Origin of the sequence: Quyinboa sediminis (assembly GCF_042219855.1) — a bacterium.
Classification (GTDB): Bacteria; Bacteroidota; Bacteroidia; order Bacteroidales; family UBA5342; genus JBHJHP01.
The window spans coordinates 57,672-107,253 of the sequence record NZ_JBHJHP010000004.1 but is presented as its reverse complement, the minus strand read 5'-3'; the positions used below and the strand labels follow the sequence as shown (position 1 = coordinate 107,253).

35 protein-coding genes and 1 tRNA gene (1 of these 36 running past the window's edge) are annotated in these 49,582 nt (G+C 40.4%); 19 read left to right on the top strand and 17 right to left on the bottom strand.

The window, feature by feature from the left end:
- Window positions 1-618: 618 nt before the first annotated feature.
- Window positions 619-693 (bottom strand) — tRNA-Val (locus ACE1EF_RS11005).
- A 163-nt stretch (window positions 694-856) separates the two neighbouring features.
- Between ACE1EF_RS11005 and ACE1EF_RS11000 the strand changes: the two genes are divergently transcribed.
- Window positions 857-1,432, top strand: coding sequence for a hypothetical protein (locus ACE1EF_RS11000; RefSeq protein ID WP_375720716.1), 576 nt, complete (start codon window positions 857-859; stop codon window positions 1,430-1,432).
- Window positions 1,433-1,535: 103 nt separating this feature from the next.
- On the opposite strand, the gene ACE1EF_RS10995 is transcribed toward ACE1EF_RS11000, so the two are convergent.
- Entirely contained in the window at window positions 1,536-3,482 is a 1,947-nt protein-coding gene (locus tag ACE1EF_RS10995; RefSeq protein WP_375720715.1) for a glycoside hydrolase family 97 protein, read from the bottom strand.
- A gap of 415 nt (window positions 3,483-3,897) precedes the next feature.
- On the opposite strand from ACE1EF_RS10995, the gene clpB reads away from it, so the two are divergent.
- The 4 genes from clpB (at window position 3,898) to ACE1EF_RS10975 (ending at window position 12,617) form a co-directional block, all read left to right on the top strand.
- Complete coding sequence (gene clpB / locus ACE1EF_RS10990; RefSeq protein WP_375720714.1) at window positions 3,898-6,483, top strand: ATP-dependent chaperone ClpB; 2,586 nt, start codon at window positions 3,898-3,900, stop codon at window positions 6,481-6,483.
- Window positions 6,484-6,601: 118 nt separating this feature from the next.
- Window positions 6,602-8,491 carry a hypothetical protein gene (locus tag ACE1EF_RS10985; protein ID WP_375720713.1) on the top strand — a complete coding sequence of 630 codons (1,890 nt, stop codon included), beginning with the start codon at window positions 6,602-6,604 and terminating at the stop codon, window positions 8,489-8,491.
- Window positions 8,492-8,791: 300 nt separating this feature from the next.
- Window positions 8,792-10,684 carry a DUF3857 domain-containing protein gene (locus tag ACE1EF_RS10980; RefSeq protein WP_375720712.1) on the top strand — a complete coding sequence of 631 codons (1,893 nt, stop codon included), beginning with the start codon at window positions 8,792-8,794 and terminating at the stop codon, window positions 10,682-10,684.
- A 25-nt stretch (window positions 10,685-10,709) separates the two neighbouring features.
- On the top strand, window positions 10,710-12,617 hold the full coding sequence (locus ACE1EF_RS10975) for a DUF3857 domain-containing protein (RefSeq protein WP_375720711.1): 1,908 nt from the start codon (window positions 10,710-10,712) through the stop codon (window positions 12,615-12,617).
- 22 nt (window positions 12,618-12,639) lie between these two features.
- Here the strand turns inward: ACE1EF_RS10975 and ACE1EF_RS10970 are convergent, their stop codons facing one another.
- From ACE1EF_RS10970 to thrS, 6 genes are all read right to left on the bottom strand, one after another.
- Window positions 12,640-13,569, bottom strand: a complete 930-nt coding sequence (locus ACE1EF_RS10970) for a hypothetical protein (protein WP_375720710.1) — start codon at window positions 13,567-13,569, stop codon at window positions 12,640-12,642.
- Between the two features lie 284 nt (window positions 13,570-13,853).
- Window positions 13,854-14,480 (bottom strand): cyclase family protein, encoded by a 627-nt coding sequence (locus ACE1EF_RS10965; RefSeq protein ID WP_375720709.1) that lies wholly within the window; start codon window positions 14,478-14,480, stop codon window positions 13,854-13,856.
- Window positions 14,481-14,611: 131 nt separating this feature from the next.
- A complete protein-coding gene (rplT, locus tag ACE1EF_RS10960; RefSeq protein WP_375720708.1) occupies window positions 14,612-14,971 on the bottom strand; it encodes a 50S ribosomal protein L20 in 360 nt (119 codons plus the stop codon).
- 77 nt (window positions 14,972-15,048) lie between these two features.
- Entirely contained in the window at window positions 15,049-15,237 is a 189-nt protein-coding gene (rpmI, locus tag ACE1EF_RS10955) for a 50S ribosomal protein L35 (RefSeq protein WP_473774490.1), read from the bottom strand.
- A 29-nt stretch (window positions 15,238-15,266) separates the two neighbouring features.
- Window positions 15,267-15,797, bottom strand: coding sequence for a translation initiation factor IF-3 (gene infC, locus ACE1EF_RS10950; protein ID WP_375720706.1), 531 nt, complete (start codon window positions 15,795-15,797; stop codon window positions 15,267-15,269).
- A gap of 73 nt (window positions 15,798-15,870) precedes the next feature.
- Window positions 15,871-17,808 carry a threonine--tRNA ligase gene (thrS, locus tag ACE1EF_RS10945; protein WP_375720705.1) on the bottom strand — a complete coding sequence of 646 codons (1,938 nt, stop codon included), beginning with the start codon at window positions 17,806-17,808 and terminating at the stop codon, window positions 15,871-15,873.
- 126 nt (window positions 17,809-17,934) lie between these two features.
- Here thrS and ACE1EF_RS10940 point away from each other — a divergent pair, with 126 nt between their 5' ends.
- Window positions 17,935-18,702 carry a TIGR02757 family protein gene (locus ACE1EF_RS10940; protein WP_375720704.1) on the top strand — a complete coding sequence of 256 codons (768 nt, stop codon included), beginning with the start codon at window positions 17,935-17,937 and terminating at the stop codon, window positions 18,700-18,702.
- A gap of 414 nt (window positions 18,703-19,116) precedes the next feature.
- Here the strand turns inward: ACE1EF_RS10940 and ACE1EF_RS10935 are convergent, their stop codons facing one another.
- Window positions 19,117-20,340 (bottom strand): LL-diaminopimelate aminotransferase, encoded by a 1,224-nt coding sequence (locus ACE1EF_RS10935; protein ID WP_375720703.1) that lies wholly within the window; start codon window positions 20,338-20,340, stop codon window positions 19,117-19,119.
- Window positions 20,341-20,393: 53 nt separating this feature from the next.
- On the opposite strand from ACE1EF_RS10935, the gene lysA reads away from it, so the two are divergent.
- The 6 genes from lysA to ACE1EF_RS10905 are packed head-to-tail and all read left to right on the top strand — an operon-like array spanning window position 20,394 to window position 26,457.
- Window positions 20,394-21,647, top strand: a complete 1,254-nt coding sequence (gene lysA, locus ACE1EF_RS10930) for a diaminopimelate decarboxylase (RefSeq protein WP_375720702.1) — start codon at window positions 20,394-20,396, stop codon at window positions 21,645-21,647.
- A gap of 12 nt (window positions 21,648-21,659) precedes the next feature.
- Window positions 21,660-22,538, top strand: a complete 879-nt coding sequence (gene dapF / locus ACE1EF_RS10925) for a diaminopimelate epimerase (RefSeq protein ID WP_375720701.1) — start codon at window positions 21,660-21,662, stop codon at window positions 22,536-22,538.
- Window positions 22,539-22,590: 52 nt separating this feature from the next.
- On the top strand, window positions 22,591-23,721 hold the full coding sequence (locus ACE1EF_RS10920) for a glycosyltransferase family 4 protein (RefSeq protein ID WP_375720700.1): 1,131 nt from the start codon (window positions 22,591-22,593) through the stop codon (window positions 23,719-23,721).
- Window positions 23,722-23,724: 3 nt separating this feature from the next.
- Window positions 23,725-24,483, top strand: coding sequence for a glycosyltransferase family 2 protein (locus ACE1EF_RS10915; protein WP_375720699.1), 759 nt, complete (start codon window positions 23,725-23,727; stop codon window positions 24,481-24,483).
- A complete protein-coding gene (locus tag ACE1EF_RS10910) occupies window positions 24,476-25,048 on the top strand; it encodes an L-threonylcarbamoyladenylate synthase (RefSeq protein WP_375720698.1) in 573 nt (190 codons plus the stop codon). Before ACE1EF_RS10915 ends, ACE1EF_RS10910 begins: the two co-directional genes overlap by 8 nt.
- Window positions 25,045-26,457: a sugar transferase gene (locus ACE1EF_RS10905; protein ID WP_375720697.1), complete on the top strand. Its 1,413-nt coding sequence runs from the start codon at window positions 25,045-25,047 to the stop codon at window positions 26,455-26,457. The genes ACE1EF_RS10910 and ACE1EF_RS10905 overlap by 4 nt, the downstream gene beginning before the upstream one ends.
- A gap of 228 nt (window positions 26,458-26,685) precedes the next feature.
- Here ACE1EF_RS10905 and ACE1EF_RS10900 read toward each other — a convergent pair whose 3' ends face one another.
- Together ACE1EF_RS10900 and ACE1EF_RS10895 are read right to left on the bottom strand one after the other, a co-directional pair.
- Complete coding sequence (locus ACE1EF_RS10900) at window positions 26,686-27,420, bottom strand: hypothetical protein (protein ID WP_375720696.1); 735 nt, start codon at window positions 27,418-27,420, stop codon at window positions 26,686-26,688.
- A gap of 25 nt (window positions 27,421-27,445) precedes the next feature.
- Window positions 27,446-28,429, bottom strand: coding sequence for a T9SS type A sorting domain-containing protein (locus ACE1EF_RS10895; RefSeq protein ID WP_375720695.1), 984 nt, complete (start codon window positions 28,427-28,429; stop codon window positions 27,446-27,448).
- A 296-nt stretch (window positions 28,430-28,725) separates the two neighbouring features.
- Here ACE1EF_RS10895 and ACE1EF_RS10890 point away from each other — a divergent pair, with 296 nt between their 5' ends.
- On the top strand, window positions 28,726-29,973 hold the full coding sequence (locus ACE1EF_RS10890; RefSeq protein WP_375720694.1) for a pectate lyase family protein: 1,248 nt from the start codon (window positions 28,726-28,728) through the stop codon (window positions 29,971-29,973).
- A gap of 215 nt (window positions 29,974-30,188) precedes the next feature.
- Here ACE1EF_RS10890 and ACE1EF_RS10885 read toward each other — a convergent pair whose 3' ends face one another.
- Genes ACE1EF_RS10885 through ACE1EF_RS10875 form a run of 3 tightly spaced genes read right to left on the bottom strand, consistent with a single transcriptional unit; the run spans window position 30,189 to window position 38,887 of the window.
- On the bottom strand, window positions 30,189-30,962 hold the full coding sequence (locus ACE1EF_RS10885; RefSeq protein WP_375720693.1) for a hypothetical protein: 774 nt from the start codon (window positions 30,960-30,962) through the stop codon (window positions 30,189-30,191).
- 40 nt (window positions 30,963-31,002) lie between these two features.
- On the bottom strand, window positions 31,003-33,336 hold the full coding sequence (gene pbpC / locus ACE1EF_RS10880; RefSeq protein ID WP_375720692.1) for a penicillin-binding protein 1C: 2,334 nt from the start codon (window positions 33,334-33,336) through the stop codon (window positions 31,003-31,005).
- 31 nt (window positions 33,337-33,367) lie between these two features.
- Window positions 33,368-38,887 carry an alpha-2-macroglobulin family protein gene (locus ACE1EF_RS10875; protein WP_375720691.1) on the bottom strand — a complete coding sequence of 1,840 codons (5,520 nt, stop codon included), beginning with the start codon at window positions 38,885-38,887 and terminating at the stop codon, window positions 33,368-33,370.
- 131 nt (window positions 38,888-39,018) lie between these two features.
- On the opposite strand from ACE1EF_RS10875, the gene ACE1EF_RS10870 reads away from it, so the two are divergent.
- From ACE1EF_RS10870 to ACE1EF_RS10860, 3 genes are all read left to right on the top strand, one after another.
- Entirely contained in the window at window positions 39,019-41,547 is a 2,529-nt protein-coding gene (locus tag ACE1EF_RS10870) for a LamG-like jellyroll fold domain-containing protein (protein WP_375720690.1), read from the top strand.
- A gap of 118 nt (window positions 41,548-41,665) precedes the next feature.
- The gene (locus ACE1EF_RS10865; RefSeq protein WP_375720689.1) at window positions 41,666-42,505 is read left to right on the top strand and encodes a PDDEXK family nuclease; all 840 of its coding nucleotides are present in this window, start codon (window positions 41,666-41,668) and stop codon (window positions 42,503-42,505) included.
- A gap of 135 nt (window positions 42,506-42,640) precedes the next feature.
- Entirely contained in the window at window positions 42,641-46,150 is a 3,510-nt protein-coding gene (locus ACE1EF_RS10860) for a CotH kinase family protein (protein ID WP_375720688.1), read from the top strand.
- 67 nt (window positions 46,151-46,217) lie between these two features.
- On the opposite strand, the gene ACE1EF_RS10855 is transcribed toward ACE1EF_RS10860, so the two are convergent.
- From ACE1EF_RS10855 to ACE1EF_RS10845, 3 genes are all read right to left on the bottom strand, one after another.
- Window positions 46,218-47,168, bottom strand: coding sequence for an aldolase catalytic domain-containing protein (locus tag ACE1EF_RS10855; protein ID WP_375720687.1), 951 nt, complete (start codon window positions 47,166-47,168; stop codon window positions 46,218-46,220).
- 17 nt (window positions 47,169-47,185) lie between these two features.
- On the bottom strand, window positions 47,186-47,479 hold the full coding sequence (locus tag ACE1EF_RS10850; RefSeq protein ID WP_375720686.1) for a chorismate mutase: 294 nt from the start codon (window positions 47,477-47,479) through the stop codon (window positions 47,186-47,188).
- Window positions 47,480-47,549: 70 nt separating this feature from the next.
- Complete coding sequence (locus ACE1EF_RS10845; RefSeq protein ID WP_375720685.1) at window positions 47,550-48,134, bottom strand: hypothetical protein; 585 nt, start codon at window positions 48,132-48,134, stop codon at window positions 47,550-47,552.
- A gap of 247 nt (window positions 48,135-48,381) precedes the next feature.
- On the opposite strand from ACE1EF_RS10845, the gene ACE1EF_RS10840 reads away from it, so the two are divergent.
- The 3 genes in view from ACE1EF_RS10840 to ACE1EF_RS10830 are tightly spaced (each overlapping or abutting the next) and all read left to right on the top strand, a layout consistent with a single transcriptional unit that may run on beyond the window.
- Window positions 48,382-48,936: an RNA polymerase sigma factor gene (locus ACE1EF_RS10840; RefSeq protein WP_375720684.1), complete on the top strand. Its 555-nt coding sequence runs from the start codon at window positions 48,382-48,384 to the stop codon at window positions 48,934-48,936.
- Complete coding sequence (locus tag ACE1EF_RS10835) at window positions 48,933-49,514, top strand: hypothetical protein (protein ID WP_375720683.1); 582 nt, start codon at window positions 48,933-48,935, stop codon at window positions 49,512-49,514. The genes ACE1EF_RS10840 and ACE1EF_RS10835 overlap by 4 nt, the downstream gene beginning before the upstream one ends.
- A protein-coding gene (locus ACE1EF_RS10830) for a hypothetical protein (protein ID WP_375720682.1) crosses the window boundary here: on the top strand, window positions 49,489-49,582 show its 5' end (the start). The gene runs 1,004 nt beyond the window's last position; the window shows 94 of its 1,098 coding nt (coding positions 1-94); the start codon lies at window positions 49,489-49,491; its stop codon lies off the right edge, out of view. The genes ACE1EF_RS10835 and ACE1EF_RS10830 overlap by 26 nt, the downstream gene beginning before the upstream one ends.

The window sequence follows — 49,582 nt, the reverse complement described above, 5'->3', positions numbered from 1 at the left end:
CCTCTTGCTTAAATAATTCTAATTACTGAAATGATTAATGGAAGTGGGGCGTACTGTCCCGAAGCATCGGGAGAACCTGTGACCTCTTGCTTAAATAATTCTAATTACTGAAATGATTAATGGAAGTGGGGCGTACTGTCCCGAAGCATCGGGAGAACCTGTGACCTCTTGCTTAAATAATTCTAATTACTGAAATGATTAATGGAAGTGGGGCGTACTGTCCCGAAGCATCGGGAGAACCAGTGACCTCTTGCTTAAATAATTCTAAGTACTGAAATGATTAATGGAAGTGGGGCGTACTGTCCCGAAGCATCGGGAGAACCTGTGACCTCTTGCTTAAATAATTCTAATTACTGAAATGATTAATGGAAGTGGGGCGTACTGTCCCGAAGCATCGGGAGAACCTGTGACCTCTTGCTTAAATAATTCTAATTACTGAAATGATTAATGGAAGTGGGGCGTACTGTCCCGAAGCATCGGGAGAACCAGTGACCTCTTGCTTAAATAATTCTAAGTACTGAAATGATTAATGGAAGTGCGGCGTACTGTCCAGAAGCATCGGGAGAACCTGTGACCTCTTGCTTAAAAAATTCTAATTACTGAAATGATTAATGAAAGTGGGGCGTACTGGATTCGAACCAGTGACCTCTTGCCTGTCAAGCAAGCGCTCTAAACCAACTGAGCTAACGTCCCAAATTTATGCTACAAAAGTATAAGATAATTTCGATTTACAAAACAACGTATTTTCCTAATTAAACGGATTAAACATTCATCATTTTCAACCATTATTTATCGGATAAAACTTTTATGCTGAAAGCAGACGCTTTTCTTATATGTCTTTGTATTTTTGCATCTTATGAAAAATGACAACAAAATAAAATTTCTACTTAAAAACCTCTTTCGCGGTTTAATCTATTCACTTATTATTGCAGCCGCATACCTGCTATTCAGGAAGTTCTTTGTAAATGATAATCATGAAATGTGGCTGGGCCTTTTTTACAGTAATCCCACGCTTATTTACCTTATTTATATCGCATCAGAAGTTTTTTTTGGCATTATTCCCCCGGAATTCTTTATGCTCTGGGCCTATAACAATTCCAGCCTGATTGAATATGTTTTAAATGTAGCCTTTTTTGCAGGCATATCCTATGGTGCAGGAGTTTTGGGCTTTATGATTGGCCGGCTATTAAAGAAAACGGTTATATTTAAATACATGGGAAGAAGGTTTTTTCAACAATACTGGCCCATGTTTAAAAAGTTCGGATCTGTTTTAATCATTGCAGCTGCACTCACACCACTTCCCTGGGCAGCGATCAGCATCCTGGTAGGTTCAACCGAATACAGGTTCAACCGGTATCTCTATATGGCCGTATTCCGAATACTTCGCTTTGTGGTCTATGGCTACATTATATTTCAAACACACCAGTTTTAATAAGCTTTACGGCTAATTACATTTTTACAGGCCAAAAGTTTATTTCTCCCAATCAGAAACTTATTATCTGGCTCTTAGAATAATGATACCAATCCATTCCTAATTATTCGTATAAAACGGCACCTCCTTCAGGAAGCAAGGTCAGTTTTATTTTACCTTTCTTACCCGGCTTTAGCATTTTAAAGCCTGCAGATCGATCTTCATTATCGTAAATACAGTTGACTTCCTTTCCCGCCAGCATGGGCAGATCAACCTTAAGTTCCTTCACATCTTTTTCTCCGTTTACGGCCACCACATACCATTTATTGTCTTTTTTCCGGGCCAATACAATGTATTTTCCCGGATAGCCGTCCACAAATACAGTTTCATCCCAGCTGGCAGGTACCTGTCTGATAAAATCAAGAACATATTCCGGTTGTTCCTCAAGGTTGTTTGGCGTGATACCAAAATGCTGAACCGGAGAGAAGTACAATACTGACGTGGCTGTTTCAAAAGCATCTGTCGTACGTCTTATGTTGCCACGATTAGCATTATCACGGCTTAAGCGTTTATTATAAAATACCGGAGCAAAATCCATGGCGCCAACTGCGTTCCTCACAAACGGCAGAATGGTTGCATTATAGGCCTGCTTGTCGGTATGATACTGATTAAAAATCAGGTTCTCTGAAGCTAAAACTGCCTCGGAGGTGACATAATTAGGATACATCCGTTGCCAGCCCCTTGGAAAAGTACAGCCATGAAAAGTTATGGCAAGTCCATAATCATTGGCATCAGATAAAATATCTTCATACAGCTTCATGGTCTCCTGCTTATCCCCGCCAAAAAAGTCTACTTTTAAGCCTTTAACACCAATTTGCTTTAACCATGCCATTTCGTTTTTACGTGCCGGTGCTGTATTCATTTTATCCTGCGGTGTCTGTGGCGCATTATTCCACCAGCCATTCGAATTATACCAAAGAATCACACCAACATTTTTTGCTGCCGCATACTGAACCAGTTCTTCCATTCGCTTACGACCAATATTGCGGTCCCACCAGTTATCTATCAGTATATATTCAAAGTTAAGTGCAGCAGCCAGGTCAATGAATTTTATCTGATCCTTATAATTAATACTGTAATCCTGCCATACGATCCAACTCCAGGTTGCCCTGCCGGTCTTATAGTCCCGAGATGGCTCATATAGTGGTTTAACCACATCAAATGCCACTGTAGATTCAACAATCGGCTTCAGGGTTTCTCCAACGGTTATGGTCCGCCAGGGCGTTTGTGCAGGCAATGCCATTGCTGCGTAGGTTCCACCAATACCGTTATTTTCACCAGCCTGTGGAAATGCCAGTGGATAAATCCCCTCTTCACTCCCTTCTCCAAGTCTGGACCCGACATATCGGCTGTCTACTCCGGTTTCCGATATCAGTACCCAGCCCTGTTCGCCAATTTTAAATAAAGCAGGAAATGTGTATCCAACACCATATTTTGAAGGTGTACCAACCGGCTCATTATACGTATATTCCTCTTCGTAACTTGGTTTGGTTCTTTCCCAACCAGTCATCGGCAAAGCCTGAGGTGTGATAAAGGTGCTGCTGTAATCCGGTAAATTAAAAGCTGTGGCTTCAGAGTTTACCCTTAGGTTTGTTTCCGGTCCGGATACTGCAACATAGTATGAAAATGCCACATCATTGTTACTGACTCTGAAGATGATCTTTAGTGTATCTGCTTCCGAATTCAAAAAACTGCAAACCATCTCATTTGCGCTGTAATGAATACGGCTTATCTTTGCCCTGTTCATGGTATAATCTTCATCAATTCGCCTTGTTGATTCGGAAATAAAAGTCATGTTTTTTGTAAAATCGCCAATAGATGTGTTCAGACCAAGAGAAGCCGGTTCCAAAAACACATCACCGTTTTTCGCAACCTGGTACATTGGAGTACCCTCTTTTAATTCCAACTGTACCTGCAGCTGACCATCAGGTGCGCTAACGGTGAAAACTTCCTGAGCGAACATACTCAGCATATTAATAATCAACAGGGTGATAACTAAAAGATTCCTCATTTTCTTTTGTTTTAATTCCGGGTTAACAGTTTTTTTATTGAGTATAAAAATCGTTTTTATTTTTGATTGAACCAAAGAATTTTTGCAAACAAACATCATTACAGGTGCTTATTATAAAATGAGGAGTTGTTGTATTATCCCACCTGCTTTAATCGGATCCTGAGATCCGTGTTCCTGTTTCTACCTTAACATTTTGTTATTATATAACCTGCAACAAGAAAAAATCCTTAGGACGATATGTCATATAATCAGCTTAATATCATGACATTAAGTCAATAACCATACCCTGAAAATGCCAAATTGACAACACGCAATAAAGTCATTTTTCCAGAGTAACTGACTATCAATTTGTTATAAAACGGCATTAAAGTATGGCAAACCTTTTGGTGAAACTCAGAACAAAAACAATTGAGTTATGAATCTGAATAATTTAACGATTAAAGCACAGGAGTCGGTTCAGCAGGCTGTTCAGATTGCACAATCCTATCATCAGCAGGCCATAGAACCGGGACATATCCTGCAAGGCATACTGCAACATGCAGAAAACATGACTGATTTTCTGTTTAATAAACTGGGAGTCAATAAAAATGCGATAAAACAGGCACTTCAAAGCCACATAGAAACCTATCCTAAAGTGTCGGGTGGGGAACCATTTTTATCACGTGAATCCTCCGAGGTGATACAGAAAGCATCGGATCATGCCGGTAAAATGGGCGATAAATTTGTTTCTGTTGAACACCTTCTGTTAGGTGTTGCACATTCAAAAGATGGGGCAGCAAGGATAATGAAAGATGCAGGTGTTACGGAATCAGAACTTAAAAAGGCTATTCTGGAATTGCGTAAAGGATCAAAAGTTGAAGATCAGAATGCTGAGAACACGTTTGATTCACTGAATCGTTTTGCGATCAACCTGAATGAGAAGGCGAGATCAGGCAAACTTGACCCGGTGATCGGCAGAGATGAAGAAATAAGACGTATTCTGCAAATTCTTTCAAGACGAACTAAAAATAACCCGGTATTAATCGGTGAACCCGGAACCGGAAAAACAGCAATAGCTGAGGGACTTGCTCATCGGATCATAAGAGGTGATGTTCCGGAAAACCTTAAAACACGTGAGATCTATTCACTAGACATGGGCGCACTGATTGCCGGAGCCAAATACAAAGGGGAATTCGAAGAGCGATTAAAGGCGGTGGTCAATGAGGTTATTGCCTCCGAAGGTCAGATCATACTTTTTATTGATGAGATCCACACTTTGGTTGGAGCCGGCAAAGGAGAGGGTGCGATGGATGCTGCCAATATTCTTAAACCGGCATTAGCCCGGGGTGAGTTACGTGCAATTGGAGCTACCACTTTAAGTGAATACCAGAAGTATTTCGAGAAGGATAAAGCTTTGGAACGCAGGTTTCAGACCGTTATGGTAAATGAACCGGATACGATGAGTTCCATCTCTATTCTGAGGGGTTTAAAAGAACGGTATGAGAGTCATCATAAAGTCAGGATTCTGGATGAAGCCATTATTGCAGCAGTGGAACTGAGTCAGCGCTATATTACCGAACGCTTTCTGCCGGATAAAGCCATTGACCTGATGGATGAAGCTGCAGCCAAATTACGTCTGGAGGTAGATTCATTACCGGAGTCTCTGGACGAACTGGGACGGCGGATTAAACAGCTGGAAATTGAACGCGAGGCCATCAAAAGGGAAAACGACAAAGTGAAACTGGCCAATCTGACCCAGGAAATTGAAAACCTGAAAGAACAGGAGACTGAACTGAAAGCCAAATGGCAGAGCGAGAGAAATCTGATAGACAGAATACAAAAAAGCAAGGCCGGTATTGAGGAACTCAAACTTGAAGCTGAGCGTGCTGAACGTGGCGGCGATTATGGAAGGGTTGCTGAGATCCGTTATGGGAAGATCAAGGAGGAAGAGGCTAACATTGAGAAAGCCCGTATGGAACTGATAGAATTACAGGGAGATGACCCGATGATCAAAGAGGAAATTGATGCGGAAGATATAGCCGAAGTGGTATCACGCTGGAGTGGTATCCCGGTCACACGCCTGCTGCAGGGAGAACGAGAAAAACTTTTGCATCTGGAAGACGAATTGCACAAACGCGTTATCGGTCAGGATGAGGCCATCAGTGCCGTATCCGATGCGGTACGTAGAAGTCGGGCCGGCTTGCAGGATCCGAATAAACCAATCGGTTCATTTCTGTTCCTTGGAACTACAGGTGTTGGTAAAACAGAGTTGGCCAAAGCGTTAGCTGAGTATTTGTTCGACAATGAAAATGCCATGACCAGGATCGACATGAGTGAATACCAGGAAAAATTTGCAGTTACAAGGCTGATAGGATCACCACCTGGATATGTAGGATATGACGAGGGGGGACAGTTGACCGAAGCCGTGCGCCGTAAACCATACAGCGTCATACTTTTCGACGAGATCGAAAAGGCACACCCGGATGTTTTTAACGTCCTGCTTCAGGTTCTTGACGACGGAAGACTGACCGATAACAAAGGTCGTGTGGCAAACTTTAAGAACACCATCATCATCATGACCTCAAACATCGGATCCAATATTATCCGTGAACGTCTTGAGGGTTTAAATGATGAAAACAAGGAAAGACTTGTTGCTTCAACGCGAAATGAAATTTTCAGTTTGCTGAAACAAACCATCAGGCCGGAATTTCTGAACAGGATTGACGAGCTGATCATGTTTACACCTCTTAATCTGAGTGAGATCAAGGATATTGTTAAGTTGCAGATTAAAAATATCAACAAACTGTTGTTACGCAATAACACAACACTATCCTTTACGGATGCAGCCATTGAGCATATTGCAAAAGCAGGCTTTGATCCTTTATTCGGGGCACGTCCCATTAAGAGGATGTTGCAGCATGAAATACTGAACAGGTTATCGAAAGAAATTCTGAGTGGTAATCTGGGAGAAAAGGAGACAATATCCGTTGACTATAAAGATGGTGACATCCTTTTTATTTAGAACAAATACAAATTTTCGAAAGCCGCTTCACGCGGCTTTTTTTTATGCTTTAATTTTCTAATTTTGAATAACCTGTTTTATATAAATCAGATAAAAGTGATCTGCATCTAAATTAACTATGATGAAAAAATTATCAATTTTAATATTCCTGCTCTGGGGGGCTTATACGGCATCATCAAAATCTCCTATTAAGTTTGGTGATGTAACCAAAGAAATGCTTGAAATGACGCATTATGAAAAAGACTCAACAGCAGCAGCTGTGATACTTTGTGATTATGGAGAACTCGATGGATTCAACTTTCAACGTACGTTAAGAATTAAAATTTTATCAAAAGATGGTCTCCATTGGGCAAACTGGACATTTGCTACCGATGCCAAAGGTGATGTTAAGGGAAAAACATTTAATCTTGTTAACGGTGAAATAGAGGAAACCAAATTAAGCCGCACAGAAGATGTATTCAAAGAACATATAATCGATGATGAATTTCGTCTTAGGGTTTCTATGCCTAATGTAAAGGTCGGATCAGTTATTGACATTGAATATCACATGAATGGCATCCCCCAGTATTGGTACTTTCAAAATACAATTCCGGTAGTTCACAGTGAACTACAATTTTATGGGTCATCATACATTGATTTTTCCAAATCTTACACCGGTTTCGAAACACTTGATGTACTTGAGTCTAACCGCTGGGCCATGTTTGATGTGCCAGCCTTCAGGTCAGAAAAATTCATGAACGATCCTTCAAATTACTTGTCAAAGTTTCAGTTTGAAATTACATCGGTTATAATTCCCCAATTAAATTACCGGAAGATCTATGCTAATTCATGGAATGATATTGCAGATCACCTCAAACACTCCGAACGGTTTGGAGTGAAATTACAAAGTGAAAACTTCATCAAAGATCTGGCAGATGAAATAAATCAGGAGGAATTGACTCAGGCTGAAAAGATAAAAGCAGCAGTCAAATCCATTAAGCATGTCAAATGGGATAATAATAAAACCCTATACTGCGGTGCAAGTACGCTGAAAGATCAATATGAGAAAAAGCTGGCAAATTCAGCTGAAATTAACATTATGTTGATTGACCTTTTAAATGAGCTTGGAATAAATGCATCGCCGGTAGTACTGAGTACAAGAGACAATGGAATGCTGCCCATATTTAATCCCAGCCTCGATAAACTTAACTATGTTGTAGCGCATGTAAAAGATGAATATGGTGATCTGCTGCTGGATGCAACAGATCCATACCTTCATCCTTATCTGGTTCCCGAGTATTGCATTAACGGCAAAGGCAGGCTGTTGAAAATGCATACAAATTCCTGGATCTATGTAAGTGCATCAGCTATTGATAAGAGTAGTTACATCTACGACCTGAAAATGGATTCAACAGGAAAAATGGATGGAGTACTAAAGCTCCAGGCTGCAGGTTATTCATCACGGAACAAAAAAGCCAGGTATCATTCATATAATTCAGCTGAAGATTATGTAATTGACGTTGATAACAGAAACGCTTCATTTACGGTAAAAAACTATGAGTTACTGGGATTTGAGGATTCAGAATCGGCAACTATTGAAAAATATTCTATTGAAATTGAAGACAAAGGCAACAGGATTGGATCAGTATTGCTAATTAATCCTTTGTTTGAAGAAAAGATCGATGAAAACCCATTTAAACTTGAAAAACGTTTGTACCCGATTGATTTTATATATCCTTTTGAAAAAAATCTGCTTGTAAATATACAGCTACCTGATAACGCGGTTATTGAAGAACTACCGAAAGCAATGAGACTTGAAATGCCTGATAAAAGTATTACAGCATTTTACAGTGTTGATCAAAAAGGAAACTCAGTACAGGTATTATACCAACTAAGTGTAAAAGAGCCATTTATCAACCAGGATAAATATGAAAATATCAAGAATTTCTATAGGATTCTGGTCGAAAAACATGCTGAAAAACTAATCATTAATTTAAAGACAGAAAACCAGGTGGCAGCAGATTACTAATGCATCCCAACTTATAACTTTTTACATATTGAGGTAAATCTGCATCATTTTACCTCCGTGGAGCACAATCAATAAATGGCATAAAAGGTACTTGCGGTGAACAGATAAAACGTTTAAATGATTAACAGAAACTTAACTCCTATTTAGAACACATATAAATTTCTGATATCGAAAGGATAATAGCTTATTAAAATACATAAATAACTATATTTGATAAACCTGTTTTATGACTTGTATAGTATTATCTGTATGAAAAAAGAAACATTATTTAACCTGATTGATAACTTTAATTAAACCAATATGAGAACAACAACACTAAGCTTTTTATTGTTTGTATGCCTTAATCTGATCTATTCTAAGGCACCAATTAAATTTGGTGATGTGGATAAGGAAATGCTTGAAATGACGGTTTATGAACAAGATACGACAGCATCTGCGGTCATATTATGTGATTATGGTGAATTTGATCCGGACCAATATCAGTTTAATCGAACCCTCAGGGTTAAAATTTTAAAAAAAGATGGCCTTGAATGGGCTAACTGGACATTCCCAACCAGTGAAAAAGGTATGATTCGCGGAAAAACATTCAACCTTGTTGATGGAAAAATTGAAACGACGAAGCTTGACAAATCCGACGATGTATTCAAAGAGCATATGTATGATGATTACTATCGACTTAGAGTCTCCATGCCCAATGTTTCAGTAGGATCAGTTGTTGACATAGAGTACAGCGTTTTTGGATTACCGGACAGATGGAGATTTCAGTACAGCATTCCTGTAGCACACAGTGAACTTGTAATTTTTGATAACCCATATGTAAACTACACTAAATCGTATACCGGTTTTGAATCCCTTGATGTGTACGAATCGCACCGCTGGGCCATGTTTGATGTACCTGCTTTCAGAGCAGAAAAATACATGAATGACCCCTTAAACTATGTATCGAAATTTGATTTTGAAATTACCTCAATCATCATTCCTGAAATCGGTTACAGAAAAATCTATGCCACTTCATGGGATGCCATAGCAAACCTGCTTAATAAATCTTCCTATTTCGGTGGAAAAATGAGAGGGAATGGTTTTATTAAAGATATTGCAGAGGAAATCCGCAGCAAAGATTTATCCAGAGAGGACCAGATAAAAATGGCTGTCAGTAAAATCAAGGAAGTTAAATGGGACGAAACCAAAAGGCTGGCCTGTACTTCTTTTTCCCTTAAAGACAGATATGACAAAAAACTGGCAAACTCGGCAGAAATAAACATTATGCTGATCAACCTGCTCAACGAACTGGGTATCGAAGCAGATCCTGTCGTACTCAGTACACGTGACAATGGTATGCTATCACTTTTTAACCCTAGCCTGGATAAATTAAACTATGTAATTGCCAGAGTTACCGATGACAAAGGAAATCTTTTACTTGATGCTACGGATCAGTACCTGCACCCGTATCTTGTGCCGGAATATTGTCTTAATGCCAGAGGCCGGTTAATAACAGACACAGGCAATGAATGGATCAACCTGAATGCAGGATCAGTAGACAAAAAGAATGCTGTTTATAATCTCAAGATGGATTCAACCGGAAATCTGGAAGGAAGTATCACCTTACAATCAACAGGATACAGTGCCAGGGATAAAAAAAACAGATTCCATTCGTTTAATTCTGAGGAAGACTACATCATCGATTTTGAAAAACGAAATTCTTCGTTTTCTGTTAATGATTTTAACCTGAGTGGTTTTAGCAATGCTGATGATCCCACAACAGAGAAATACAATATCAAGATTGATACCCGCAGCAACATGGTGGGATCAATGGTTTTAATCAATCCGCTGTTTGAAAATAAAATAACCGAAAATCCTTTTAAACTGGAAAAAAGATTGTTCCCGATAGACTTTATATATCCGTTCGAAAAAAGTCTCATTGTAAGCATTCAGCTCCCACCAAACGCCACCGTAGAGGAGCTGCCTAAGCCGGTAAAACTGATTATGCCTGATAAAAGTGTGACAGCTTTATATAATGTGGCACATAGCGGTAATATGATTCAGGTATTATATAAATTCAATGTCAATAACACGCTTATTGGACCGGAAAATTATACTTACATCAAGAACTTCTTTACAGCACTGATTGAAAAACATTCTGAAAACATAATCATCAAACTTCAGGATGAGAATGCAACGGCTGAATTAAAATAAACAGTTAAAATCTAAAAACTGAAATATGAAATCATTGTTTTTCGTTCTTCTCGCCTTTCTTATTCCCCTGATAAATATAAGTGCAGATGACTTTATATACAACAGCAGTACCATTCCTGAGAAGTTAAGAGAAAACGCCGATGTGGTAATCCGGCTAAGTGAGACCGAGTGCACCATCTATTCCAAATCAAAGGTAAAAGTAAAATATAACCGTATTGTTACAATTCTGAACCAAAGAGGACTGGATGAGGCCAATATTATGTTACCTTATTCATCTGTGTATAAAGTTAGCTATCCTGAAGGGAAAATATATAAAGCTGACGGGAAAAAATATAAGTCCATAAAAACGAGTGATGTTTATGATGTGAGTGCCATTTCAGGATCTTCACTTTTCTCTGACAACCGCATTAGAATTTACGAGCCGCCCATTAAGACTACGCCCTTTACGATAGAATATTCATACGAAGAAAATTATGACGGAAGCATGTTTATTCCTCAATGGAGTTCCTTTGAAGGTTACAATGTGGCTGTAGAAAAATCGACCTTCAAAATTATCGTTGATAACGACCTGGATTTTAAATATAAAGAACAGGCTATTTCAAATCCTGTTAAGACAGAGAAACTGGATGATGCTACCACATATTTCTGGGAAGTCACCAATCAACCTGCTCCAAAGTCAGAACCTTACGACAAGGATATTCATCAGCAGTTTCCAAGTGTTTACCCTGCAATTAATGACTTCGAATTTTATAAAAAAGAGGGAAGTTTAAAAGACTGGAAATCACTGGGTAAATGGATATCAGAACTGAACGAGGATAAACAGGAGGTTTCGGAAGAGACCCGGCAGAAAATAAAAGAACTGATATCCAATGCCGGTTCGGATCAGGAAAAAATTGAACGGGTTTATAAATATGTCCAGGATAAAACCCACTATCTGAATATTGCCATTGGCATTGGGGGCTGGCAGCCCATTGAAGCTCAGCGTGTTGATGAGGTTGGATATGGTGATTGTAAAGCGCTGACAAATTACACCATGAGTTTACTGAATGTGGCAGGAATCAAAGCCTACTACACCCTTATTTACGCTGGTTCGGTAATACCCGATTTTAAGAAGGATTTTGTTTCCAATCAGTTTAACCACGTCATTTTGTGCGTGCCTGTTGATCAGGATACCACCTGGCTGGAGTGTACAAGTCAGAAAATGCCTGCAGGCTATTTGTCAACATTTACCGATAACAGGTATGCCCTTCTGATTAATAAAGACTCCAGTAAACTGATAAAAACGCCCGCGTTAGACAACTTCCTTAATGGAGAAAGACGCAAAGCGACAGTACGTATTAACAACGACCTGAGTGGTGAATTCAATGTGAAGGCCTATTACAGTGGCGAATATGAAAATGAGGTCTCATGGTGGGACAGCGATGATGAAGAACAAAAAAGACGCAAGACCTACGAAAGCCTGGCCTTCTCCGACATCAAACTGAACAGCTATAAATACCAGATTCGTGGTGATGTTAATGCCATTGAGGAAAACCTGGACTTCCGGGTGTTGTCTGCAGGAACGCTTATGGGCAACCGAATCATTTTTGAGATCAATAAGCTTAACAAGGAAACCTATTCACCTAAAAAGGTTTTCAACCGGAGATCTGATATTGAGATACAGCGTTCTATGCTGGAATCTGACACCATTGAATACATTCTTCCCGAAGGGTATATCCTTGAGGCTCAGATCAAGCCGGTTAAATTAACTTCAGCCTTCGGGAGTTATGAAGCCAGTATCCGTCAGGAAGGCAACATACTCACCTATATTCGTAGTGCCAGATTTAACAAAGGCATCTACGATAAGTCCCTTTATGGTGATTTTGTACAATTTTTTCAGGATATTAAATCTGCGGACCAGCAAAAGATTTTATTGAAACCACAGGAAAGCTGACAGGAAAGATATCATCAGTGGTCTAGAGATCGCTGATGATATTTTTTATTTCTGACACATCAAAGGATTTACCAATCTTTCTGAAATTCTCGGGAAACAGCCACCATTCCTCGGTAAAGGAATCTTCCTGTCCGGGTTCCAGATATGTTATAGGCCCGAAAGGAGATAATTCACAAAACGTATCTTCATACAATAATGACATGTTATTGGATACGATTTCACCATAATCTCTTTCAGCATACACATGAAATTTTTTTACCAACATCAGGTCATTTGGTGCAACATATGCCATCCAGCCTTCATTGCTGTCAAATGCAATCCTTGATCCAACCGGCTTACCTGTTACAACCACGTCATCATCCTGCACCAGCACATGTTCATCCGGCTCAGGCATATAATTAATGGTATGATCCGGATTAAAAACCACATAGCGTTTCGGGAAACGCCAGAACTTACTGAGTGGTGAAATAAATATACCTCCGCCAACAACCTGGGTCCGGCTCCAGTGGTAGCAACTTACCAGTTGTTCAGATAAATTCCGGATGGTCTGAGTAAAAAGAAGATTGGAAGAATCATCGGCAAGTTTAAAGAAACGTTCCAGTTGAATACCTGAATTTCTATCTTTCTTACTTCTTATAACAATACCAAGCTCATCTGCGTGAATAACATCCCATTGTCCAACCCATAAATCAGGGTGCTCAGGAATAACCAGTTCGGGTCCAACATCAAACCTGCCGCCTGTTGGACTATGACTGTTTAGTGGCGGTTTCTCTACACTAAAGGTATAACGTTCTTCGTTTGGATCAATGTATAATATATTTTCGCCTTTAATGGCATATTCCACTATTCGACCACCGCAGGCCGGATCAATAACAACACTCACCTTTTTGTTTTTCAAAAGTAAAAGCGTTGCTGAACTGTTTTTAGTTATCCTTTGTATCTTTAAAGACATACTGAGGGATTTTAGTAAGACATAAAGTTACAAAATCATCGCGTAGTAAAGTACAATAACTGATTTAGATTAACCTGAGCAAACGAAATTTATCGATTTTTAAGTCAACATATTTTTAAAGTCCCAAAAGGATACCTTTGATTAAGGTTTTTGCTCAGAGTTCTGCTTCTCCAGGAGGGTATTACGTTTCGACTCAGCCCATCTTACACCGAACATGACGAGCAACAATATCACGATGAGGATAATCCAGTTAATTATTTTCTTTTTCATGTTAAACTTATCGCTTATGGCAGTACCGCAATTACCCTGACCGGTGAATAATTCAGATCCCTTAGTTTTAATGGCATAATTACAAGATCCACTGACTCACCACCAAGAATATCCAGGTTCGTAAGACCTGTAACTGCAAGAATTTTTGACTCCCCCAGCTTTGAATATACATCACTGAACTCGGGAAGGTAGTGATTATTTGCCAGAAATGGGGTATCAGCTAAAACCATATTAGCCTGTTTTCTGACGAGCCATTCAGCAAGGTCAACACCAAGGGTTGGATATTTATCAAAAAACAGATTACGATCCGTGTGATTTTTGCTCCAATCTGATTTGATCAGCAAACTGTCTCCTGTGTTGAATTTATCTTCTGTATCACCCAAAATATCACAGGTGAGGACATCTCCGGGTGTAATATCATTAACTGTAACAATCCAGGCCTTTGTAAAATACCTTCCGCAATACACCGATGCGATATCGGTTTTATTTACTTTATCTCCAGGCACATACAGATTTGTAAGACCCGCCAGGTGATTATTCATTGCAGCCAGATCCTCATAATCAAGCCAGCTATCAATACCTGACATGATACTTAAAACCGAAGCAGTAACGGGATATGAAATATCTATATATCTTTTCAATACAACAGAAGTAAATTGAGGTTACAAGTATAATGAAAAATTGCGAGACCACGTCCCTTTGAAAATCAGTGTAAACAAAAAGGCATCCGCCGGATGACGGATGCCTTTTCAACGAATGACCTTTAAGTCAATTATTTTTTTAATGCGCCTTCGGCTTTTTTCAGCACAGCTTTAAATGCAACGGGATGATCAATTGCCAGAGAAGCCAAAACTTTTCTGTTGATTTCCACATTGGCCTTTTTCAAACCACCCATTAACTGGGAATATGACATTCCCTCTAAGCGGGCTGCAGCGTTGATACGCTGAATCCAAAGTGCACGGAAACTTCTTTTTTTAACGCGTCTGTCACGGTAAGCATAGTTTAATGCTTTCTCATGAGCATTTTTAGCAACGGTCCATACATTTGCCCTGCTACCGAAATAACCTTTTGTCTGTTTTAGAACCCTTTTTCTTCTGGCTCTTGATGCTACAGAATTTACTGATCTTGGCATAACTTTTAAATTTTGAATGGTTAGCGTTCCCTTTAAGGAATCTTTAAGCTAATTCACTCTGTTAATAACTCGTTTTATTACTTCATTGAAAGTAATTCCTTAACGTTATTCTGATCTGCTTTATCCACAGTACCGAAATACGTTAAATTTCTCTTTCTCTTTGTTGCTTTTTTTGTCAGGATATGACTTTTAAAAGCATGCTTTCTTTTAATTTTACCGGAACCGGTTATTGTAAACCGTTTTTTAGCTCCGGAATTTGTTTTCATTTTAGGCATTTTGTCTAAATTTTAATGTCCTACTTTTTCGCCACCTTTTTAGGTGATATAAACATTGTCATTCGTTTTCCTTCCAGTTTGGGAAGCTGTTCCACTTTTCCAATTTCCTCCAGCTCCTGCGCTAAGCGCAGCAACAGAATCTCACCCTGTTCTTTAAATAGGATTGAACGTCCCTTAAAAAAAACAAAGGCCTTAACTTTAGCTCCCTCGTTTAAAAACTTTTCGGCATGTTTCAGTTTAAAATTAAAGTCATGTTCATCAGTCTGGGGACCAAAACGAATCTCCTTGACGATCACCTTAACTGATTTGGCTTTAATTTCCTTTTGTTTCTTTTTCTGTTGGTATAGAAACTTCTGATAATCTATTATCTTACATACCGGTGGATCGGCATTCGGTGAAATCTCAACCAAATCCAAACTCAATTGGTCTGCCATTTTCAAAGCTTCCTGAATGGAATATACGCCTTGATTTTCAATGTTATCTCCGACAACACGTACACTCCGTGCACGAATCTTTTCATTAATCCTGTGCGGTTGTTCAGGCTCTCTCATTGGCCTTCTGCCTCCGCCTCTTGGTCTAAAATCAGCTATAACTAAATCCTCCTAAGTTTATTAAACTTTATTTTTACTGTAACTCGTTTTTAATTTCGTCTTCAATGACCGCCGCAAATTTAGCAATTTTCATTGAACCCTGATCACCGGCACCTTGTTTTCTGACTGAAACTTCATCATTTTCAGCCTCTTTCTCGCCAATGATCAGCATATAAGGAACACGTTTTAATTCGTTATCCCGGATTTTACGACCTATTTTTTCATTGCGGTCGTCAATTTCGGCGCGAATATCGTAATTATTCAGCACATTTAAAACTTTTCCGGCATAATCATTAAATTTCTCACTTATAGGCAGTATGGCTACCTGTTGTGGCGTTAACCACAAAGGGAATTTTCCGCCTGTATGTTCAATAAGTACCGCAACAAACCGTTCAAGAGATCCAAACGGTGCACGATGAATCATTACCGGCCGGTGCTTCTGATCATCACTGCCAATGTACTCCAGTTCAAATCGTTCAGGTAAATTGTAATCCACCTGAATGGTTCCCAGCTGCCATTTTCTCCCTATGGCATCTTTTACCATAAAATCGAGTTTTGGACCGTAAAATGCGGCTTCACCCAATTCAACTACGGTATTCAACCCTTTTTCTGCACTGGCTTCTATGATGGCACGTTCTGCCTTTTCCCAGTTTTCATCGCTACCAATATATTTCTCCTTATTTTCCGGATCGCGTAAGGAAATCTGAGCCGTATAATCTTTAAAATCCAGCACTTTAAATATATACAGGATAATATCAATTACACTAATAAACTCTTCTTTCAGCTGATCCGGACGACAAAACAGGTGCGCATCGTCCTGGGTAAAGCCCCTTACCCTTGTCAAACCATGTAACTCCCCACTTTGTTCATACCGGTATACCGTTCCAAATTCTGCAAGACGTAATGGAAGATCTTTATAAGAGCGCGGCTTACTTTTGTAAATCTCACAGTGGTGAGGGCAGTTCATCGGTTTCAGCAAAAATTCTTCACCTTCTGCCGGAGTATGTATTGGCTGGAAAGAATCCTGACCATATTTTGCATAATGCCCCGAAGTCACCCACAACTGTTTTAATCCGATATGAGGTGTGATTACCTGTTCATATCCGGCTTTCTTCTGTACTTTTTTCAAAAATCCTTCCAGGCGCCCGCGTAAATCGGCTCCTTTTGGTAACCATAAAGGCAATCCCTGTCCCACATTCTGAGAAAAAGTGAACAGTTCCAGTTCTTTTCCAACTTTTCGATGATCCCTCTTTTTCGCTTCTTCCAGCATGACGAGGTATTCATCCAACATATTCTGTTTTGGAAATGTAATACCGTAAATACGGGTGAGCTGTTTACGGGTTTCATCTCCCCTCCAGTAAGCACCGGCAACACTTAACAGCTTTATGGCTTTAATTTTGTCGGTGTTCGGCAGGTGTGGACCACGGCACAAATCCGTAAAATGACCCTGGTTGTACAAGGTAATGGTTCCGTCTTCCAGCTCACTGATCAGTTCCTGCTTGTATTCATCACCTTTATTGGTGAAATAAGACATGGCATCGGCCTTGGAGATATCCTTGCGGATATACTCATTTTTCTCCCGGGCCAACTCTTTCATCTTCGCTTCAATCTTTGGAAGATCTGCATCGGTAATACTTACATCATCTCCGGGATCAACATCGTAATAAAAGCCATTCTCAATGGCCGGACCAATACCGAATTTGGTTCCCGGATACAATGCCTCAAGGGCTTCAGCCATAAGGTGAGCCGAAGAGTGCCAGAATGCATGCTTGCCTTCTTCATCGTCCCATTTATGCAGTACAATTTTGCTGTCTGCTGTGATTGGCCGCGTCAAATCCCATACCTGATTGTTTACCGTTATGGACAAAACCTGTTTAGCCAATCCTGGACTGATGCTCTGCGCAATATCGTAACCGGTTACCCCCGATTCATACTCTCTGACCGAATTATCCGGAAATGTTATCTTTACCATTTAATTTTAAGCTTTTACGGTCGGCAAAGATAACTATTTTTCAAAAACAAGAACAACTAAACGGTGTTATAAATAGGTATCAAAACGGGTTAATTTTTACCCGAAATTACGAAACAAGGCAAACCCATGATTGATGAAGAATTAAAAGAACTGCTCGATTTTAAAGCAGAACAATATAACAATACGGCATTTGTTGCAGATGATCCGGTTTTAGTGCCCCATCTTTTTACGGAAAAGGGTGATATTGAAGTATCCGCCTTTTTAACGGCCATTATTTCCTGGGGACAACGCACCACCATCATTAACAATGCCAAACGGTTAATGGAACTTATGGACGATAGCCCATTCGATTTTGTAATGAACCATACCAAAAACGATCTGTACCTGTTCGATGATTTCGTACACCGCACCCTGAATTCCACGGATCTTAAATTCATACTCCGTAGTCTTCAAAACATTCTCCGAACGTTTGGAACACTGGAAACACCATTTATCATCCCGTTTCAAACCGAAGAAAACCTGTATCGCGGAATCGGGCACTTCCGGGATCTGTTCTTTGGCATGGCCCATCCGGTCCGAACCTTAAAACACATACCCAATATAGAGAAAGGTTCCACAGGCAAACGACTGAACATGTTTCTGCGCTGGATGGTACGGAATGATAAAAAAGGTGTGGATTTTGGGATCTGGAAGCATATAAAACCATCGCAATTATATTTGCCATTGGATGTGCATACCGCCAATGCTTCAAAAAAACTGGGACTGCTTACCCGAAAAGCCAACGACTGGAAAGCTGTTTTGGAAGTCACACTAAAACTCCGCGAATTGGATCCCGAAGATCCTGTAAAATATGATTTTGCCTTGTTTGGTCTGAGCCGGTTCGATAAGATTTAAGCCCGCAGATGGCGCAGATTTTCGCAGATTACAAATCAATTGTTAAATCCAGCTTTATGCTGTTTTAACTTTATAAATTTTCCATCCGGCAAATTAAAACCATTTTAAACTAAGTAAAATATTGAGGTTTTGCGTTTTTTTCCCTTTTTTGTTACTGAATTACTAAGCCAAAGAAGTTATGAAAAAAATTGTTCTATTTACCTTTATAAGTTTGTTATCAACAAACTTGTTGTATTCACAAGAAAGTCTGTTTTTTAAAAGCGGCTATGCATTCACCGGGGATGGAGGATGGGAGTGCACCTTAGTGTCGCACTCTCATTAACAAAAAAAGCGAAGCAACATCGTTGCCCCGCTTATCTTTATTTCTGACACTTATATCTTGCGTCTTGATTGTTGGTTCTTGTTTCTAAAAAATCACATTTTCTTAATCCTGTCCATCGCTTCAATCACGTTTTCGCGTGATGCAAATGCTGAAAAACGGAAGTATGTTTCACCGGATGGGCCAAAACCTGAACCCGGCGTTCCAACCACATGTGCCTCGTTCAGGAACAGATCAAACAAATCCCACGATTTAGTCTCACCTTTTTTTACCCACACATACGGCGCATTTACGCCACCAAACACCTTAAAGCCCATTTCCACAAGGCTTTCACGCATGATGCGTGCATTCTCCATGTAATAATCAATGATTTCCTGCACCTCTTTTTTACCTTCTTCGGTATAAATTCCGGTTGCTGCTTTCTGAACAGGATACGAAGCACCGTTGAATTTGGTGGAATGCCTTCGCGACCATAAGGGGTGAACCGGTTTGGCTTCACCATCTTTTGTGTATGCCATCAGGTCTTTCGGAATCACTGTAAAACCCAAACGTGTTCCGGTAAATCCTGCTTTTTTGGAAAAACTGCGGAATTCAATAGCCACTTCTCTTGCGCCTTCAATTTCGTAAATGGAATGCGGCACATCATCTTCGGTAATGAAGGCTTCATAAGCTGCATCGAATAAAATAATGGATTTATTGGCTTTGGCATAATCCACCCATTTTTTCAATTCATCTTTGGTGGCGGTTGTTCCGGTCGGGTTATTTGGATAACATAAAAAGATAATATCCACTTTTTCAGTTGGCAGTGCAGGAATAAATCCATTTTCCGCATTGCAGGGCATATAAACCAGGCCTTCGTAATAACCGGTATCCAGCTTTAAACCGGTACGGCCACCCATAACCGATGTATCCACATACACCGGGTAAACCGGATCCTGAACCGCTATTTTATTATCGGCTCCGAAAATCTCTAAAATATTACCGGTATCGCATTTTGATCCGTCGGAAACAAAAATTTCATCCGCCTTAACGTCTACACTTTTATCCAGATAGTCGTTTTTAGCAATGGCATCGCGTAAAAAGGCGTAACCCTGCTCCGGACCGTATCCCTTAAACGTTTCCGGTTTGGCCATATCTGCCACACCTTCCTGAAAGGCTTTGATTACTGAAGGAACCAATGGCATGGTGACATCACCAATCCCCATCTTTATTACGTCAGCATTGGGGTTATTCTTTTGAAACTCTGCTACTCTTCTTCCGATTTCAGGAAACAAATATCCTGCCTGTAATTTTAAATAATTTTCGTTTATCTGAGCCATATTATTAATTTTGCTGCAAATATATAGAAAACAAAATAATCGATATAACAACAATGAATTACATTTATTCGGAAATAACCGGCAGAACCAACTTCTTTGGGAATACAACACCTGCTGCGTTAGTGGAAAAGTATGGCACTCCTCTTTATGTTTACAACGAAAACATTTTACGCAAGCGATGCAGGGAACTGAAAAACCTTGTGAACTACAAAAATTTTATTGTCAACTATTCTGCCAAAGCCAACAGCAATCTCGAATTGCTTAAGATTGTGCACGATGAAGGTTTATATGTGGATGCCATGTCACCCGGTGAGATTTTTGTCAACCTGAAAGCCGGTTTTTCACCCGAACAGATCTTTTATATCAGCAATAATGTGGATGACGCCGAATTTCAGTACGCCATTGATGCCGGTGTTAAAATCTCCGTTGATTCCATTTCTCAACTTGAAAAATACGGAAAACTGAATCCGGGTGGAGAAGTGACATTCCGACTGAATCCGGGTGTTGGAGCCGGGCATCACAAGAAAGTGGTTACCGGTGGTAAAAAAACCAAATTCGGCATTGAAATGCGCTTTCTTGATGACATTAAAGCCATTGTTGAAACATATAATCTTAAAGTGATCGGCATCAACCAGCATATCGGATCTCTGTTTATGGAAGGTGATGCCTATGCCGAAAGTGCCACGGCTATTCTGGAATTTGCCAAAGAATTTAAGGATCTGGAATTCATAGATTTAGGTGGTGGATTCGGCATTCCGTATCACAAACAGGAAGGTCAGGCACGTCTGGACCTGCAATCACTGGGCGCAAGAATTACAGAAATCATCAACCGGTTTGTGCAGGAATACGGGAAGGAAATCCAGTTTAAAATAGAACCGGGACGTTACATCGCTGCCGAATGTGGTGTACTGCTTGGAAAGGTACATACCACCAAGGAAAATTATGATCTTAAATATATTGGGACTGACCTCGGATTTAATGTACTGGTCCGTCCGATGATGTATGACTCACATCACGATGTGGAAATCTATCGCACCAGTGAGAAGGTCTCAACTAAAAAGGAATCCGTAAGGATCGTCGGAAATATATGCGAAACAGGTGATATTATTGCCAAAGACCGGGAGTTGCCGGAAATATTTGAAGACGATATTATTGGGGTGCTCGACGCCGGTGCTTATGGTATGGTTATGGCATCTAACTACAATAACCGACTTCGTCCTGCAGAGGTATTGATTGACAAAGATGGGAATGAACGGCTGACCCGCAAGCGGGATACCCTTGAAGATCTGGTTCGTAATTTTGTCTAATTTACGTTAACAATGGAAACAAACTACTTTATAAAATCCCACGGCCTCGGCAACGACTATATCGTAATGGAGGCTGCTAAAATAAGCTTTGAGCTTACCCAAAATGCCATCAAACGCATTTGCAACATTCACTACGGAATTGGTTCAGACGGTATTTTATTAAAAATTGATTCTGACAAAGCCGACTTTGGTTTGAAAATTTACAATCCGGATGGATCGGAAGCTGAAAAAAGCGGGAACGGTCTGCGTATATTCTGCAAATACCTGTACGATTACGGATTTGCCAATTCAAAAAAATTCAGCGTTGAAACGCTGGGTGGATTAGTAACTGCAGAAATTATTGAAGAGGAAAAAGGTAAAGCCAAACTGATTTCTGTGGACATGGGAAAAGCCATTTTTGAAAGCCGTAAAATTCCGGTTGATTCTGACAAACCGGAGTTCATTGCAGAAACCATTCAGGCCGGTGATAAATCGTTTGAGGTTAACTGTGTATCCGTTGGTAATCCACATTGCGTCGTTATTAAAGATGCGCTGGATGAAAAAGAAATCAAAACTTACGGAACATATCTTGAAAATCATAAATTGTTTCCGAACCGTATCAATGTGCAATTTGCCAAAGCCATATCGCGTAACGAAGCCCGCATATTAATCTGGGAACGTGGTGCCGGATGGACACTGGCTTCCGGAAGTTCTTCATGTGCTGCTGCATGTGCGCTTAAGAAAAGAGGTTTGGTTGACGACGATATCACCATGAATATGATTGGTGGCGTACTGAAACTTCAGATTGACGAGGAATGGAACATCAGAATGACCGGTGAAGTACGTGAAATTGGCCGTGGTGTACTAAACGAAGAGATGATTTCAGATCTTGAATTGCCCCTCTTTGAATAGTCTTTTTCGGCAAAAATGATTAGATTTACGTATAATTTAAATCCCTGCTATTGTGAGGATAGGCTACGATGCTAAACGAATATTTTATAACAGAGGCGGTCTGGGCAACTACGGCCGTAATACTATATTCTATCTTTCAAAGCACATCAAAAACCACGAGTACTATTTATACACACCGTCCCTGAGAAAGGCCATTAATTTTGACCTTAACGGAAATATGGAGAATGTAACCATAAAAACCCCTCCTTTAATTCTGCAGGGACCATTTAAATCGGTTTGGCGCACCCGAAACATGGTGCCGCAGCTTGGACGGGATAAAATTGAAATTTATCACGGATTAAGCAATGAACTTCCTTTAAGCATTCAGCGCAAAAAGAACATCAAGACCATCGTAACAATCCATGACCTTATTTTTCTTCGATATCCTCAGTTTTATAAGGATCTGGACCGGTGGACCTACAAAAAGAAGTTTTTGTTCAGCTCTGAAATTGCAGATACCATTGTTGCTGTGAGCAAACAAACACAGCAGGATCTTATCGAGTTTTACAAGATATCACCTCAAAAAATCCGTGTTGTTTACCAGGGTTGTGATCAGTTATATTTTGAAAACCGCAAGCAGGTAGAACTTGAAGCGGTACGTGAAAAGTTCAACCTTCCGCAAAACTTTATTCTCTCGGTTGGAACCATAGAAGAACGAAAAAATCTGCTTACCGTTGTCCGGACACTTTTTCATAAACGGATTGATATTCCGTTGGTTGCTGTGGGACAACGCACCGAATACACCGAGAAGGTCCGGGAATATGTCAAACGCAGAAAGATGGACAACAGGGTCATCATGATCCATAATGCCAGCAACTACGAACTGTCGTGTATATACAGAATGGCCAGTATGACCATCTATCCCTCTTTTTTCGAAGGCTTTGGCATCCCCGTAATTGAATCGCTGGCTGCCGGAGTACCTGTCATCACCTCCAAAGGCACATGCTTACGCGAAGCCGGAGGTGACGCGGCATGGTATGTCAATCCTGGAAGCATGGAAGAAATCGGCCATGCTATTCTTACCATTTCCAATGATTCCGATAAAAAAACTGAAATGATCGAAAAGGGTTTTCAGCATGTGCGTAAATTCACAGGTGAGAATGTTGCACGCAATCTCAACAGAATCTATAACTACATGAAATAAGCGATGCCGGAGATCTCCACTGTAATCATTACCCATAACGAAGCAAAAAACATTGAACGGTGCCTGGCATCTGTTAAACCGGTAAGTAATGAAATTATTGTGGTGGACAGTTTCTCCACAGATACTACGCCTGACATATGCAGAAGCCATCCTGAGGTAAGCTTTTATCAAAGGGAGTTCACATCGCACGGCGATCAGAAAAACTTTGGAATCTCAATGACAAATAACGATTATATTCTGTCGCTGGATGCCGATGAGAGCCTGTCACCTGAGTTATTAAATCATATGGTAATGAACAGGGATCAGTTTACAGCTTTTGCGTACTCCTTTCGCCGCTTAAATCACATAGGCTCCGAACCGATAAAACATGGGCTGTGGTATCCGGATGAAAAGGTTCGCCTGTTCAGAAAGGATAAAGCCAGATGGGAAACCGGTGTATTGCATGAAAAACTGGTGACAGATGCAAATGTACGTGTGGTTAGGATTCCGCTTCACATTAATCATTTTGGGTTTAACGGGATAAAAGATTTCAGAGAAAAATCTTTTGGTTATGCCCGCTGGTGGGCAGATAATAAATTTAAAGCCGGTGAAAAAACAGGCGTGCTGTCACCACTATTTCATGCTCTGTGGACCTTTATCCGTTCTTTTTTTATTAAATTGGCTTTTCTGGATGGTACAACCGGGGTACAGATTTCGGTTCAAAACACAAGGGAGACATATTTAAAGTACAAAACGCTACGTTTATTACACAAACATGGTTGATTTTAAAGACGATATAGAGAAGGCGCTTGAATGCCTGAGTAAAGGTGGAATACTGGTTTATCCAACCGATACCATTTGGGGTATTGGATGTGATGCCACCAATTCAGATGCGGTAAAACGGATCTATGAGCTAAAAAACAGGGAAGATTCAAAGAGCATGCTGGTCTTGCTGGACAATGAGTTCAAACTGCAGACATATGTAAGTGAAGTACCGGAAATTGCATACGATCTGATTGAGATGAGCGATAAACCATTAACTATTATTTACGACGGAGCCAAAAACCTGGCACAGAATCTTGTGGCAGAAGACGGCAGCATCGGTATTCGCATCACCAGCGAGGCTTTTTCGAAGCAGCTGATTCAGAAGTTTAAAAAACCGATTGTAAGTACCTCATCCAATATTAGTGGAAACCCTTCACCAAAAATTTTTGCAGAAATTGATCCTGTTATTCTGAATAGCGCCGATTATGTGGTAAAATTCCGACAGGATGAAACTACCGGAGCTCAACCCTCGGGAATTATTAAACTGAAATCAAACGGAGAAATAAAAGTCATCAGGGAATGATACGGGGGAAAAAGCAGACCATAAAATACATAGTTTCCGATTTTGTCTTTTCTGCCATCGGCTGGGTCATCTTTTTCTTTTTTCGCAGGGCCAGACTTGATGCTATAGACCCTGGCAGTAACCTGGTTTTCCAACCGGACTTCAAACTTTTTCTGGGTGTCACGCTCATTCCTTTTTTCTGGCTTCTGATCTTTCAGCTTTCGGGGTATTATAAAAACGCACTACGCCGCTCCAGATTCAATGAATTTTCACAGACTTTCCTTGCTGTCTTGTTCGGTTCAGTCGTCCTGTTTTTCACCATTTTGCTCGATGACGTGGTAAAAGGTTATTCTACGTATTACCTGTCACTTTTATCCCTGTTCTCCATACAGTTTTTAATCATTTACACTACCCGTAGCCTCATCACCAACCGAATCAAAAAAAACATATCCAGGGGACTGAATGGCTTCCGTACCCTTATTATAGGTGATGGGAAAGACATTGAGGAAACGACAAAGATGCTTCCACCCTATCTCGGAAATATTATCCTTGGCGTTGTAACAACGGACAGGAGGCACAAAAGTGAGGTCATCAACGGACTAAAGTGTTATGGCTCAACAGATAATCTGGATCAGATTATTACGGAAAATAACATTGATGAGGTCATCCTGTCACTCAGGGAATCCACTCTGAGCAAACTAAAATCCGTACTTGAAGCGCTTTACCGTCATGATGTTTTCATTAAAACAACGCCGGGTGTCGCAGATAAGCTTATTGGCATAGCTAAACTGAACCCGATTTACGGCACACCTTTTATGGAGGTCGCCCATGAACTGATGCCACCGTTTGAAGAAAACATGAAACGTGTATTTGATGTTGGTATTGCCGTTCTGTTTATGGTGTTGTTCTCTCCACTATACATTTTACTGGCAATCCGGGTCAAACTGGATTCCAAAGGCCCTGTATTTTACCGGCAGGAGCGTGTTGGGAAAAACGGGCATCCGTTTCATATCCACAAATTCAGAACCATGTATGATGGTGCAGAAAATGGCAACGGACCACAACTGGCTTCACCGGATGATAAACGCATTACGCGTTTTGGTAGAACCATGCGGAAATACCGGTTGGATGAACTGCCACAATTCTGGAATGTACTGATCGGCGACATGTCGGTGGTTGGTCCCAGGCCTGAACGTCAGTTTTTTATTGACCAGATCGTAAAAAGGAACCCGAATTATTACCTGTTGCAAAAAGTAAGGCCGGGGATTACATCATTAGGGATGGTAAAATACGGTTATGCCGACAGTATTGATAAAATGATTGACCGTTTGAAATTCGACCTGATTTACCTGGAAAACATGTCGATTCTTCTCGATTTTAAAATTTTCTTTTATACGCTGAAAACCATTGTTACCGGAAAAGGTGTTTAATATGTAAAGCTTCAGTTGGATACGGTGTCTTTCATATGTTAGATTAAAGCAAACCAAGGTGTTCATATTGCCGAACAAAGCTGATACTGTACTCATTGTATTAAACCAGTCTTCATATTGGCCAGCATTATTAACCACAAAGTACACAAAGCGTTTTCACAAAGAAACACAAAGGGATTCCCAACATCATACATTCTGAAAACCAGCAAAAACTATTTCGGGTAAATTTTATTTAACCTGCATAAAAAACATATATGCAGTACCAAAATCCATCAATCCGTGCAAAATTGCAAAATAGATAAACAGGGACGGCCGGTAATAAATTGAAACGCCTATTAACAAAGCAAAGGGTAAAAATACAAGTGCACGATACAGCATAAAATCCATATTAGGAATAAATGGCAGTGTACAGTGTTGAAATGAAAGAAATAACACAGGGAGCAGGACTGCCAACCATTTTTTATTCAGCCGTTGAACAAGCCTGGGCATGATATACACAAAATATGTTGCCAATTCTGCAAATGTAATAGTCAAAGGGAAAGCAAACATCAGCGAGTAAACCAACCACTTGTTTATCGGACCAAACATCATGTGTGTTGGAACATCGGCATTACCCCAGATTAGTGTACTTAACAAATATCCCGGCATCATGGCAACAGGGATTGAGACCAGGGCAAGAATCAAAAAAACAGGGACATCCTTTTTGATTGTCTTCTTTGGTAAAGTGAATATTTTAAAGTAATTCTCTCCATCCCTTTTAAACAGTTTTATCAGCAAAAGAATGCTGACTATATTTGTCAGGGTAGCCGTCAGCAACCAGTATTTTTCTGAGGACCCCCATGAATTTATGAACAGAGCAATAATGCTTTGGAACAGGAAAAACATGACAAGTCTGCTGACCAGTAACATGTACAAAACTGAGCCGGATACCTGCCCTGGATGCTTAACTACATTTGAAGCCATTTAATGGTTTAATTACGTACGTGAACTAATGTTGTTTGTAAACTTTAAACGCATGTGAATCCACTTTTACCGTGTAACAACCTGCCGGTAATCCGGATAGATAATAAGACTCACCGGTACATATGGTTTGATTTGTCACATCGATTCCTGTGAGATTATAAATTCTGAAACTGCTGTTTTCTGCTATTACGCCTTCAAACATTATCACATCATCTACCGGATTAGGATAAAGTGTAAGATCCTGTACAATATGATTAATAGCTGTTTCAGATTGTTCAAAAGGATAAAGATTAAAGTTTTCGGCATCAAAATAAGCAAGCCTGTTCGGGATAGTGCCTGTAATCTTGTTATAATCCGTATCAGACAGATCTGCTTTTCGGTACTTAACTGCAAGCCAGGGTAAAAAACTCTCTGCCACATCTTCGGTTTTGGAGTTATCTCTGGCATACGTTGATATAAAGGTCCCATCTTTTTGTTGGGCATTTAACCATCCGGCGGCAGCCGCATGTGTAGCGTCAAGAGAGGTATGACATGCCTCATGAACCAGGGTCTCCTCTATAATACCATCTCTTTCATAATTTGAGCTTTGTCCGGTATGAATAAGAATGGAATGATTACCGCCACCAAAAAGCTCTACACCTTTATGAATCCAGATTTCATTAATATCTTCACGCAAACAGTGCGGTAACTGACCAATAAGAAATGCATATTTTTCCGCTTCAACAGCTGCCGCTTCTACGTCTTCAAATTCAGGATTTACCTGGGCTACACAGGTCAGTCCGTCATTCCAAACCACATCAAAGAGATATGCATTTACACTAACCCAGTCGGAAACCCGCCGGTCATACATGGTAACCACTTTCTGCCCTTTATACGTTGTACTTTCCAGCGCTGAAGGGTCAGATGCTGTAATAATATCCGGGTCAATAAAAATGGTGCCTGAATAAGGGGGTTGCGCTAAAACAGCAGCAGTAAAAATGAAGAAGATTATAAAAAGTGTTGGTTTCATCTGTACATTGTTATCAATTTCAAATAGTATCCCGTCAGGAAAACCTGGTTATACCACAATAAAAATAATACATTACTTCTTATTTGCCTTATATGGTGTTACTAACTAACAACAAAATCCGGTTTATAAAAGTACTTAATTCCCCGAAATGTCACAATAAACCTTCAGCAGACCAGAAACAAAAAGGCTGAATTTAAAACCTGTGCCGGTATGATTAGGAGTATTTCTCAGGTATCGTTATTTTTGTGTTTTGCTGTAACAAATGACCGGCTTAGGCAAGTCACAAAAAATATTTCATGAAACAAGTATTATACATCATTACGCTTTTTATTTTTTTCAGTCTGAACACAATCGCACAGCAACTGGCTTTCCCGGGAGCAGAAGGATTTAGTGCTTATGCTACAGGTGGACGTGGCGGAACAGTGGTTCATGTTACAAACCTGAATGCTTCCGGCCCGGGATCCTTAGCAGATGCGGTAAGCCGGCCAAATCGTATCGTTGTGTTTGATGTTGGCGGGATAATAAAATTATCGCCTGCTGATATCATTTTTATCAGCGACAGCATTACCATAGCAGGACAAACGGCACCCGGCGAAGGCATTACAATATATGGAAACCGGGTTGTGTGCAATTCAACTAATGTTATTATCCGCTATCTGAGAATGCGCGGCAGTATAGCCATGAGCAAAGGTAAATGCACCTTTACCTGTGATGGTGGCCGTAATATCATTCTGGATCATTGCTCTATTTCCTGGGGACGATGGGACAATGTGCATATCGTGGGCAGCAATACCATCACCTGGCAAAACTGTATCATCAGTGAAGGAATTGATCCGCAACGATTCGGTGCCATCACAGACGGAACATTAAACTGGACGGTTACACATTGTTTATGGGTGAGTAACAAGAGCCGAAATCCCAAGATGAAGTGTGCCCTGCAATATGTCAATAATGTGGTGTATAATTACGGGAATGGCATCGTCGGTGGCCACTCCGCTGCAGATCACTACCAGGATGTGATCAACAATTATTTCATTGCGGGTCCCAGCGATAACGGAGACAGCTATTATTCACAATGGACCGAAACAGATCATTTGTTTCAAAAAGGCAATTATAAGGATTTGAACCGTGACGGTGTTCTTAACGGAACATTGATTACAGATTACAATGCCGCAACGCCAATGGATGAACCGAATTTGAATTCCACTGCGCCCTTAAACATTGAATCATCCCAGGAGGCTTATCAAACAGTCATCAGAACAGTTGGTGCTTCGTTGGTTCGTGATGTTCATGACAGCCGCATAATCAGTGAAGTTGTTTCTTTGGGAACCAAAGGTTCGTTTATCCTGAATGAATCAGAAGTGGGAGGAATAGGCACAATTGCAGGTGGAACACCTCCCATAGACTCAGATAATGACGGCATGCCAGACAGCTGGGAGACAGCACATCAGCTTAATCCATTATCCTCTGAAGATGCCGGAGGTGATGCAGACGGAAATGGTTTTACCAATATAGAGGATTATATCAACAGCCTTGCGCAGTAAAACGGATGGTTAAATTACCGCCAACGAGTAAAAAGAAAATAAACGCATGATGAATCTGTTTATCTTGCCAGTGCCGTGTCTATTCAATGGAATGTAACCACAGTGAGCGCAAAGTAATTTCAAAAAAGAATATATATAACACTCCGGCACATTTCAATTGCACGGTGAGATTAAGCATCAGGAACAGTTTATATGATTAATCCTTAGATTCATATTTACTGCCTGTTTTCCTCCATTATCATTTTAGCATAGAACCGGCTTCTTTTGCGCGTCTTTTTATTATACATCTGACAGATGAATAATAGCTCATCATGCAATATAAAATACACGTTGCTTAAACTCCAGAAATAATCTTTGTTATCAGATTCCGGATAATAGATCATAAGCTCCTTTAGACTTCCTTCGGATATATCATAAATCCTGAATATTCCGGAAGCATAAGCAAAATCGTCCCAGGCATATGTTATTAGTCTTTGTTTCCGGGGATCAAATGCAATATTTGCAAATAATGACTGGTTGTTCATCTCACCTGTACTGTCATTTAGCAATACATAATTTGAAGCCTCATAATAAGATCCGGTCAATAAATGAGAATGAATTTCAGGAATATAATCCGCATACCTGTAACTTCTAAATTCAAGATCGTTAATGTCTTTGGGATAGTAGTTTCGTATAGTATCAGCTTTCCCGGTTCGTAACATGATGACCAGTGTTGAATCATCTAATCGTTTTGCACTCTCATTAAAACTTTCAGTTAATTTATGGGAGTCACTAGAAGGGAAATAATGCAATCCTTTTACCTTTTCAACATAAACATCCCTGCTAACCGGTTGAATAAAAAGCTTATAATTACTCTTTACTAATGTATCACTGAATGCTGTATCAGCCTGTGGATATTTTAAAGCTGCATTTCCAGTATTCAATTGTGCATAAGTATTACTGACTGAGACTATACTTAGAATTACAATCAAACAAAATAACTTTTTCATATCAAATTCAAATTGAAGAATTTCGGTTTTATCAGAATTTTCATTCCTCCTCATTCATCACTTCCACCCTTATTTTATCTTCGTTACCAGCCAGATCGCAAATGGTAATCACGTGTACACCTTTATCCATTTGAATGGCCATCTGGTGGTTGTATCTGGTTGAGCCAAGGTATGCTTCGTCCAGAAACCAGCGCATTTCAGCATTTTTCTCTTCGTGTGCTGCCTCAAATACCACCGGGTTGCGTTTCCCGTCAAAATCGACCGGCAAATATAATTTTTGTGATTTACTGGGATAGGTAAAACTTAACATCCTTGTTTCGCCACAACCAGGCATTACGGGTGGCAGATCCCTGTAGTTGCTGTCCTTCCTTCTGAAATAAATGCTGAATTTAGGAGGCACCACAAACCATTTTTTATGAATCATACGATTGGGGTCATAGCAGGATGAGTTTACGCGGTATTGTTCATCAGCCGTTAAATGAATGGTCCTATGGTATTCACACACGGACGTATAATTGGCTTTTGCCGGAACGATAATGGTATCAGCCCGTTCGCAGTTCTGGGTCATCAGTTCCCCACTTTGGCTGCACACCGGATAATAGGTCAGATCGTCCCAGGGCGTATTAAAAAAGCCGCCAGCTTCATTAAGTTGCTCAAAAAGTCGAAACATTACTGGTGCTGCTTTACTGGTTCCTGTCAGACCCGGCATGCCCTGTCCGTCGGCATTGCCGACCCAGACAGCTATCAGGTGATGTGCTGTTACACCAACCGCCCAGGCGTCCCTGAACCCAAAGCTGGTTCCCGTTTTCCATGCAATGCGCTGCTTAGAGGTAAAATAATGCCATCCGGCTTCTTCATCTGGCCGTGTAAGGTTTGTTATTTTATCCAGGGTAATCCAGGCGCCTCCGGGTGTTATTTCTGACACAGAACCAGCTTTGTGCTTGTCCTGCCCCATTAACAGCCGCGGTTCAAAAATATCAAACGTACGCCCTTCATTGTTCAGCATATTTCCCATGGATCCGTACGCCCGGGCCAGTTCCCACAGCGTCACCTCTCCTCCACCCAGAATCATGGAAAGTCCGTAATGATCCGGAGACCGGTTAAATGTACTGAACTGCAACGACTGCAACAGATCATAAAATCCGGGAATACCATATTCCTTCAACAGCATCACAAAGGGAATATTCAGCGAACGGACAAGTGCTTCACCTGCGGGTACCAAACCATCGTATTTTTTATTGAAGTTTTCAGGTGTAAAACCGTTGAGGTATGTTGGGACATCGGGCAGCAACATATCAGGCAGAATGGTTCCGTCACAGATGGATGCCGCATACAAAAAGGGCTTAAGAATACTTCCCGAACTTCTGGGCGCCATAATCACATCTACATCACCTCCGTTTGTCCGGTCGGGATCGGCACAGTTGCCCACATAGGCCTTCACACTGTAATCATCCAGATCCATCACCAGGGCTGCCACGTTATTGATGCCCTGCTGTTTATTGGCAGCTGCAAAATCATTTACAATCTGCACCGCTCTTTTCTGCAGTGACCCGGAGAGCGTTGTTTTGTACCGGCCCCTGCCATGTTCGGCAATCAAACGGTTCATCAAATGCGGCGTCCAGGCTGCCACAGCTCCGGGAGGATCCGGTAACGTCTCCAGCAGCGCCAGTTCCAGTGTTGTTTTATCGAAGTAGCCTTCATGAAAAAGTCTGGTGAGTAAGCGGTCGCGTTTGTCTTTCAGTAACACCGAATTTTTACCGGGATAGATAAGTGACGGGGCATTGGGAAGCACAGCCAGTGTGGCTGCTTCGGCCCATGACAACTCATAGGGTGATCGTTGAAAGTAGCGCCATGAAGCCGCTTCAAGGCCAACCGTATTTCCGCCGAACGGGGCATTGGTGGCATAAAGTTTTAAGATGTCATCCTTGGAATCAAACATCTCCAGCTTGACTGCCATCAGCATTTCAAGACCCTTTTGCCAAAGATTACGTGATTTTCCATTCCTTGACATCCGGGCAATCTGCATGGTAATAGTGCTGCCACCACTTACTACATGACCGGCTTTGATATTTTGGGTCAGTGCCCTAAAAACAGCCAGGGGATTAACACCAAAATGGGAATAAAAATGCTGATCCTCAAAAGTGACAAGGGCTTTTTTAAAATGGTCAGGAACAGAATCCAGCGGTTCAAAGCGCCACTGCTCATCCGAACTGACCGCAGCATTCAGAAAATCACCTTCTTCCGACAGGATCAGTGTGGCATAATCTGTTGTGAAACGGGGCAAAGGCGTGATGAGCATTACCAGTGTGACAGCCAATACCATCACGTAAAATGTCATCCAGCCTTTTCTCCTGTATTGTTTCCTTTTACTCATTTGTCATTGCCGTCCCCTCAAAACCTGCACCCTAACGGACTACTTTCACTTGTTTGCTGGCCGTCCGGGCATGATATTTATCGCTGTACATGGCTTCCACCACAGTTGCCGGCATGTAATACTGTCCTTCGTAGGCTGCATTCAGAAGCACTTCAAAAGTCATCTGGCTCTGTCTTCGCAGATTGAAGAACATGTAAATCCTGTCGTCCCTGATATCCATATAATCCGGTTGATCCGAACTCAGTTTATAGCCTTCACCGTATAACCTGGTGTTGATGATCTCCCATCCTGACGGGAAGATCTGCCGCAAGGCCACATTTTCAATATCGCTTGACCTGGACCAACCGGTGTAACGAACCGTATATATCATTTTAAAGTCCGTGCCCTGTGTAATGGATTCAGGATTTAACGTATTTCCGGCCATATCAGTGAACCGGATCTTCAGATCAATATTCTCACTAACCGACTCACGCCTGTCAATGATGGGAAGGCCAACTGATCTGGCTGTGACAAACAGCACATTCTTACTGTTATTGTTAATGGTGATCACAGAATCCTTGTCACTGTTCCATTCCACCAGTTTAATCAATTCTTCGGTCTTCACCGTTTCTTTCGATTTTCCTTTAACCTGGTATGACGCATTCATCGGGTCATCTTCAGACATTACCAGTGATTTGGCTTCAGCCACTGACATTAACATCCATGCTGTGGTTTGTGTGCTCAGCCATTTGTTTGGATTGGATAACACTTCTGAAAATTCCTTGATGATCCGGGCCGATTCCTGCTTTTTACCAAGCTGAACCAACGTCTCCAGCAACATGGCATAATCGCGCCATTTAGAACCATAGGTTTCAGACATATCTTCATAATCGGCTATTGCCAGTTTATTCATGTCCACCAGGTCTTCAGCCACATCTTTTTTACCGATCAGCGCATAAGCAGCGGCCAGTCTCCATTTCACCTTGTCGTTCAGGCCGGTTTTCTGACGTAGCCGGTTCATACCGCTTATATCAGGTTTTCCTGCCAGTGCAAGTACATATAACCTGTAAGACTGTGTATAATCGTAATAATAATAATCGTAGGTTCTGGTCCATTCCACCACTTTAGTCCCAAGGTATTCCAGTGCTTTGTCTTTCATTCCGTAAGGAATCTGGTAGCCCTGTTTTTCAGCTTCCAGAATAAAATGAGTGGCATATACCGATCCCCAGCTTGAAGCCGTTTTATGTCCCGGCCAGTAGGAAAATCCTCCGTCAGGCAACTGGAATTGCATTAGCCGGTTCAGTCCTGTGATAATATTATGATGCATCTGATCAGCCATCTGAGCATCGGGTTGAATCAGCTTATTGATGTATAGCTGCGGAAATACCGAAGATGTGGTCTGTTCAATACAACCGTAAGGATACCTGATCAGGTAATCAAGACGCCCTTTCAGGTTCAACGGTGGCATGGACGAGAATTCGAGGCTGATAGAATTTGTTCCTGGCATTCCAGGCAAATCAAGCTGTACCTGCTGTTCTTTCCCCGGATCCAGAACCAGATCCTTAGCCTGCTTCAAGGGCAGGTTCGGGTTCCGAACCTTAATATTTATCTCATAGTCTGCCTTTCCTTTAGTGGTCTCAACAACGATCTTAACCGTTCCGGTGCCCACTTTATCAGCTACGGCCAGATCAAACTTCACATTATACTCACCGGTCTCCTTAACCTCTATTGCTTTCGTGGTCTCACCAATGGTAAACATATCGTTGACACTTACCGACACTTTCGCATTCTTGATCGTTTCATCCATAATGAACGCAGAGACAGGCAGACTCACTTTTTCTCCCGGTGAAAGCACACGAGGAAGGGTTGCCAGCACCATTACAGGTTTTTTCACCGGCATTACTTCATCGGCTGATCCGTACCTGTCACCGCTTCCGGCTACAACCATTGCTTTTACAGAACCGATGTATTTAGGCATCCTGAATTTCAACACGACTTCTTCACCCTGTTTCAGTTGATGTGGGCCGGAATACATAACCACCGGTTTAAAACGGTTATCATCCTTCTTATCCTTGTTGTTTAATTCATCACCACCACCAATGCCAAACACCTTCTCTATTTTACCACCGAACGCTCCGGATACATAATCGAACATATCCCACATTTTAACCAGCAAAGCCTGACGTTGATAAAATGCACCATGAATGTCCGGTGTTTTAAAGTTGGTAATATCCAGCAAACCTTCATCCACAATGGCCAGCGTGTACGTCATTGGTTTTCCGCTTTTCTCCTTAATTTTCACAGAGAACTGCTGTTCGGGCTCAACTGATTCAGGCAGTGTGATTTCAGGTTCAAGTTCCTTTTCAGGATCCGTCACAAATACCGGTATAACGCCATACATGCGGATTGGATTTTCATTGACCGTTTTCTCATATGGTTGAATCAGTGCAATATTGACATATGCATTCGGTGCCATATCGGATGAGGCAACCAAGTTGAATTCACCACCATTTTCACCAACCTCAACCCAGAAATTCTGGAGAATGCGTGTTCCGGATTCTACACTTACCAGTGCTCTTGCCCCTTTTTCTCCCGGGAACTGAACCTTGATGGTTTCTCCCTTGGTGTATTTGGCTTTATCGGTATTAAACACCAGTCGTGTTGCACCTCCTGCACCTTCATTGCTTTTACGCCATGGCCAGTCAAAATAAGCAATCTGTCCGGTACTGTGACCGTTCGGATCAATTACACGGATCAGATAGCGGCCCCATTCACGTTCCCCCAGCTTAAGGTTAAACATGCCCTTTCCGTCTTTTGTATAAAGTGACTTGGTCATCACCGGCCTGTGGTAGGTATTTTGAATATAATAAGCCAGATTCTGATTATTGGAATGCCACCACCAGGACCACTCCAGCCTGTAAACCTCCACATCGAGTTTTGATACATCCACAGGATTACCATGTACATCAACAGAAGCAACCTCCACATGATACTCTGTTCCTGAATTATAATGCCAGCTGTTCTTTGGTTTTTCCGGCATCTTCATCCCGATGTATGTCTTAAAGGGAGAATAATCCTTTGAGGTTTGCACTATACTAAACTCACCACCCGGTTCAAAAGCCTTGGTTGTAAAAACAGCTTTTAAAAGAGATGGCGCATACCTGGTTGAGATTTTTTTCAGCGTAAACTCTGCTTTCCCCTGACTGTCCGTCTGACCTTCAAACACTGTTTCTTCTTTCATATCCAGTTCCACTGCCGGATCACTGAACACAAATCCGGGAAGCTTATCAAACCTCATATTCTGAGGGCGGAACATTACATCTGTTTTTACCTTCAGGTTTTTACCCACAGCACCATGTAGCCAGGCGACATCCAGTTTTCCAACATTTGCCTTGGTTCCGTCAAGAATTTCATCCTCAAAGTTCAGCTTAACTTTCAGGCGGTTAGGTTTAATGGTTTCAATTTTTATGGTCTTTGTGAATTTGGCTCCTCCGATATGAATGGCAGCCAGCCAGTTTCCGGTTGGATCACTATTCTCTGTTTTCAGCTTAAAGGTATAGAATTTACCCACAGGCTGTGTATTGACAACTTTCTTTACCAGCTTGTTATCCGGATTATAAAAATACAGTGTTGCAGGCTGATTTTCAGGAAGCGGATTATCTGTATCCTTAATCACCATGGCCAGGTGAATGGTATCTCCGGGCCTCCACACGCCACGTTCACCATAAATAAAAGCATTTATTCCTTTGGCAGCAATTACTCCACCTACATCAAAACTGGAATAGGACAGCGCTGTTCCGTCATCCACACGCAGGTATGTTTTTTCGTTTCCCCGCTGAGCCAGAGCAAGCCATGGCATACCATCAAGCTCAAATTCAGCCATGCCATCCGAATTTGTTTCCTTTTTACTCATCAGCTGATTCTGGTGATTATAAAAAGAAACCGAAATTCCGGACAAGGGCGATGCATCAATCAGATTGGTAACAAATGCACGGTAGCCTTTCTGACCATTTGTTTTAACCAGAATTCCCAGGTTGGAAGAGACCACATTGCGATATACCCATTTGTTATGATAATATGATACATCACATGGATTATCCTGCTCACTCCAGTCATAATCGTCATCATAGGTATAATACGGCCAGTACTGACCTTTGTCAAATCTTTCATAATCCTGATCCACAGGTTCCGGTGCTTCTATACCGGCTGATCCTTCGGTTGCAGTCTCCGTTGAACTGCTGCATGGATAAGTCGAATATTCCTTTCTGAACCGGAATTCAATTCTGTAAATGGCACCCGGTTCCGTTTGAATTAATTCTTTAAGATTCAGTGAATAATTATTCCATGAACCTTCATCCACAACGATATCTTCGGTGAGATTAATTTTCTTTTTAAGAATCAGCCGTCCGAAATGAGCCAGGTCATCATCGCCATCCAACTGGTTTTGCTGCAAAAAGTACGGTACATTTTCTTCAAAAATCCTGATGACATATAAATCAACAGCTGACAGATTAACTGCCTGAAAAGGAACGATGCACTCCTCATTGCCGGAAGGAATGATAACACCCGACTGAGGAAATCTGACATTAGGTTTTATAGCTTCAAAACTTACAGTTATCAGTTCATCCTTTTTTAGATGATAATTCATCTCATTCAACAGATCACCAGAAACATTTAAAGTTTTGGTTCCGGTTATGCGATGAGCCGGATATAACCGGACCACATTATTCTCTTTTTTTACTTTCACATTGACCACGCCTTCCAGTCTCACTAAGCCGGAGATATCCTGATCCTGATTCAAAGGGTCAGAAAATTCCACAACCAGGCATTGTGCGGGTTCCTGCTCTACTCTTGTTTTTAGCAATTTAAAATTGTTCAACCCGGGAATTTCAATATCAAGCTTATCCTCTTTATCCATGTTCAACGGATCGCCATTGACCAAAACCTGGAAATCGGTATTATCTTCTTTTCGCGGAATACTGTCTACATAAAACAAGTGCTTATCAGGACTGACGTGTAACCACTGTAATTTACTGTTCAGATCCTTATCGCTTAATGATATGATGTTTTCAACTACATCATTCTTTTCTGCGTCAGCCAGCAAAACAGTACCTTCCATGCGGTATGCCAGTCCCTGTGACTGCAGACCTCCGATTCTTACTGAAAAGTCCTGCTTTTTTGTTTTAAAATCAAACCGTACTGTTTTATTGTTGGGATCAACATCAGGAAAGAGTTTATCCACATTGACTGATGCAGTGTACACTTTATTAAGATCCAGCCAGATCTCCGGCTTGAACGCAATAGTCCGGCTATCGAACCAGTAAGCTGTACCTTTTACGGAAGGAACCAGTTTAATGACATCTTCCTTAACCTCTTCTCCCTGGCGGGCAGTTGGTACATCCTGCGTAAAACGGACTGTTATTTCGGCGGTTCTAGATATCGTACCCTTGGTATACGATTCAACATATTGCTGAAAAACAGCACTTTTTTCATTGGTTACAGGTTTCTTTTTGGAACATGAAATGACTGATAAAACTAGGATCAGTGCAAAGATTATCCCGGTATTCTTCATGGCAATTTTTTTAATAGTTTTAACGGACTAATGTAATAAAAAAAAGCAAAGTGTTAAAAATTACAGATCACTTTTAAAAAATTACTTAACTTAGCAATCTGTTTGAGAATTAATCAATTTACCGTAGTACTATGAAAGCAAAATTACTTTTATTCCTGGTTGTTACATATCAGATCTCTTTTGGTCAGGTAAACCTGGACAGTGGATTAGTTGCTTATTATACATTTGATGGAAATGCTAATGACTTTAGTGGAAATGAAAACCACGGAACTGTTTTTGGAAATGTAGCATTAGCAAAAGACAGATTCAACAACTTCAATTCGGCATACTATTTTGATGGTGTTGATGATCAGATTATAATTCCGCATACTGCTCTTAACAGTTTTAATGCACAAACTGATTCATATACAATAATGCTATGGTTAAAGAGTGACTCAAGTGTTATGAATGCATGCCGCGTTATTGAAAAATGGAATTCAGAAACAACTTCCTCATATCCATACAGTTTACAGGCCGGCCCTAAAGGCTGTAATTCTGTTATTTACGATACATACAACACATACGAAAATAATGTTGGTATGATCTGGGACAACACATGGCATCTGTTGGTGGCTTCTGTTGATTCCTCCACAAAAAAATTAACTACTTTCTTAGATGGAGACACCGTAAATTCGATTTCTATAGAGAATATCTCATCTACATCCAATAATATCGACTGGATAATCGGTGGCATTTATGATGATTATAACCGTTCAAGAAAATACATAGGTTACATAGACGAATTGAAGATTTACAACAGAATTTTAACAGATAACGAACTAAATCATCTTTATAACGAACAGGAACCGGTTGCAAATATTATGGATAGTTTAGTGGCCTATTACCCCCTGGACTCCACATTTAATGACATGAGTGGCAATGATTTTGACGCAGAAAATCATGGTGTAACATTTGGATCGGACCTATTTGGCAAGAAGAATGCCGCCGCTTATTTCGAAAATGCAGCTTACCTTGTTGTGCCCCATGATAAAAAACTGAATTTCAGCACAGAAGATTTCAGTATTTCACTTTGGGTAAAAAGCAATTCAGATGCAAGACAAATGATTTGCCAGAAAGGAGGAATTAATGAATACGATGATCCTCAATACTGGATAAGACTTAATGATCAACAAGGCACGGCGTCTTTTACAACCGGAAACGGAACCAGAAATTCTGTTATAACAACCTGCAAAAATAATATTGCAGATAATGAATGGCATCATATCGTAGCGGTAAGAATGGATAGTTTACATCAACTGTTTGTCGATAATCATCTTGTTGCCCAAACAATAGCAACTCCGCAAAACACTGATAATGATCAGGACTTAAAATTCGGACTTCAAAAATTATACTACGGAGATATTAATCCGTTTTCAGGTTATTTGGATGAAATCAAAATATTCAGTAAAGCACTGTCTGAAGATAACATTAGTGATTTATATAATGAGTATATTCCACCGGTTAAACTTGATAGTGGTTTAGTTGCCTACTATCCTTTTGAAGGAAATGCACTGGATTATAGTAAGTATAAAAATGATGGAACGGTTTCCGGTGCAACACTAACAACGGACAGATACGCCAACGAAGATAATGCGTATTATTTTAATGGCTCAGATAATTATATTGAAGTACCTCATGATTCATCACTTGTATTTCATAAGGAATTTACACTTTCAGTATGGATTAACATGGATTCTGCCAAGTACATGGGAAGTAAAATAATAGATAAATCAATTGGAAGCCTGGGAAAGGGTTTTGTTCTGGATACTTATGACATGGAACATACCGGTCGTAAAATAAGACTACAGGCTATAAACGGCTGGATATACATGTCACAAACCACCCTTGAACTGAATAAATGGTATCACATTGGTGTAATAGCCAAAGAAGGCAATGTGAAATGCTACATAAACGGACGTTTGGATTTTGACATTACGGGAGAGAAAGACACATTAACTAATGCTGAAGTGCCATTAAGATTTGGATTTGATACAGGAGTAAGAACAGGGCCTGATTATGATGATGGATTTAACGGTAAGATTGATGATATAAGAATCTACAACAGAGCCATATCCTATCAAGAAATGCAGGAGCTCTATTCAGAAGTGATTTGTAAAGAACGAAATGTTATTGATACAGCCATATATTATGTCTCATCCAAAGAATTTGAAGCGGTTTCACCCCAAACATATTACAAGGGTATTGATACCCTGGCAAGTACATTTGGTTGCGACAGTATTGTAACGCAGTATGAAAAGTATATTTTTGATCCTGAATATTGCACAGCATCAGTTGTTGACTCGGTATCTGTTACCGATACACTCATAATAGATGTCATTTTTACCAATAATGAGGAAGAAGATCTGACCAACAGAATTTTAATCTATCCAAATCCGACCAGGGATATGGTGAACATAAATACAGGAAGTTATTACAATCAGATCTCTTCATACCAAATTAAGATAACAGACGTCAGTGGAAGAGTAGTATTTGAATCCTATATCAATGAGCCAATCTACACGATAAACATAGATGAATTTGGTGATCCTGGTATGTATCTGATTCAGATTATGAATTCTGCAAATCATATTACAGATACCAGGAAACTTATTCTTGAATGATAATTACACGAAAACATGATATCCCCGCTTTTTTCAGGCGGGGATTTTTGTTTAAATCATTTCTGATATAAAATACCTGAATAAAACCTATATTTATCGTTGCTTTTAATAAATTCAAATGAAAACCAATACTATAGTCATCAAAAAGGCTTCCGGCGAAGAAGAGATATTTCAGGTAGATAAACTTAAAAAATCGCTGAATAATGCAGGTGCAAATAGTTCAACATCAGAGCATATTGCAGAAGAAATCTCAGACTTTATATATCCGGGCATTACAACAAAACAAATTTATCATCGTGCTTTTTCCTTATTAAAAAAGGAGCGTTCTGCAGCATCCATACGTTACAAGCTAAAAAATGCTATATTTCAACTGGGTCCTTCAGGCTATCCCTTTGAAGATTTAATCGGTCAGATTTTTGAAAGACAAGACTATGAAACAGAGGTTGGAATAGTTGTGGAGGGGCACTGTGTAACGCATGAAATGGATGTTATTGCTACAAAGGATGGCATACAGCATCTGATGGAATGTAAATACCATAAAGATCAGGGAAAACAGGTAAGCATACAGGTTCCGTTATACGTCAGATCGAGAGTGAATGATATTATTAAAAAGCGGGAATCGATGCCGGAGTTTTCCAACCTGCAATATCAGGGTTGGGTTGTTACCAATACACGGTTTTCATCCGACTCCATCAAGTATGGTAAATGCTGTGGATTAAATCTTCTTGCATGGGATTATCCTTATGGCAACAGTCTGAAAGAAATGATTGAAAGGTTAAAAATATATCCAGTTACTATTCTTCACAATTTAACCCTCAAAGAAAAACAGACTCTGCTGGAGAAAGAAATTGTCACCTGCAAGCAATTACATGATCAAAAAGATATATTAACGCAGCTGGAGCTTTCAAAGACAAAAATCAAGCTCATCACGAATGAATTATCAGATTTAGGGCTATAAGCAATTTCATGTTTTATAACATAATATTCTGACAAACAGTACAGTTATTATGCGTATTTAGCTGTCAACTGACGTTATGTAATTGTAATATTTATTACATTTGTTGGCTTGTTATATGTTTTAAGGTAAAAATTAATGGTGCTTGTTCGATATTTATTCACAGGTTTATTATCTGTTGTTTTGTTACAGGTTTGTCTGCCGCAGCAGGTTATTATTAATGAGGTCATGTCTTCCAATCAGCAGTATCTGAGAGATGAGGACGGAGATACTCCCGACTGGCTGGAAATATGGAATAACAGCAACCAGGTTGTCGATCTTGCGAACTACAGCATTTCAGATGACCTTGACACATCGCAGGCCTGGCACTTTCCTTCTTTTCATCTCTCACCGGATCAGTACCTTCTTGTTTTTGCATCCGGTAAAAACAAACTAAATGCTCCTCAGTATTGGGAAACAATTATTAAAGAAGGTGATGACTGGAAATATATCATACCCGATGCAGAACCTTCGGCTGAATGGCGGGGAACAGGGTATAATGATGCGGAATGGCTTAATGGACAAAGTGGCATAGGTTATGGAGATAACGATGATAAAACCACCGTACCCACAGCAACAATTTCTGTCTTCATGCGTAAAACCTTCACCATTCAGGATAAAGATCTGGTTCAGAAAGCTATATTACACATGGATTATGATGATGCCTTTGTGGCATATCTGAATGGCAATGAAATTGCAAGGGCCAATATTACTTCAGCTGGTCCTCCTGCTTATAATGCCTTTGCCGACAACTCCGGTCATGAAGCTTTAATGTACACAGGAGGAGATCCTAATGAATTTCCACTGGAAAACATTCAGGATGTATTGATTGATGGTGAAAACGTATTGGCAATTCAGGTACATAACGCAGGAACCAACAGCTCCGATTTAACCGCCATACCCTTTTTATCTTTAGGTTTCACCACACCCGTTTCTGGTTCAATAGCTGACTTTGTGGATCTTCCACAGTCCAAGTTTCATACCGATTTCAGCATCTCCTCTTCTGGAGAAAGCCTGTATCTGTTTAAAAACAATTTTCTGGTAGACTCAATTCAGGTACCGGCTCTACCTACAAATATATCCTATGGCAGAAATTCGGTCTATCCTGATGTGTTTAACTATTTTCCTGATCCAACGCCGGAAGCAAAAAATACAACTCAGGGCTATACCTCACTGACCGGTAGTGTGACGTTTTCAGTTAAAGGGGGTATTTTTTATAACAGCTTGTCACTCACTTTAAGTTCGGACAATGCAAGCGACCATATTTATTACACCACTGACTATACTGAACCCAGTAAATCGAGCATACCGTACACTGGACCGATCAGTCTGAATTCAACCAAAGCCATACGTGCGGCTGTTATAAACGATGGTGGTATGCCGGGTCCTGTTTGTACAGAAACTTATTTATTCAATATAAAACATGACCTGCCGGTAATTTCACTGGTATCAGAGCCGGATAACTTTTTTGGATACGAGACAGGCATTTATGTTGAGGGACCGGGACATACATCAAGTGGAGAGAATTGTGACAATGGTCAAAACTGGTGGCAGGACTGGGAACGACAGGTTAATGTAAGTATGATTTTACCAAGCGGAAAACAAGCGTTTTCCCAGGATGCAGGCGTTAAAATTTTTGGAGGATGCAGCCGTAATTTCGCACAGAAATCCCTTAGCCTGCGATTCAGAAGCAGATATGGCAAAGACGGATTAAATTATAAAGTTTTTGATGAGCTTAATCTTGATAAGTTCTACAGTCTCAATCTCCGGAGTTCGGGTAACGACTGGAATCAGACCATGATGAAAGATGCATACGCCAGCCGATTCTTCCCGGACGTAATTGATAAACAGGCCTATCAGCCGGCTGTTGTATATATTAACGGCGAATACTGGGGTATTCATAATATACGGGAGCGATTTGACGAATACTATTATGCCACCCATTACGACATTGATCCGTCTACAGTTAATATCATGCAGTTTCACGTCAACTGGCTTATAAATCTGGTCCAGGGTGATGACCAAAACTACCTTGATCTTATGGACTTTATTGAAGACAATGATCTTACGGTACCTGAGAATTACACCCATGTTAAACAACAGATGGATGTTGAAAACTTTGCTTTATACCAGGCATGTAATATTGCGGTTAAAAACACAGACTGGCCCGGTAATAATGTAAAATATTGGCAAAGTTTTGATTATGATACCAAATGGCGTTGGATGACCTTTGATCTTGATTTTGGATTCAGTGATGTCAATCATAATACACTTACTTTTGCAATGGCTGACAATAACACCGGATGGCCTAATCCGGCTTTGTCAACATATCTTCTCAGAAGAATGAATACGAACGAAGATTTTCAACATGTGTTTATCAATGCCTTTGCAGATGTTATCAACACATTGTGGAAATCAGATTACTATTTACCCATCTTCAATAAAATGAAAAGCGATATCTCCAGCGAGATACCTGCTCATATGTTGCGTTGGAATGGTGATCCCAACGGATGGTCTTCGCGGGTTGACGGACTTAAGTATTTTAGTGCTCAACGCCCTAATATAGTTAAGAACTTTGTCCGTGACTACTATGGTATCGATGGGATGTACCGTCTGACCTTATCGGTTAAAGATTCCGAAATGGGCGACATCAAAGTCAATACAGTAGAACTTGGAAAATACGGCTACCCCTGGGAAGGCGATTATTTTAATGACATTCCGGTACGGCTGGTAGCAAAACCCAAAAAGGGATATAGTTTCAAATACTGGTCAGGATCTGTTTCATCAACCAACGATACTGTTTATGTTACCGCCAATAAAGCTACTGCAGTTCAGGCAGTCTTTAAAGCCGATCCTTCCTATAAGGAAATAATTGTTATTAATGAAGTGTTTTATAAAAACGTAAATGCTCCAACACCGGAAGATTGGGTCGAAATTTATAATAAAGGTGACAATGCCGTTGATCTCTCAAACTGGATATTAAAAGACGATGATGATGATCATGTATTTATTTTCCCTGAAGGTACTGCAATTGATGCAAATGGATTTCTTGTCATCTGCCGCAATGCAAGAGCGGTAGCTGATTACTACGGGTACGTAATACCCAAAACAGGCGATTTTGACTTTGGATTTGCTAACGAAGGTGACTGTGTAAGACTTTATAACCAGAAGGAGATTCTGGTAGATTCACTGGCCTACAGCAATCCGGATCCGGATGACAGTGAAGCCTTTTCCTATCAGCGCATTGAAAAAGAAAATGATGTGGCATGGTTTATAACTGATAACTATGGCACACCGGGCATGGAGAATGTGTACTGGGGAACACCTGTTACACATCCTGTTGCAGGAGAAACCGTGTTACTTACAACTTATCCTAATCCGTTCAGAGATCAACTTAACGTGACCTTTGACGTCCATGAAAGAACATATGTTTCCATAAGTCTACTCGGGCAGGATGGTAAATACATCCGTCAGATTGAGGACGGAACATTCAACTCCGGTTCATACACCATAAGCTGGACAGAAGGAGCGGATCTGCCTAAGGGAATGTACATGGTGATAATTAAAACGAACGGACAGGTCAAAACAGAGAAAGTCATTAAACTTTAAACACAGAAGGTGCAATAAAAGCCGCCTGATAAATTCAAGCGGCTTTTATTTTTAAATTTTCATTAAACTATTCAAGTAGTTCATAATCGTGCATGGATTTCATGAATTTTACAAAATCGTTTTTTTCTTCTGAATCCATCCATGCCATTGCACTTCGGGGATGCTCATTCATTGCTCCGGTAATCAGATAAGGCACATGATATCCCCAGTCAATCTTTTCCTGCCAGGGCAATACCTGTTCCTGTATTGCTTTTAACAGAGGTAGTAACCTGTATTTTGGGTTTTTAAGGAATGCGATCAGAATTTCAACCGGACAGTTACCGGCACCGCGTCCCATACCCAGAAGAGTGGCATCAAGATAGGTTGCTCCATCCATCAATGCGGATATGGTATTTGACATGGCCAGTTGCATGTTATTGTGTGCATGAATTCCGATTTCTTTATCCGGCAACATCTCCTTGTATTTCTTCATCAGATGAAGAATCGTTTCACTATACATACTTCCAAAACTATCCACCAGGTAAAATACCGGCACTCTTGATTTGGCAACATCTGATAATGCCTCTTCCAGATCCCGTTCGTTAACCTTTGATACAGCCATAAGATTAATGGTCGTTTCATATCCTTTGTCCATACAATGATGAGCCAGTTCTATAGCTTTGTCCATCTGATGTACATAACAGGCTATGCGCATCATATCGATAACGCTGTCTGCCCGGTTAGGAATGTCTTTGGGATCAATTCGTCCGATATCGGCCATTGCTGATATTTTCAGACTGGTCTCATTATTTCCCATAATACGCCTCAAATCGCTGTCTGCACAGAATTTCCACGGGCCGACCTCATCACGACTGAATGCAAATTCGCTGCTGATATAACCAATCTCCATATAATCAACACCTGCTTCCACACAGGCATCATAAACGCCTTTTACAAACTCATCGGAAAACTGCCATTTGTTCATGAGACCACCATCACGAACGGTACAGTCCACTACTTTAATATCCTCTTTATACATGATTTTCGCTTTGATAATTATCGCTTATTAAAAAGATTTAATTCTTTGCTTATGTTATGTTCAACCAGAAATTTATATATGTTTTCTATCATATCTGGAGAAAGATTGTTTTGTTCTGCCCACCATCTGCGTTGAGCAAAAAGTATTTTCTGACGGTCTTCCGCTACAATTTCTTCCTGATTATTTTTAAACCGGACAATCTCCTCAACACATTTTTGTCTTTTTGAAAGCAACTCAATAATGGCAAAGTCGATCTCATCAATGATTGACCGTACTTCCTGAATGGATGTACAATTTGCAGGATTCTTCATAATTAAAATTAATATCCCTGCAAAAATAACAATCTATAACAAACCAGGGCGGTTTGCTTGCAATTTAAAATCATTTTTTATTAGCATCCCTGCTATTCATTCTGATGCCGAATTTTAAGGCCAGATGATTCATCCTGTAGCTTTGATCTGCACCAAACTGTGGAAAACGAATCATACTGTATTCAACCTTAATGAATGGTTGTATCCGTTCGGGCTTCGTGTAATTAAACCCAAACTCAAACTGGGTCTGATGGCCGAATATACTCCCTTCTGTACCTTCCTGTCTCAATTGGTTAAGCAAAAGACCGTAACCAATAAAAGGAATAAAATCTTTATCTTTTGCCAACTCATGCCTTACGGTCCATCCGTAAGACAGTATCCTCAGATCTTTTTCATCCCCCTGTCCCATCAGCCAGCTGTAACCAAGCGGAACGGTAATAAATGCAGCTTTCTTCCTGTGAAATCCGGAAAGTTGCCATGCATAATCAAGCAGAAAGTGACCTCCGTTTGATCCTGAATTTTCAAATCCATTATCAAATGTATAGATATATCCGGCTTCAACCGTATATTGCTTTGGTACTTTTTCCATTTGAGCATTCACAACAGCAAACACAGAAAAAAACACACATACAAAAAGTAAAATTTTAATTTTCATCCTTGAATATTTAAATGACCGGTTGAAAATAATAAAGTTTTCAATATTCAGGCATGAATAACTGAGGATTTATCATTTTGGTTCTTTCAATGTCCATCAGAAGCCAAAGTTTAAAAATGAAAAATCTCCGTTTACCTAAAAAAGCAGGCGGTTTAGCTACTTTTTATTTTTTTCTGCAAATATTTTAGAGACTTTTACAACCCTAAACATTTTTTAGTGTCTATAATAGTGTAAAAGGATGATACCCTTGGCGAAAAAAAGTATTGACATAAATAAGGATGTAATTGAGCAATGTCTGAATGGTGACCGACAGGCTCAGTTCCGCTTATATTCACTATATGCCGATAACATGCTTAACGTTGCCTACAGGATGACGAACAGCAGGGAAGAAGCCGAGGACATTCTTCAGGAATCGTTCATTGACGCTTTTACCAGGCTGAACACCTTTAGATTTGAGGCCTCGTTTGGCAGCTGGCTCAAACGTATAGTGGTTAATAAAACCATTAACCGTTACAGAATGAAAAAGCTGAAACTGACATTTATTGAAAGCTATGATTTCATGCATCTTCCGGATGAAGATACCGGGCAGGATTATCCGGATAATCTAACCGTAGATAAGGTTAAAAATGCCATGAATACTCTGCCTGAAGGAGCCAGGATTGTTTTCAACCTGTTCCTTTTTGAAGGGTATCAGCATGCTCAAATAGCCGAAACGCTGAATATTTCAGTGTCAACATCCAAAACACAGTTCAGGTACGCAAAGTTGAAAATCAGGGAATACTTAAAAGAGGACATCGTATGAAAGGACCAGACAAATTGGAACAATTTATCAATGATAACCGCGAAAGCTTTGAGGATCTTGAAACATCATCCAAAAGCTGGGAGAATATCGCAGCGCATCTTGATCAAAACGTTGTTCAGGATAAAACGCCAGGCGTTTCATGGATCTTTAAAAGAGCTGCTGCAGCGGTTATCATTGTTTTGGCAATGTATGGTGCATATAATGTTGTGATAAAAGTGGCCCAAAAGGAAGTTGCGGTACAAAACGGCAAGGATATTGATCCTGCCATTCAGGAGTATTCCGAAACTGAAGCATACTATGCTTCCCAGGTTGAATCTAAAGTTGCAGAGCTGGAACGAATTGCCAGGGAACATCCTGAAGTCATTACTGAAGTGAAAGAAGAATTTGAACTGCTTGACAATGATATGAAAACCATGAAAAGCGATCTGAATGAAGGAATCGCACGTAAGGAAATCATTGAGGCCATGGTTCAAAACTACAGACTGAAACTTAAAATTCTGGAAAATATTCTGGATCAGTTAAATGAAAACACAAACGAAAACAACAGTAAAAATGACATACACACTATTAACACCTAGTAAACTGCTTCTTTTGTTTCTGCTGCTCAGCCCTATGGCTGCATTAGCCTCAGGAATAGAGGAAACAC

Coding starts and splice junctions, on each gene's coding strand:
- pbpC (WP_375720692.1), bottom strand. CDS start 33,336: ATGAGTAAAAGGAAACAATACAGGAGAAAAGGCTGGATGACATTTTAC.
- ACE1EF_RS10970 (WP_375720710.1), bottom strand. CDS start 13,569: ATGTCTTTAAAGATACAAAGGATAACTAAAAACAGTTCAGCAACGCTT.
- ACE1EF_RS10835 (WP_375720683.1), top strand. CDS start 48,933: ATGAAAGGACCAGACAAATTGGAACAATTTATCAATGATAACCGCGAA.
- ACE1EF_RS10860 (WP_375720688.1), top strand. CDS start 42,641: ATGGTGCTTGTTCGATATTTATTCACAGGTTTATTATCTGTTGTTTTG.
- ACE1EF_RS11000 (WP_375720716.1), top strand. CDS start 857: ATGAAAAATGACAACAAAATAAAATTTCTACTTAAAAACCTCTTTCGC.
- ACE1EF_RS10995 (WP_375720715.1), bottom strand. CDS start 3,482: ATGAGGAATCTTTTAGTTATCACCCTGTTGATTATTAATATGCTGAGT.
- ACE1EF_RS10890 (WP_375720694.1), top strand. CDS start 28,726: ATGAAACAAGTATTATACATCATTACGCTTTTTATTTTTTTCAGTCTG.
- ACE1EF_RS10985 (WP_375720713.1), top strand. CDS start 6,602: ATGATGAAAAAATTATCAATTTTAATATTCCTGCTCTGGGGGGCTTAT.
- ACE1EF_RS10905 (WP_375720697.1), top strand. CDS start 25,045: ATGATACGGGGGAAAAAGCAGACCATAAAATACATAGTTTCCGATTTT.
- ACE1EF_RS10850 (WP_375720686.1), bottom strand. CDS start 47,479: ATGAAGAATCCTGCAAATTGTACATCCATTCAGGAAGTACGGTCAATC.
- dapF (WP_375720701.1), top strand. CDS start 21,660: ATGGAAACAAACTACTTTATAAAATCCCACGGCCTCGGCAACGACTAT.
- lysA (WP_375720702.1), top strand. CDS start 20,394: ATGAATTACATTTATTCGGAAATAACCGGCAGAACCAACTTCTTTGGG.
- ACE1EF_RS10980 (WP_375720712.1), top strand. CDS start 8,792: ATGAGAACAACAACACTAAGCTTTTTATTGTTTGTATGCCTTAATCTG.
- clpB (WP_375720714.1), top strand. CDS start 3,898: ATGAATCTGAATAATTTAACGATTAAAGCACAGGAGTCGGTTCAGCAG.
- ACE1EF_RS10865 (WP_375720689.1), top strand. CDS start 41,666: ATGAAAACCAATACTATAGTCATCAAAAAGGCTTCCGGCGAAGAAGAG.
- ACE1EF_RS10915 (WP_375720699.1), top strand. CDS start 23,725: ATGCCGGAGATCTCCACTGTAATCATTACCCATAACGAAGCAAAAAAC.
- ACE1EF_RS10940 (WP_375720704.1), top strand. CDS start 17,935: ATGATTGATGAAGAATTAAAAGAACTGCTCGATTTTAAAGCAGAACAA.
- infC (WP_375720706.1), bottom strand. CDS start 15,797: ATGAGAGAGCCTGAACAACCGCACAGGATTAATGAAAAGATTCGTGCA.
- ACE1EF_RS10900 (WP_375720696.1), bottom strand. CDS start 27,420: ATGGCTTCAAATGTAGTTAAGCATCCAGGGCAGGTATCCGGCTCAGTT.
- ACE1EF_RS10855 (WP_375720687.1), bottom strand. CDS start 47,168: ATGTATAAAGAGGATATTAAAGTAGTGGACTGTACCGTTCGTGATGGT.
- ACE1EF_RS10870 (WP_375720690.1), top strand. CDS start 39,019: ATGAAAGCAAAATTACTTTTATTCCTGGTTGTTACATATCAGATCTCT.
- ACE1EF_RS10975 (WP_375720711.1), top strand. CDS start 10,710: ATGAAATCATTGTTTTTCGTTCTTCTCGCCTTTCTTATTCCCCTGATA.
- thrS (WP_375720705.1), bottom strand. CDS start 17,808: ATGGTAAAGATAACATTTCCGGATAATTCGGTCAGAGAGTATGAATCG.
- rplT (WP_375720708.1), bottom strand. CDS start 14,971: ATGCCAAGATCAGTAAATTCTGTAGCATCAAGAGCCAGAAGAAAAAGG.
- ACE1EF_RS10885 (WP_375720693.1), bottom strand. CDS start 30,962: ATGAAAAAGTTATTTTGTTTGATTGTAATTCTAAGTATAGTCTCAGTC.
- ACE1EF_RS10895 (WP_375720695.1), bottom strand. CDS start 28,429: ATGAAACCAACACTTTTTATAATCTTCTTCATTTTTACTGCTGCTGTT.
- rpmI (WP_473774490.1), bottom strand. CDS start 15,237: ATGAAAACAAATTCCGGAGCTAAAAAACGGTTTACAATAACCGGTTCC.
- ACE1EF_RS10935 (WP_375720703.1), bottom strand. CDS start 20,340: ATGGCTCAGATAAACGAAAATTATTTAAAATTACAGGCAGGATATTTG.
- ACE1EF_RS10910 (WP_375720698.1), top strand. CDS start 24,476: ATGGTTGATTTTAAAGACGATATAGAGAAGGCGCTTGAATGCCTGAGT.
- ACE1EF_RS10875 (WP_375720691.1), bottom strand. CDS start 38,887: ATGAAGAATACCGGGATAATCTTTGCACTGATCCTAGTTTTATCAGTC.
- ACE1EF_RS10845 (WP_375720685.1), bottom strand. CDS start 48,134: ATGAAAATTAAAATTTTACTTTTTGTATGTGTGTTTTTTTCTGTGTTT.